General features: G+C 71.5%; 48 protein-coding genes (1 of these 48 only partly in view). 29 read left to right on the top strand and 19 right to left on the bottom strand.

Annotated features, from left to right (window positions below; all coding sequences use genetic code 11):
• The 4 genes from ACYSUO_RS33365 to ACYSUO_RS33350 all read left to right on the top strand — a co-directional run.
• Positions 1 to 549, top strand: the 3' portion of a protein-coding gene (locus tag ACYSUO_RS33365) for a sodium/glutamate symporter (RefSeq protein ID WP_461779960.1). The gene continues 825 nt to the left of window position 1, outside the view; only the last 549 of its 1,374 coding nucleotides appear in the window; the start codon falls outside the window, past its left edge; it ends in the stop codon at positions 547 to 549.
• Positions 550 to 696: 147 nt separating this feature from the next.
• A complete protein-coding gene (locus ACYSUO_RS33360) occupies positions 697 to 2,142 on the top strand; it encodes an Nramp family divalent metal transporter (protein WP_461779959.1) in 1,446 nt (481 codons plus the stop codon).
• 37 nt (positions 2,143 to 2,179) lie between these two features.
• The gene (locus ACYSUO_RS33355; protein ID WP_461779958.1) at positions 2,180 to 3,913 is read left to right on the top strand and encodes an IlvD/Edd family dehydratase; all 1,734 of its coding nucleotides are present in this window, start codon (positions 2,180 to 2,182) and stop codon (positions 3,911 to 3,913) included.
• Positions 3,914 to 3,938: 25 nt separating this feature from the next.
• Entirely contained in the window at positions 3,939 to 4,838 is a 900-nt protein-coding gene (locus tag ACYSUO_RS33350; RefSeq protein WP_461779957.1) for an LLM class F420-dependent oxidoreductase, read from the top strand.
• On the opposite strand, the gene ACYSUO_RS33345 is transcribed toward ACYSUO_RS33350, so the two are convergent.
• Positions 4,835 to 5,701 carry a LysR family transcriptional regulator gene (locus ACYSUO_RS33345; protein WP_461779956.1) on the bottom strand — a complete coding sequence of 289 codons (867 nt, stop codon included), beginning with the start codon at positions 5,699 to 5,701 and terminating at the stop codon, positions 4,835 to 4,837. The genes ACYSUO_RS33350 and ACYSUO_RS33345 overlap by 4 nt on opposite strands.
• Positions 5,702 to 5,793: 92 nt before the next feature.
• On the opposite strand from ACYSUO_RS33345, the gene ACYSUO_RS33340 reads away from it, so the two are divergent.
• From ACYSUO_RS33340 to ACYSUO_RS33330, 3 genes are all read left to right on the top strand, one after another.
• Positions 5,794 to 6,156: a DoxX family protein gene (locus ACYSUO_RS33340; protein WP_461779990.1), complete on the top strand. Its 363-nt coding sequence runs from the start codon at positions 5,794 to 5,796 to the stop codon at positions 6,154 to 6,156.
• Between the two features lie 76 nt (positions 6,157 to 6,232).
• A complete protein-coding gene (locus ACYSUO_RS33335) occupies positions 6,233 to 6,844 on the top strand; it encodes an acyl-CoA-like ligand-binding transcription factor (RefSeq protein ID WP_461779955.1) in 612 nt (203 codons plus the stop codon).
• A 64-nt stretch (positions 6,845 to 6,908) separates the two neighbouring features.
• On the top strand, positions 6,909 to 8,381 hold the full coding sequence (locus ACYSUO_RS33330) for an FAD-dependent monooxygenase (protein ID WP_461779954.1): 1,473 nt from the start codon (positions 6,909 to 6,911) through the stop codon (positions 8,379 to 8,381).
• A gap of 34 nt (positions 8,382 to 8,415) precedes the next feature.
• Here ACYSUO_RS33330 and ACYSUO_RS33325 read toward each other — a convergent pair whose 3' ends face one another.
• The gene (locus ACYSUO_RS33325) at positions 8,416 to 9,360 is read right to left on the bottom strand and encodes a fumarylacetoacetate hydrolase family protein (RefSeq protein WP_461779953.1); all 945 of its coding nucleotides are present in this window, start codon (positions 9,358 to 9,360) and stop codon (positions 8,416 to 8,418) included.
• A 162-nt stretch (positions 9,361 to 9,522) separates the two neighbouring features.
• On the opposite strand from ACYSUO_RS33325, the gene ACYSUO_RS33320 reads away from it, so the two are divergent.
• Complete coding sequence (locus tag ACYSUO_RS33320; protein WP_461779952.1) at positions 9,523 to 11,004, top strand: FGGY-family carbohydrate kinase; 1,482 nt, start codon at positions 9,523 to 9,525, stop codon at positions 11,002 to 11,004.
• Between the two features lie 12 nt (positions 11,005 to 11,016).
• Here the strand turns inward: ACYSUO_RS33320 and ACYSUO_RS33315 are convergent, their stop codons facing one another.
• Positions 11,017 to 12,492, bottom strand: coding sequence for an APC family permease (locus ACYSUO_RS33315; protein WP_461779951.1), 1,476 nt, complete (start codon positions 12,490 to 12,492; stop codon positions 11,017 to 11,019).
• A 167-nt stretch (positions 12,493 to 12,659) separates the two neighbouring features.
• On the opposite strand from ACYSUO_RS33315, the gene dapE reads away from it, so the two are divergent.
• Entirely contained in the window at positions 12,660 to 13,790 is a 1,131-nt protein-coding gene (gene dapE, locus ACYSUO_RS33310) for a succinyl-diaminopimelate desuccinylase (protein WP_461779950.1), read from the top strand.
• Here dapE and ACYSUO_RS33305 read toward each other — a convergent pair.
• The gene (locus tag ACYSUO_RS33305; protein WP_461779949.1) at positions 13,779 to 15,356 is read right to left on the bottom strand and encodes a PucR family transcriptional regulator; all 1,578 of its coding nucleotides are present in this window, start codon (positions 15,354 to 15,356) and stop codon (positions 13,779 to 13,781) included. The two genes, dapE and ACYSUO_RS33305, sit on opposite strands and share 12 nt — an antisense overlap.
• Before the next feature lie 117 nt (positions 15,357 to 15,473).
• On the opposite strand from ACYSUO_RS33305, the gene ACYSUO_RS33300 reads away from it, so the two are divergent.
• From ACYSUO_RS33300 to ACYSUO_RS33280, 5 genes are all read left to right on the top strand, one after another.
• Positions 15,474 to 16,304, top strand: coding sequence for a chorismate synthase (locus ACYSUO_RS33300; protein WP_461779948.1), 831 nt, complete (start codon positions 15,474 to 15,476; stop codon positions 16,302 to 16,304).
• A complete protein-coding gene (gene menC, locus ACYSUO_RS33295) occupies positions 16,301 to 17,407 on the top strand; it encodes an o-succinylbenzoate synthase (protein ID WP_461779947.1) in 1,107 nt (368 codons plus the stop codon). The genes ACYSUO_RS33300 and menC overlap by 4 nt, the downstream gene beginning before the upstream one ends.
• Positions 17,408 to 17,534: 127 nt before the next feature.
• The gene (locus ACYSUO_RS33290) at positions 17,535 to 18,182 is read left to right on the top strand and encodes a class I SAM-dependent DNA methyltransferase (protein ID WP_461779946.1); all 648 of its coding nucleotides are present in this window, start codon (positions 17,535 to 17,537) and stop codon (positions 18,180 to 18,182) included.
• A 187-nt stretch (positions 18,183 to 18,369) separates the two neighbouring features.
• A complete protein-coding gene (locus ACYSUO_RS33285) occupies positions 18,370 to 19,524 on the top strand; it encodes an FAD-dependent oxidoreductase (RefSeq protein ID WP_461779945.1) in 1,155 nt (384 codons plus the stop codon).
• 61 nt (positions 19,525 to 19,585) lie between these two features.
• Positions 19,586 to 19,999, top strand: a complete 414-nt coding sequence (locus ACYSUO_RS33280) for a VOC family protein (protein ID WP_461779944.1) — start codon at positions 19,586 to 19,588, stop codon at positions 19,997 to 19,999.
• 73 nt (positions 20,000 to 20,072) lie between these two features.
• Here the strand turns inward: ACYSUO_RS33280 and ACYSUO_RS33275 are convergent, their stop codons facing one another.
• From ACYSUO_RS33275 to ACYSUO_RS33265, 3 genes are all read right to left on the bottom strand, one after another.
• Positions 20,073 to 21,941 (bottom strand): phospholipase C, encoded by a 1,869-nt coding sequence (locus ACYSUO_RS33275; RefSeq protein ID WP_461779943.1) that lies wholly within the window; start codon positions 21,939 to 21,941, stop codon positions 20,073 to 20,075.
• A gap of 158 nt (positions 21,942 to 22,099) precedes the next feature.
• Complete coding sequence (efeB, locus tag ACYSUO_RS33270) at positions 22,100 to 23,335, bottom strand: iron uptake transporter deferrochelatase/peroxidase subunit (protein WP_461779942.1); 1,236 nt, start codon at positions 23,333 to 23,335, stop codon at positions 22,100 to 22,102.
• Positions 23,332 to 24,537: an EfeM/EfeO family lipoprotein gene (locus ACYSUO_RS33265; RefSeq protein WP_461779941.1), complete on the bottom strand. Its 1,206-nt coding sequence runs from the start codon at positions 24,535 to 24,537 to the stop codon at positions 23,332 to 23,334. Before ACYSUO_RS33265 ends, efeB begins: the two co-directional genes overlap by 4 nt.
• 237 nt (positions 24,538 to 24,774) lie before the next feature.
• Between ACYSUO_RS33265 and ACYSUO_RS33260 the strand changes: the two genes are divergently transcribed.
• Complete coding sequence (locus ACYSUO_RS33260) at positions 24,775 to 25,947, top strand: TetR/AcrR family transcriptional regulator (RefSeq protein WP_461779940.1); 1,173 nt, start codon at positions 24,775 to 24,777, stop codon at positions 25,945 to 25,947.
• 31 nt (positions 25,948 to 25,978) lie between these two features.
• Here ACYSUO_RS33260 and ACYSUO_RS33255 read toward each other — a convergent pair whose 3' ends face one another.
• The gene (locus ACYSUO_RS33255) at positions 25,979 to 27,187 is read right to left on the bottom strand and encodes an oxygenase MpaB family protein (protein ID WP_461779939.1); all 1,209 of its coding nucleotides are present in this window, start codon (positions 27,185 to 27,187) and stop codon (positions 25,979 to 25,981) included.
• 222 nt (positions 27,188 to 27,409) lie between these two features.
• Here ACYSUO_RS33255 and ACYSUO_RS33250 point away from each other — a divergent pair, with 222 nt between their 5' ends.
• Genes ACYSUO_RS33250 through ACYSUO_RS33240 form a run of 3 tightly spaced genes read left to right on the top strand, consistent with a single transcriptional unit; the run spans position 27,410 to position 30,593 of the window.
• Complete coding sequence (locus tag ACYSUO_RS33250) at positions 27,410 to 29,002, top strand: succinic semialdehyde dehydrogenase (RefSeq protein ID WP_461779938.1); 1,593 nt, start codon at positions 27,410 to 27,412, stop codon at positions 29,000 to 29,002.
• The gene (locus ACYSUO_RS33245) at positions 28,999 to 29,544 is read left to right on the top strand and encodes a DUF4334 domain-containing protein (RefSeq protein WP_461779937.1); all 546 of its coding nucleotides are present in this window, start codon (positions 28,999 to 29,001) and stop codon (positions 29,542 to 29,544) included. The genes ACYSUO_RS33250 and ACYSUO_RS33245 overlap by 4 nt, the downstream gene beginning before the upstream one ends.
• Positions 29,541 to 30,593 carry an NAD(P)-dependent alcohol dehydrogenase gene (locus tag ACYSUO_RS33240; RefSeq protein WP_461779936.1) on the top strand — a complete coding sequence of 351 codons (1,053 nt, stop codon included), beginning with the start codon at positions 29,541 to 29,543 and terminating at the stop codon, positions 30,591 to 30,593. The genes ACYSUO_RS33245 and ACYSUO_RS33240 overlap by 4 nt, the downstream gene beginning before the upstream one ends.
• A gap of 43 nt (positions 30,594 to 30,636) precedes the next feature.
• On the opposite strand, the gene ACYSUO_RS33235 is transcribed toward ACYSUO_RS33240, so the two are convergent.
• A complete protein-coding gene (locus ACYSUO_RS33235) occupies positions 30,637 to 31,743 on the bottom strand; it encodes an Lrp/AsnC family transcriptional regulator (RefSeq protein ID WP_461779935.1) in 1,107 nt (368 codons plus the stop codon).
• A gap of 322 nt (positions 31,744 to 32,065) precedes the next feature.
• Between ACYSUO_RS33235 and ACYSUO_RS33230 the strand changes: the two genes are divergently transcribed.
• The gene (locus ACYSUO_RS33230; protein WP_461779934.1) at positions 32,066 to 33,358 is read left to right on the top strand and encodes an MFS transporter; all 1,293 of its coding nucleotides are present in this window, start codon (positions 32,066 to 32,068) and stop codon (positions 33,356 to 33,358) included.
• A gap of 38 nt (positions 33,359 to 33,396) precedes the next feature.
• The gene (locus ACYSUO_RS33225; RefSeq protein ID WP_461779933.1) at positions 33,397 to 34,710 is read left to right on the top strand and encodes an amidohydrolase; all 1,314 of its coding nucleotides are present in this window, start codon (positions 33,397 to 33,399) and stop codon (positions 34,708 to 34,710) included.
• Positions 34,711 to 34,759: 49 nt separating this feature from the next.
• Here ACYSUO_RS33225 and ACYSUO_RS33220 read toward each other — a convergent pair whose 3' ends face one another.
• On the bottom strand, positions 34,760 to 35,641 hold the full coding sequence (locus ACYSUO_RS33220; RefSeq protein ID WP_461779932.1) for an SDR family oxidoreductase: 882 nt from the start codon (positions 35,639 to 35,641) through the stop codon (positions 34,760 to 34,762).
• 127 nt (positions 35,642 to 35,768) lie between these two features.
• Here ACYSUO_RS33220 and ACYSUO_RS33215 point away from each other — a divergent pair, with 127 nt between their 5' ends.
• Positions 35,769 to 36,350, top strand: a complete 582-nt coding sequence (locus tag ACYSUO_RS33215; RefSeq protein ID WP_461779931.1) for a TetR/AcrR family transcriptional regulator — start codon at positions 35,769 to 35,771, stop codon at positions 36,348 to 36,350.
• A gap of 103 nt (positions 36,351 to 36,453) precedes the next feature.
• On the opposite strand, the gene ACYSUO_RS33210 is transcribed toward ACYSUO_RS33215, so the two are convergent.
• Together ACYSUO_RS33210 and ACYSUO_RS33205 are read right to left on the bottom strand one after the other, a co-directional pair.
• On the bottom strand, positions 36,454 to 37,521 hold the full coding sequence (locus ACYSUO_RS33210; protein WP_461779930.1) for a tartrate dehydrogenase: 1,068 nt from the start codon (positions 37,519 to 37,521) through the stop codon (positions 36,454 to 36,456).
• A 70-nt stretch (positions 37,522 to 37,591) separates the two neighbouring features.
• The gene (locus tag ACYSUO_RS33205) at positions 37,592 to 38,518 is read right to left on the bottom strand and encodes a LysR family transcriptional regulator (RefSeq protein WP_461779929.1); all 927 of its coding nucleotides are present in this window, start codon (positions 38,516 to 38,518) and stop codon (positions 37,592 to 37,594) included.
• A 147-nt stretch (positions 38,519 to 38,665) separates the two neighbouring features.
• On the opposite strand from ACYSUO_RS33205, the gene ACYSUO_RS33200 reads away from it, so the two are divergent.
• The gene (locus ACYSUO_RS33200) at positions 38,666 to 40,141 is read left to right on the top strand and encodes a GntP family permease (protein WP_461779928.1); all 1,476 of its coding nucleotides are present in this window, start codon (positions 38,666 to 38,668) and stop codon (positions 40,139 to 40,141) included.
• Here ACYSUO_RS33200 and ACYSUO_RS33195 read toward each other — a convergent pair.
• A complete protein-coding gene (locus tag ACYSUO_RS33195; protein WP_461779927.1) occupies positions 40,138 to 43,320 on the bottom strand; it encodes an alpha-N-acetylglucosaminidase in 3,183 nt (1,060 codons plus the stop codon). The two genes, ACYSUO_RS33200 and ACYSUO_RS33195, sit on opposite strands and share 4 nt — an antisense overlap.
• A complete protein-coding gene (locus ACYSUO_RS33190) occupies positions 43,317 to 45,116 on the bottom strand; it encodes a DUF4091 domain-containing protein (RefSeq protein ID WP_461779926.1) in 1,800 nt (599 codons plus the stop codon). Before ACYSUO_RS33190 ends, ACYSUO_RS33195 begins: the two co-directional genes overlap by 4 nt.
• A gap of 222 nt (positions 45,117 to 45,338) precedes the next feature.
• Between ACYSUO_RS33190 and ACYSUO_RS33185 the strand changes: the two genes are divergently transcribed.
• The 3 genes from ACYSUO_RS33185 (at position 45,339) to ACYSUO_RS33175 (ending at position 48,110) form a co-directional block, all read left to right on the top strand.
• Positions 45,339 to 45,983: a hypothetical protein gene (locus tag ACYSUO_RS33185; RefSeq protein ID WP_461779989.1), complete on the top strand. Its 645-nt coding sequence runs from the start codon at positions 45,339 to 45,341 to the stop codon at positions 45,981 to 45,983.
• Between the two features lie 83 nt (positions 45,984 to 46,066).
• A complete protein-coding gene (locus ACYSUO_RS33180; RefSeq protein ID WP_461779925.1) occupies positions 46,067 to 47,161 on the top strand; it encodes a pyridoxal-phosphate dependent enzyme in 1,095 nt (364 codons plus the stop codon).
• 118 nt (positions 47,162 to 47,279) lie between these two features.
• Complete coding sequence (locus tag ACYSUO_RS33175; RefSeq protein ID WP_461779924.1) at positions 47,280 to 48,110, top strand: aldo/keto reductase; 831 nt, start codon at positions 47,280 to 47,282, stop codon at positions 48,108 to 48,110.
• 57 nt (positions 48,111 to 48,167) lie between these two features.
• Here ACYSUO_RS33175 and ACYSUO_RS33170 read toward each other — a convergent pair whose 3' ends face one another.
• Both ACYSUO_RS33170 and ACYSUO_RS33165 read right to left on the bottom strand, forming a co-directional pair.
• The gene (locus ACYSUO_RS33170) at positions 48,168 to 48,776 is read right to left on the bottom strand and encodes a histidine phosphatase family protein (RefSeq protein ID WP_461779923.1); all 609 of its coding nucleotides are present in this window, start codon (positions 48,774 to 48,776) and stop codon (positions 48,168 to 48,170) included.
• Positions 48,777 to 48,913: 137 nt separating this feature from the next.
• The gene (locus tag ACYSUO_RS33165; protein ID WP_461779922.1) at positions 48,914 to 49,609 is read right to left on the bottom strand and encodes a type 1 glutamine amidotransferase domain-containing protein; all 696 of its coding nucleotides are present in this window, start codon (positions 49,607 to 49,609) and stop codon (positions 48,914 to 48,916) included.
• A 113-nt stretch (positions 49,610 to 49,722) separates the two neighbouring features.
• Between ACYSUO_RS33165 and ACYSUO_RS33160 the strand changes: the two genes are divergently transcribed.
• Positions 49,723 to 50,469 (top strand): IclR family transcriptional regulator, encoded by a 747-nt coding sequence (locus ACYSUO_RS33160; RefSeq protein WP_461779921.1) that lies wholly within the window; start codon positions 49,723 to 49,725, stop codon positions 50,467 to 50,469.
• Between the two features lie 15 nt (positions 50,470 to 50,484).
• Here ACYSUO_RS33160 and ACYSUO_RS33155 read toward each other — a convergent pair whose 3' ends face one another.
• Positions 50,485 to 51,453, bottom strand: coding sequence for a zinc-dependent alcohol dehydrogenase family protein (locus tag ACYSUO_RS33155; RefSeq protein ID WP_461779920.1), 969 nt, complete (start codon positions 51,451 to 51,453; stop codon positions 50,485 to 50,487).
• Positions 51,454 to 51,530: 77 nt separating this feature from the next.
• On the opposite strand from ACYSUO_RS33155, the gene ACYSUO_RS33150 reads away from it, so the two are divergent.
• Complete coding sequence (locus ACYSUO_RS33150; protein ID WP_461779919.1) at positions 51,531 to 52,160, top strand: TetR/AcrR family transcriptional regulator; 630 nt, start codon at positions 51,531 to 51,533, stop codon at positions 52,158 to 52,160.
• 119 nt (positions 52,161 to 52,279) lie between these two features.
• On the top strand, positions 52,280 to 53,077 hold the full coding sequence (locus tag ACYSUO_RS33145) for a hypothetical protein (RefSeq protein WP_461779918.1): 798 nt from the start codon (positions 52,280 to 52,282) through the stop codon (positions 53,075 to 53,077).
• Between the two features lie 8 nt (positions 53,078 to 53,085).
• Here the strand turns inward: ACYSUO_RS33145 and ACYSUO_RS33140 are convergent, their stop codons facing one another.
• A complete protein-coding gene (locus ACYSUO_RS33140; protein ID WP_461779917.1) occupies positions 53,086 to 53,451 on the bottom strand; it encodes a YybH family protein in 366 nt (121 codons plus the stop codon).
• A 124-nt stretch (positions 53,452 to 53,575) separates the two neighbouring features.
• On the opposite strand from ACYSUO_RS33140, the gene ACYSUO_RS33135 reads away from it, so the two are divergent.
• Complete coding sequence (locus ACYSUO_RS33135) at positions 53,576 to 54,457, top strand: LysR family transcriptional regulator (protein ID WP_461779916.1); 882 nt, start codon at positions 53,576 to 53,578, stop codon at positions 54,455 to 54,457.
• A gap of 40 nt (positions 54,458 to 54,497) precedes the next feature.
• Here the strand turns inward: ACYSUO_RS33135 and ACYSUO_RS33130 are convergent, their stop codons facing one another.
• Positions 54,498 to 56,243 (bottom strand): amidohydrolase, encoded by a 1,746-nt coding sequence (locus ACYSUO_RS33130; protein ID WP_461779915.1) that lies wholly within the window; start codon positions 56,241 to 56,243, stop codon positions 54,498 to 54,500.
• Positions 56,244 to 56,379: the final 136 nt, after the last annotated feature.

Genomic DNA, 56,379 nt, shown 5'->3' with positions numbered 1-56,379 from the left:
CGCGCCGTCGTGGCCCGCACCAAGGCCTGGAACTACGTCGACGGGGACTCGCTCAAGTCGCTCTCGGGCACCGCCACCGACGTCCTGATCACCTGCGGCATCGCCTCCATCGTGCCCAGCTTCGTCGCCGACTTCTGGCTGCCGCTCGCGCTGATGTTCGCGGTCGGCCTCGCCCTCGTGCTCTTCCTGTTCCTGGTCGTCGCGCCGCGCCTCTTCGAGGGGAACTGGTTCGAGAAGGGGCTCGTGACGTGGGGCTGGACGACCGGCGCCGCCGCGACCGCGATCGCCCTGCTGCGCATGGTCGACCCGAAGCTGAAGAGCGGCACGCTGGAGGAGTTCGGCGTCGCGTACATCCCCGTCGCGCCCGTCGAGACGGCCACCGTGACCTTCGTGCCCGTCCTGCTGTCGGCCGGTGCCGCCTGGGCCGTCGGCGGCGCGTGGGCCGCGGTCGGCGTGCTCGCGCTCGTCCTGCCCTGGCTGGCCGGCTGGGCTCCGCGCGGCAAGGCGAAGGCGGACCAGGCGCCGGCCAAGGAGAGCGCCGGAGTCTGAGACACCACGCGTCGACAGCGCCCCGGGCCGACAGGCCCGGGGCGTTCTTCGTGCACACCCATTGCACGGGCTCCCCGAATCATCCGATGATTGCCGGGCATCGCAAGCGCTCCCCTCCCGCCCCAACGGCCCCCGGAGACGCCCCAGATGACCGAGACCGGAAGCTCACCCGCCCCCTCGCCCGCCCCGTTCCCCCTGCGCACCAAGCTCCTCCCGCCGCCTGCCGTACGGGAGCTGCCCGCACCGCCCGCGAAGACCTGGCGGATCATCGGCCCCGGCGTCGTGGCCGCCGGAGTCGGACTGTCCTCGGGCGAGTTCATCCTGTGGCCGTACATCGCCACGCAGGTGGGCCTCGTCTTCCTCTGGGGCGCCGTGGTGGGTGTGGTCACCCAGTGGTTCCTCAACATGGAGATCGAGCGCTACACCCTCGCCACCGGAGAGACCGCCGTGACCGGCTTCAACCGCTACTGGCGGCACTGGGGCCTCGTCATGGTCGTGTTCACCTACGCGGCCAACCTCTGGCCCGGCTGGGCCACCAGCTCGGCGACGATGCTCAGTTACGTGTTCGGCGGCAAGCCCGCCTACATCGGCATCGGGCTCCTCGTCCTCATCGGCCTGATCCTCACCCTCGCGCCCGTCGTCTACAACGCGCTGGAGAAACTGCTCGGCGTCAAGATCCTCGTCATCGGCGGCTTCTTCGTCCTCGCCCTGATCCTCGCCGTCACCGCCACCACGGTGGGCGATCTGCCGACGGCTGTCACCGACGCGACATTCCCCTCCGAACTCGGCGTGGCCGTCCTCATGGGCGCCCTCGCCTACGCGGGCGCGGGCGGCGGGCAGAACCTCGTGCAGAGCAACTGGATCCGCGACAAGGGCTTCGGCATGGGCCACTACGTGCCCCGGCTCGTCAGCCCGGTCACCGGCAAGGAGGAGGCCGCGGGCCCCGTCGTCGGCTACGTCTTCGAGCTCAACGAGACCAACATGTCCCGCTGGCGCCGCTGGTGGCGCTTCGCCAACATCGAGCAGGCCGTCACCTTCGTCCTCGTCACCATCGTGACGATTGTCCTGTCGTCGATGCTGGCGCACTCGACGCTGTTCGGGACCGGCGGGCTCGAGAACAACGTCGGCTTCATCGAGAAGGAGGGCCAGGTCCTCCAGCAGCGCGTCGGGGACTGGTTCGGCGTGTTCTTCTGGCTGGTCGGCGCCTTCTCCCTGTTCAGTGCGGCCACCGGCATCATCGACTACACGAGCAGGATGGCGGCCGACGTCCTCAAGTCGACGTATCTGCGCGGGAGTCGGACGAGCGAGTCGCGGATGTACGCGCGCCTGGTGTGGGCGGTCGTCGCCGTCGGCGCGATCGTGCTGCTCTCCGGGCTCGACCAGCCGCTCGTCCTGCTCGTCATCTCGGCCTGCGTGTCCGGCCTGATGATGTTCGTGTACTCGATCCTGCTCCTCGTCATGAACCGCACCGCGCTGCCGAACCCCCTGAAGGTGCGCGGCATTCGCGTGGCCGCACTGGTGTGGGCGGTGGTGCTCTTCGGTGTGCTGTCCGTGCTCACGGCGCGGCAGCAGCTCACCGACCTGTTCGGCTGAACGACCCCGGCCACGTCCACGTAGAGGAGAGAAATTCATGGCACACGGTCACGCGGCCCGACGCAGCCAGGCCTGGTTCGGTGCCGCCGGACGCGGCGGCATGGTGTACCGGTCGTGGATGCGAAACCAGGGCTTCGGGCCCGAGGTGTTCGACGGGCGGCCGGTGATCGGGATCGCCGTGTCCGCCTCCGAACTCGCGCCCTGCAACGCCCACTTGACGCGGGTCGCCGATGCGGTGAAGCGCGGGGTGTGGCAGGCCGGGGGCTTCCCGCTCGAATTCCCCACCATGGCCACCGGCGAGACACTGATGCGGCCCACGGCCATGCTGTACCGCAACCTCATGGCCATGGAGGTCGAGGAGCTGATCCGCGCCAACCCGCTGGACGGTGTGGTGCTGCTGTCGGGCTGCGACAAGACGACCCCGGCCATGCTCATGGGCGCCGCGAGCGTCGACCTGCCCGCCGTGATGGTCACCGGCGGGCCGATGCTCAACGGCAAGTTCCAGGGCCGCGACGTCGGTTCGGGCACGGCGGTGTGGCAGATGGAGGCCGAGGTCAAGGCCGGGCGGATGACCGAGGAGGAGTGCTTCTTTGCCGAGGGCTGCATGGCCCGCTCCAACGGCCACTGCATGACGATGGGCACGGCCTCCACCATGGCGTGCATGGCGGAGACGCTCGGCATGCAGCTGCCGGGCTCCGCGACCTGGCCCGCGGTCGACATGCGCCGCTACGAGACCGGACAGGCGGCGGGCCGCCGCATCGTGGACATGGTGGACGAGGACCTGCGCCCCTCCCGCATCCTCACCCGCGAGGCCTTCGAGAACGCGATCCGTACGAACGCGGCGATCGGCGGCTCCACCAACGCCATCATCCATCTGACGGCGCTCGCCGGCCGGGTCGGCGTGGACCTCGACACCGAGGACTTCGACCAACTCGCCCGCGAGGTACCGACGTTGCTCAACCTGATGCCGTCCGGCACCTACCTCATGGAGGACTTCTGCTACGCGGGCGGCCTGCCCGCCGTCCACCACGAGCTGGTACGGGCCGGGCTGCTGGACGGCGAACAGCTCACCGTCACCGGGCGCAGCATCGCCGAGAACGTGGCGGACGCGGAGCGCATCGGCGACGAGGTGATCACGCCAGTGGTGGCCCCGTTCCAGCCGGCGGGCACGGGGACGGCCGTCCTGCGCGGCAACCTCTGCCCCGACGGCGCGGTCATCAAGCAGTCCGCGGCCTCGCCCCACCTGCTCACCCACACGGGCGTCGCCCGCGTCTTCGACTCCCCGGAGGCCTATCACGCGGTGTGCGACGACCCGGACCTGGACGTCGACGAGAACACCGTGCTCGTCATCCGCGGCGCGGGCCCGAAGGGCTACCCCGGCATGCCCGAGGTCTCGAACGTGCCGCTGCCCACCAAGCTGCTGAAGGCCGGGATCACCGACATGGTGCGTGTCTGCGACGGCCGGATGAGCGGAACGGGGTACGGCACGGTCGTCCTCCACGTCGCACCGGAAGCGGCGGTCGGCGGCCCCCTGGCCCTCGTGCGCGACGGGGACACCATCACCCTGGACGTACCGAAGAGGTCACTGCAACTGGACGTGGACGAAGCGGAGTTGGAGGCCCGCCGCGCCGCCTGGCAGTCACCGGCACCCCGACACACGAGCGGCTACGCGTGGCTGTACACGCAGCACGTCGAGGGCGCCGACCGGGGCGCGGACTTCGACTTCCTGCGCGGATGTCGCGGGAGCGCCGTGCCGCGCGACTCGCACTGAGACGGGTGTGGGTAGCCTCGGGGGCATGGCCAACATCAATTTCAGTTCTCGTGTCGGCGTCTGGTGGACCAGTGACCGGTGGCCGATCAACGACGTCGTCGCCCGAGCCCGTGAGATCGAGAACCTCGGCTACGCCTCGCTGTTCTACGGCGAGGCCGGAGGCAAGGAGACCTTCACCCAGGCCGCCGCCCTGCTGGGCGGCACCGAACGGCTGGTGGTCGGCACCGGCATCGCCAACATCCACGCCCGCAGCGCCCCGGCGAGCGAGGCGGGCGCCCGTACGCTCGGCGCGCTGCACCCGGGCCGCTTCGTGCTCGGCCTCGGCGTCAGCCACGCCCCGCTGGTGGAGCACAGCTACGCCGGTTCCTACAGCAAGCCGCTGGCCACCATGCGGGAGTACCTGCGGACCATGGACTCGGTGCCGGCCGAGGTGGAGCCGGACGGGCAGCGCCCGGCCCGACTCCTCGCCGCCCTGGGCCCGAAGATGATCGAGCTGTCCGGCAAGGCGGCGGACGGTGCGCACCCGTACCTGGTGACCCCGGAGCAGACCGCGTCCACCCGCGAGCAGCTGGGCCCCGACAAGTGGGTGGTCAGCGAGCAGGGCGTCGCGCTCACCACGGACCGGGAGACCGGTCTGCGGCGTGCGCACCAGCACCTGCACATGTACTCGCAGCTGCCGAACTACCGCAATTCCTGGCTGCGTCAGGGCTTCGACGAGTCCGACGTGGTCATCGGCGGCTCGGACAAGCTGGCCGAGGCCATGGTGGCCATGGGCGACGCGGAGACGGTCGCCGCGCGCGTGCGGGCGCAGCTGGACGCGGGCGCCGACCAGGTGGTCGTGCAGGTCCTCGGCGACGACCCCTCCGACGATCCACTGCCCGCGCTGCGGGAACTCGCCCCGGCCCTTGGGCTTCCCACCGCCTAAGAGGCCTCGGGCCTGTCGCGGTACGTCGTGGTCGCGAGCTGGACGAATGAGCGGATCAACGGGTTGGTGTCGCCGTCGCTCCACGCCGCGACCACGCGGCTCGGTGGCATGTCGCTCAGCGGCACCACGGTGAGTCCCTGCCCAGGTCGGTGACCCAGAAGTGTCATGCCGACCGTGCCGTTCCAGAGCACGGCCTGCTGACACTCCTGGACCGTGCGGACCACCGGGCCCTCGCGGGGCCGCCCGCCGCTCCAGTACGCCTGCCAGGCGGGGTCGGTGCCCGGCGGGAACACGAACCAGCGGCGGTCGGCAAGATCCGCCAGGGCCAGGCTGTCGCGGCGGGCCAGCGGATCGTCGTCCCGCAGCAGAGCGCCCACCGGGTCGGCGCGCAACTCGCGTACGGCCAGGCCGGTTTCGTCGAACGGGCCACGGGTCAGGGCGATGTCGACGAGACCGGCGTGCAGCCCGCAGGTGGGATCGGTCAGATCGGTCTCGCGGATGCGCACCTCGACGCGCGGGTGCGCACGGCTGTGGGCGGCGGCAAGCCGGGTCACGCCCGGATCGGTGCTGTCGCCCAGGACGCCCACGGTGAGAGCGGCGGATCCCGCCGCCGCTGCCACCCGGTCGCGTACCAGGTCGGCCCGCTCCAGCAGGGCGCGCGCCTCGTCGAGCAGCACGACGCCCACAGCGGTCGGTGTGACACCGGCGGGGGAGCGGTCGAACAGCGCGGCCCCGACCTCGGTCTCCAGCTGCTTGATCGCCCGGCTCAGCGGTGGCTGACTCATGTGCAGCCGGGTGGCGGCCCGGCCGAAGTGGAGTTCCTCGGCGACCGCCACGAAGTAGCGCAGCGTGCGTAGCTCCATGCGGGGACGATACCCGTACGGTATCGGCGTCGCGAAACGGGTCTTGGACGGGTCGCCTGCCCCGGCGGTGGAATCGGGGCATGACCGAGGAACTGAAGCTCGCCTATTGGATCGTCGCCGGACTGCTGGCCCTGTTCTACGTCTACTCGGGCGGGCTCAAGGTGGTCCGCAGCCGCGAGCAGCTGCGGCCGATGATGGCCTGGGTGGACAGCACGCCGATGCGGGCCGTCAGGGCGATCGGGGCGCTGGAACTGCTCGGCGCACTCGGCCTCGTGCTGCCGCCGCTGACCGGAATCGCGCCTTGGCTGGCGCTGGTCGCGGCCCTCGGGTTCGTGGTCCTCCAGATCGGCGCGACCCGGCTCCACCTGCGCCGTGGCGAGCGGCAGGTCGCGCTCAACGGGGTGCTGCTCGGTATGGCGGCCGTGGCGGTGGGGCTGGCGACTTCCTGGCTGTGAGCCCGGTCGTATGGACGAGCAAAACGTGCGTGACACGCATTATTGCGTGTCGCGCAGGTTTTGCTACGGTGGTGCCATGAGCGGATTGAGGGAGCGTAAGAAGGAAGCCACCCGCGTGGCGCTGAGCTGGGCCGCGATCAGGCTCACCGTGGAGCGCGGGCTCGACAATGTCCGGGTCGAGGACATCGCCGAGGCGGTCGGCGTCTCGCCGCGCACCTTCAACAACTACTTCTCCAGCAAGGCGGAGGCGATCGCCTTCCGTCACCTCCAGCGCTCCCTGCGGGTGGCTGCCGAAGTGCGGTCCGCGCCGGAGGGCGAGCCGTTGTGGGAGGTCGTCTCCCAAGCGGTGCTCCGGCAGTTGGAGCCGGGCCCCGAGGTGCGGGACATGCCGCCGCAGGAGCCGGCCGACTGGGCGGCGGGGCTCCGGGTGATGGTGGCGGAGCCGGCTCTCCAGGCCGAGATGCTGCGGGCGGGCAAGGTCGCGGAGAGCGAACTCGCCGCGGCGATCGCCGACCGCACGGGCACGTCCGTCGACGTCGACCTCTATCCCCGCCTGGTGGCCGCGACCGTGACCGCCGCCAACAGCGCCGCGATCGACCTGTTCCTTCAGGGCGGTGCGGAGGAGTCGATGGAGGCTCTGCTGCGGTCGGCCCTCACGATGCTCGCCGCAGGACTACCGACCCCCTAGGCCCCCTAGGCCCCCTAGGCCCGCTAAGCCCTCTACGTCCTCTAAGTCCTCAAGGAGGCATGTCATGTACGACGTGATCATTGCGGGCGGTGGCCCCAACGGGCTGATGCTGGCCTGCGAACTGGCGTTGTCCGGGGTCCGCCCGGTCGTCATCGAGCGGCTCACCGGACCGAAGACGGAACCCCGGGCGAACGGCCTGGTGGGCCAGGTGGTGCGGATGCTGGACCGGCGCGGCCTGTACGCCCGGATCAGCGGTTCCGAGGAACCCGTCCGGCCCGCGCCCCGCTACATGTTCGGCGCGTTCCCCCTGGAGCTCCACCGGCTCGAGAACAACCCGGTCGGCATTCTCCCCGCACCACAGGCACGGATCGAGGCGGTCCTCGCCGAACGGGCCGCCGAACTCGGCGTCGACCTGCGCATGGGTCAGGAAGTCACTGACGTCGGCCAGGACGCCGACTCGGTCCAGGTGACCCTGGCGAGCGGGGAACACCTCACGACCCGCTACCTGGTGGCCGCCGACGGAGGGCGCAGCACCGTGCGCCGCCTGGCCGGCATCGGCTTTCCCGGAGTCACCAACGACGACTTCGTGTCACGTTCGGCGACTGTGTCCGCGCGCGACGAACACGTGGGCCCGCAAGGCGAGTTGATCGTTCCCGGTTACGGGACGCTGCCGCCCACGATGTACGTACGCACCGAGCGCGGAACCATCGTCTGGGCCCGACTTCCCGGCCGCCCCGCGAGCGTCCACACCACGGAGGTCGAGTCACCCGACGACGACCGGTCCGCGCCGATGACCTTCCAGGAACTGCTCGACAGCGCCGAACGCGTCCTGGGCGCACCCCTGCCGGTGCTCCCGCCCGAGGGTGAGGGACCGCATCTGCTGCGCCGCCTCGTCGGAGGCAACACGCGGCTCGCGGAACGCTATCGGGAGGGGCGGATCCTGCTGCTCGGGGACGCGGCCCACGTGCACTCGGCGATCGGTGGCCCCGGCCTCAACCTGGGCCTCCAGGACGCCGTCAACCTCGGCTGGAAACTGGCCGCAACGGTGCGCGGATGGGCGCCCGAGGGCCTCCTCGACACGTACGACGAGGAGCGCCGCCCCGTCGCCGAACGCGTCGTGGACTCCACCCTCGCCCAGTCGGCGCTGCTGCGCCCCGGCCCGGAGGTCACCGCCCTGCGGACCGTCTTCGGCGAGCTGCTGGCCACGACCGCGGGCACGGAACGCGTCGCCCACCTCGTCGCCGGCACCACCGAGGGCTTCGCACCCGACCTCGTTATACACACCGCCACGGGCGCCCACCGGCTGGCCGAACTGACCGCCACCGGGCGCCCGTTGCTCCTCGACCTCGGCGGCGGATTCGCCGACGTGGCGAAGCCCTGGCACGACCGGGTCGACGTGATCACCGGCACGGCGGACGGCACCGACGCAACGGGCATGCTGCTGCGCCCCGACACCCATGTCGCCTGGACCGGCCACGGCCCGGACGACGTGAGTGGTCTGGAGGCGGCGCTGCACCGTTGGTTCGGGGCGCCTTAAAGCCGTCAGTGCCTCGGTGGCCGACGGGGCACGGTCAGGCGCTCCCCGAAGCGGAACGGCGGACGTCGCGGCGGATCAGCGGGCGGTCCACCGCCTCGACCAGCCAGTCGAGTTCGGCCCGGCCGACACGCACATGGTTGGTCAGCACGCCCACCCCGTCGATCGCCGTCTCGACCAGATCGCCCGCCTTCAGCGTGAAGTCGATCTCCGGCACGATGCCGGTCCCGGTGGACAGCACGGCGCCGTCCGGGAACGGCTGGCACCGCCACAGATACTCCGCCAGCTCCTCGGGCGAGCGATGGAACGCCGCCGTGGAGATCGCTCCCCGGAACGCGGCAGCCCCGTCCCGCCACACGGTCAGCGAGATCTTCAGCGCCTGCGGGGCGTCGACCTCCCACACCGGGACGATGCCCGAGGACACCGCCGCGCTCCCGGCGTAGATCTTCGCCTGGGGAAGATAGAGCGGGTTCTCGCCCTCGATGGAGCGCGAGCTGACGTCGTCCACAATCACGTAACCGACCGTCTGCGCCGCCTGGTTGAGCACCACGCCGAGCTCCGGCTCCGGCACGTTCAGCTCGGAGTCGTCCCGGACCGCGATCGGTTCGTCGTCGGTGACCAGGCGCCACGGCAGCGCCTTCAGGAACAACTCGGGCCGTTCGGCGTCGTAGACCCGCTCGTACACCGACTGCTCGGTGCTCTCCTCGACGCGCGCCTCCCGCGAGCGCTCGTACGTCACGCCGGCCGCCCACAGCTCCATCAGGCCGTCCATCGGCGGCAGCAGAAGCACGTCGGCCTCCTCGGCGTCGGGCCGTTGCCGCGCGGCGGTCGCCTCCACCAACTCCCGCAGTCCGTCGACCGGCAGCCGCAACAGGTCGGCGACGCGGGGCGCCCCGTCGAAGCGGCGGATCGCACCGGATGCGTCGGCGATCCCTGTCCTCACGGTCCCGGTGTCGTCGGCGAAGCGGACGATGCGCGTCATGCGGGGGTCCTTTCCTCGGGAGGCCTGCGGATCACTCTCGCCTGTGGCCCGAACGCGGGACAAGGGGGCGGACGGGCCCCTGCGTGGTAAGTGGTGCTCCACCACCCAGTACGGTGCGCACACCCCGTCGCAGCAGTCGGACAACCGAGGAGCGGAGCCCGTATGCCCCAGTCAGCAGTCATCGGCGTGGACATCGGTACGTCCAGCAGCAAGGGGATCCTCGTCGCCCTCGACGGCACCGTGCTGCACACCGCCGTCCGCGAGCACACCGTCGACCGTCCCGCCCCGGGGCACGTGGAGATGCCGGGGGAGGTGTGGTGGGACGAGTTCGTATCCCTCGCCCGCGAGTTGACGTCCGCCCAGGACACGGACGTGGTCGCCGTCGGCGTCAGCGGCATGGGGCCGTGCGTACTGCTCACCGACGCCGACGACACGCCGCTGCGGCCCGCGATCCTGTACGGCGTCGACACCCGCTCCGTCGACCAGATCGAGCGTCTGGACAGGGAGTTGGGGGCGGACGAGATCGTCCGACGATGCGGATCGCGGCTCACCTCGCAGGCGGCGGGCGCCAAGGTCGCGTGGGTCGCCGACGAGGAGCCGGAGCTGTTCGCCCGCGCCCGCCGCCTCTACATGCCCAGCTCGTGGCTCGCCCGCAAGCTCACCGGTGCCTACGTCCTCGACCACCACTCCGCCAGCCAGTGCACCCCGCTCTACGACACCCTGGCCCGCGACTGGTACGCGCCGTGGGCCGAGCGGATCGCGCCCGGCATCGAACTCCCGCCGCTGCGCTGGTCCGGCGAGGCTGCCGGCACCGTCACCGCAGAGGCCGCCCGCGCCACCGGCCTGCCCGCCGGCATCCCCGTCACCACCGGCACCGTCGACGCCTGGGCCGAGGCGCTCAGCGTCGGGGCGCACGGCGTCGGCGACCTGATGCTGATGTACGGCACGACCATGTTCCTCGTGCACACCGTGCCCGACCTGCTGCGCGACCCCGCGCTGTGGAGCACGGTCGGCGCACTGCCCGACACCCGAAACCTCGCGGGCGGCATGGCCACATCCGGCGCCGTCACCGGCTGGCTGCGCGACCTGTTCGGCGACGTCGACTACCCCGAACTCCTGGGCCTCGCCGAGAAGTCGGGGCCCGGCGCGAACGGCCTGCTGATGCTGCCGTACTTCGCGGGGGAGCGCACCCCCGTCGACGACCCGCGCGCCCGTGGTGTCATCGCCGGCCTCACCCTCGGCCACACACGCGGCGACCTGTACCGCTCCGCCCTGGAGGCCACTGCCTTCGGCGTGCGGCACAACATCGAGGCGCTGGAAGCCGCGGGCGGCGACATCCGCCGCGTCGTCGCCGTCGGCGGCGGCACGCAGGGACGGCTGTGGACCCAGATCGTCTCCGACGTCACCGGCCGTACGCAGGAGGTCCGGACGACCTCCGTCGGAGCCTCCTACGGAGAAGCCCTGCTCGCCGCGCAGCTCGTCACGGACGACGCCCGCATCGACGACTGGAACCCGGTCGCCGAACGCCTCGCCCCGCGCCCCGAGGTGACGACCCGCTACGACGAGCTGTACGCGCTCTACCGCGACCTCTACCCGGCGTCGGCAGACGTGACGCACGCCCTGGCCGACCTCCAGACCCGCTGAGTCACCCCGTGCTCAACGCACCGCTGTGGCCGACCTCTCCCGCTCGACCTCCTCCCGCAGCGCCGACCTGCGCCGCCCGAACGCCAGGTACAGCGCGGCCGCCAGGGCCAGCCAGCCCAGGAACAACGTCCAGGTCAGGCCCGGCAGTTGGTACGCCAGATAGGCGCAGGCGGCGGCGGTGAGGATCGGCACCACCGGGTAGAGCGGGACCCGGAAGGGGCGCGGGGCGTCGGGGGCGATGCGGCGCAGCACCATCACCGCCGCCGCCACCGCCACGAAGGCGATCAGCGTGCCCATGCTCGTCAGGTCGGCCAGCTCCTGGAGCGGGACGAACCCGGCGAGCGCCGCGACCGCGACACCCACGATCCACGAGTTGGCCGCGGGAGTGTGCCGCTTGCGGTCGACCCTGCGGAAGACCTGGGGCACCAGGCCGTCCCGCGCCATCGAGAACAGGATGCGGGTCTGCCCGTAGAGGGTGACCAGGACGACGCTGAAGATGGAGACGACCGCGCCGGCGGAGAGGATCAGCGCGGCCGTGCCGGAGCCGGTGACCGACGTGAGGATCGACGCGAGCACCGCCTCGCCCGCCGCCTCCTGGCGCGCGAACGCCCCCTCCGGCTGCGCGCCGATGCCGGCGACCGCGACAAGGATGTACAGGGCCGTCACCACGAGGAGCGTGAGCAGCAGCGCGAGCGGGATGGTGCGGCGCGGGTTGTGCACCTCCTCGCCCGCCGTCGAGACCGTGTCGAAGCCGACGTACGAGAAGAAGACGGCGGAGGCGGCCGCGGTGATGCCGCCCAGGCCGTGCGGCGCGAAGTCGGCGAAGCGGTCGGCCCGGAAGGCGGTGAGGGCCACCACCGCGAACATCACGAGGACGGCGAGCTTCACGCACACCAGGATCGAGTTGACCAGGACGGACTCCCGGGTGCCGCGGGCGAGGAGCGCCGTGCACGCCAGGACGACCACGATCGCCGGGATGTTCACCATGCCGCCCGCGCCCGGCGGTTGGCTGATCGCGTCGGGCAGCGTGACACCGAACAGCGCGTCCGAGACCTCGTTGAGGTACTGGCCCCAGCTGACCGCGACGGTGGACACCGCCACCCCGTACTCCAGGACCAGACACCAGGCGACGAGGTACGCGATGCCCTCACCCAGCGAGGCGTACGCGTACGAGTAGGTGCTGCCCGCCACCGGGATCGCCCCGGCCAACTCCACGTAGCAGAGCGCCGCGAGGGCGGCGACGGTGCCCGCGATGACGAACGACAGCACGACGCCGGGACCGGCCGTGGGCACGCTCGTGCCGAGGACGAAGAAGATGCCGGTGCCGAGCACGGAGCTGATCCCGAGCAGCGTCAGCCGTCCCAGACCCATGGTGCGTTCCAGTTGGGGGCCGTCCTGCGGATCTTGCGGATCGCTCTCGCCCTCGGCAGCCGCGACGATGCTTTCCAGGGGTTTGCGGCGCAACAGCTGAGTGGCCACTGGGCCCATGGGTCCTCCTGTGCGACGGGTGGCACGGCGACGGGTGCGCCGTGCGGTCGGTGAGGACCCGGATCCTTCGGGACCGGCGGGCCCCGCACATTGGCCGATCGGCACAAGTGCCTCGCGGGGTGTTGGCCGATGTCACAACCCGCCACCGGTGTCGTCGCCCGAGGATGATGGACGCACCCCGCGGACACACCGCGCCGCAGACGCGAAGGAGATCAGCCGTGCCCCTCGACCTCGCCGCCGACGTCGTCGCGCTCACCGAGGCACTGGTCGACATGCCCTCCGAGAGCGGCGCCGAGGGCGCGCTCGCCGACGCCGTGGAGACCGCGCTGCGCGCGCTGCCGGGCCTGGACGTGGAGCGCGTCGGCAACTCCGTCGTCGCCCGCACCGAACTCGGCCGCCCCGAGCGGGTCGTGCTCGCCGGACACCTCGACACCGTCCCGGCGGCCGGCAACCTCCCGGCGCGCCGCGACGGCGAGCGGCTGTACGGGCTCGGCGCCTGCGACATGAAGGGCGGCGTGGCGGTCGCGCTGAAGCTGGCCGCCGCGGTGGCGGGCAGGCCGCTGACCCGCGATGTGACCTTCGCCTTCTACGAGTGCGAGGAGATCGCCGGCGACCGCAACGGCCTCGCCGTGATGGCCGCGCGCAGGCCCCAACTCCTGCACGGAGACCTGGCGTTGCTCCTCGAACCCTCCGACGGCGGCGTGGAGGCGGGTTGTCAGGGCTTCCTCCTCGCCGACATCGTCGTGCCGGGACAGCGGGCGCACACCGCGCGCGCCTGGATGGGCAGCAACGCGGCACACCTCGCCGGCGAGGTCCTCACCCGGCTGTACGCTCACGTCCCGGAGCGGATCACGATCGACGGCCTGGAGTACCGGGAGGGCCTCAACGCCGTCGCCGTGCGCGCCGGGGTGTCGTCCAACGTCGTGCCCGACGAGTGCGTGGTCACCGTCAACCTCCGCTTCGCGCCCAGCCGTTCACCGGAGGAGGCGGAGGCGTATGTGCGCGGGCTCTTCCCGGAGTACGAGGTGCGCGTCACGGAGGTGGAGCCGGGCGCGCTGCCGGGGCTCGATCGGCCCATGGCGGCCGGGCTCGTCAAGGCCCTTGGTGTCGAACCGCGGCCGAAGCTCGGCTGGACCGACGTGGCACGCTTCGCATCACTCGGCGTACCGGCACTGAACTGCGGGCCCGGCGACCCCCAACTGGCCCACACGCCGGGGGAGTTCGTGTCGATGGCGGAGGTGCGGGAGTGCGAGGAGCGGTTGCGCGGGTGGCTGCTGTCCGAGGATTCAGCCGCGTAGCCCCGCCAGGGTCCGCAACTGCACCCACAGCAACAGGCGTTGGTCCGGGTCGTCGAGGTCGATGCCGAGCTGCCGCTGCACCTTGCGCAGCCGGTAGCGGCAGGTGTTGGGGTGCACGACCAGCCGCTCCGCCGCCCGTCCGGCGTCGCAGCCCGCGTCCAGCCAGCAGATGAGCGTACGGGCGTACTCGGTGCCGTGCTCGGCGTCGTGCGCGAGGACGTCCCACCAGGGCCCGGCCGACTGGTCCCTGCGGTCGGCCAGGAACTCGCCGAGCACGAGCAGCGAGGTCCGCGCCCGGACCTGCCCGGCGTCCGCCACCTGTCCGGCCCCCAGCACCCGCAGCACCAGATCGGCGTCGTCCCGCGAGTCCCGGACCCCGGCGACGCCCGGCACCGCGTGCCCGAGCCCGGCCCGCACGGAGATCCGCAGCGCCTCCTCCGCGCGCCGCACGATGTCCTCGGCGATCCGCAGATGCCGGTCGGCCGCGTGATCGGCGGCCCCGACCACCGGCAGCAGCGCGTACACCACACCGTCGAGCAGGACGCAGGCGTGCTGCCCGTACCGGGTCTGGCACTGGAGTCGTACGAGGTCGAGCAGGCGCAGCGCCGCCTGCCCGCCGTCCTGCGCGGTCGCCGCGCCGGCGAGTGCGAACGCGGCGACCCGCACCGGGGCGTCGGGCGCGAGGCCGAGGCGGTGCGCGGCGGCGGCCGGTTCGATGGAGCCGTCGAGCAGGCGGCGCAGCAGGTCGCTGCTCAGGTGCCGGGCCAGCTCGTCGGCGGCCCGCGCCCGCAGCAGCAGCATCGCGGCGGCCGAGGCACCCTGGCGCAGCGCGTCCCCGGCGTCGGCGGCCAGGCTCCCCGTGTCCACCGCCCAGATCGAGCCGAGCAGCTCGCCTCCGGCGCGCACCGTGGTGGCCAGGCGGGGCAGCTCGTCGGCGGTCACTCCGGGGAGTTTCAGCGGGCCCTCGGCGGCGTACAGGAGGCGGTAGTCCTCGTCGTTCTCCGGGCTGCCGGGGACCTGGCGGCCGAGGATGCCCTGCCGCCTCGTCTCGTCGACCGGCTGGGCGGGGACGGTCGAGTACGCGAGGATCTGCCGGCCGAGGTCCTCCACGGCGATCGCCCCGCCCACGGCCGCCGCGACGGCGTTGGCCAGCGCGAACAGGTCACCCGGCAGCGCGTCCTCGCCCAGCGGCGCCGTGCGCGTGCCGTGCGCGCCGACGACGGACGACAGCAGCTGGAACACCTGGTGCCAGGCGGCGTCCCGGTCCGTCCCGAGCAGCGCGGCGCCCGCCGTCTCGGCGTCCGGCACCGCGTCCGAGCCGTCGCCGCGCACCACGACCCCCGCCATCCCGGCCCGCCCGGCGTCGCGCACCAGCGGCCCCGCCTCGCCCGCGCGCACGCCGACGGCGAGGAGCAGCGCGCCCGGCGCCCGCTCCGGCAGCGGGGTGTGCGGGTCGTGCAGCAGCACTTCGGTGACCGGGACGGTGCGGCCGTGCGGGGCGCTGAACAGGCGCAGCGTGGAGCCGCCGAGCGCGTCGAGGAGGTTTCCCAGCGTGCAGGTGTCCATGGGTGAACCTTTCGCCGACGGCGGCAGCGGGGGATTGTCCGATCGCAACAGGCTAGACGTCGATGATTGGCCACCACCACAAGGACCTCCCCGCCGTCCGCCCCGAGACTCGTGGCCATGAACGATCTGACGACCTCGACCGTCGACGACGTGGCGGGACTGCGGGCGGTGGCCGACTTCCTCGCCGACGTGTGGCAGATGCCCCGCGACGCCCCGCCCTTCCACACCGATGTGCTGCACAGCGTCGCCCACGCGGGCGGCGCCGTGCACGCGGCCCGGTCGGGCGGCGCCGTGGTCGGTGCCTCGGTCGCGGTGTTCGGACCCCCGGCCGAGCGGGACGTGTACTCGCTCGCCGCGGCGGCCGCTACCTCCGACCGGGGCACCGGCTACCTCGTGAAGCAGGCCCAGCGAATCTGGGCCCTGGAGCGCGGTGCCCGCACCATGCGCTGGACCTTCGACCCGCTCGTCGCCAGGAACGCCCGCTTCAACCTGGTGAAGCTGGGCGCGGTCGCCAGCGAGTACCAGGTCGACTTCTACGGGCCGATGGACGACGGCATCAACAACGGCGACGAGACCGACCGCCTCACCGCCCTGTGGGATCTGACGGCCGACGCCCCGGGGGCCGGCGACCCGGCCGAGGGTCGCGCCGAGGCCGCCGTGCTCGCCAAGGCCCCGGACGGCGGACCGCTCGCCGCCCGCGACGCGAACCGCCTGTGGTGCCGCGTCCCCGAGGACATCGTCGCCCTGCGCGCCGGTGACCCGGACACCGCGCTGCGCTGGCGGCACGCCGTGCGCGAGGTCTTCACCTCGGCGTACGCGGAGGGCCTGCGGGCGACGGCGATGTCCCGCGACGGCTGGTACCTGCTCACCCTTCCCCAAGCTCTCGGCTCCGCTCGAGCAGGGGAGACCCCATCCTCTGCTCTCACCGCCCAGGAGGACCAGGCATGAAGATCGAACGCGTAGAGCTGCTGCACATCGCGATTCCGCTGGTCAAGCCGTTCCGCACATCGTTCGGCAGCGTCGACAGCAAGGACGCCTTCCTGCTGCACGTGGTGACCGACGAGGCCGAGGGCTGGTCGGAGTTCGCCGGGGACCCCGACCCGCTGTACTGCTCCGAGTTCATCGCGGGCGCCGAGATCGTCATCCGGGACTTCCTGCTGCCGCGCGTCAAGGCGCTCCCCGAGCCGCGGGCGGCCGCCGCAGGGGCCGCGATGGAACCGGTCAAGGGCAACGAGCTGGCGAAGGCCGCCCTTGAGACGGCGCTGCTCGACGCCGAACTGCGCGCGTACGGGATGCCGTTGGCCACGTACCTCGGCTCGGCCACCGGGCAGAAGGTTCCCGCAGGTGTCTCCGTCGGCATCAAGAACTCCATCCCTGAACTCCTCGACGACGTCGAGGAGTATCTGGCCGAGGGCTATGTCCGCATCAAGCTGAAGATCGAGCCAGGCTGGGACCTGGAGCCGCTGCGCGCGGTGCGCGAGCGCTTCGGCGACGCGCTGCCGCTGCAGGTGGACGCCAACACCGCGTACACCCTCGCCGACGCCGAACACCTGCGGAAACTGGACGAGTTCGGGCTGCTGCTCATCGAGGAGCCGCTCACCGAGAACGATCTGCGCGCCCACGCCCGGCTCCAGCAGCGCATCGCGACCCCGGTGTGCCTGGACGAGTCGATCCACAGCGCGCGGGACGCCGCCACCGCCATCGCCATGGAGGCCTGCCGGATCATCAACGTCAAGCCGGCCCGCGTCGGCGGCTACCTGGAGGCCCGCCGCATCCACGACGTGGCCGTCGCCAACGGTGTGCCGGTGTGGTGCGGCGGCATGCTGGAGACCGGCATCGGCCGGGCCCCCAACCTGGCGCTCGCCGCGCTGCCCGGCTTCACCCTGCCCGGCGACACCTCGGCCTCGAGCCGCTACTACGCGGAGGACATCACCGAGCCGTTCGTGCTCGACCAGGACGGCTGTCTGTCGGTGCCTTCGGGCCCCGGAATCGGCATCGACCCGCTGCCGGAGACCCTCGCGCGCTTCACCACCGCCACCCACTGGCTGTAACCAGTGGGTCGACACCCCGGTCGTGTTCGGATCCGGTCTTTCCGGGTAGCGGCGTGACGGTCACCCCTGGGCGGGTCGCGACGGGCCCGCCGGGGGCGTGAACCGTCCGACGACAAGGGAGACTTGGGTGTCAGAGAGCCAGGACCGGATCAAGAAGGCGCATGGTCTCGAAGGCGTTCCCGACCGCATCGACTCGTACTACGGAGAATGGGCGGCCTCGTACGACGAGGACCTGCGCACCACCGACTACCGGGGCCCCCACGAGATCGGCGAACTGTTCGACGCGATGGCGGGCGACCATCCGGGTGCGATCGGGGCCGGGTCCGTGGTCCTCGACGCGGGCTGCGGAACGGGCCTGGTCGGCGGGGTGCTCGCGCGGCGCGGTGTCACCGTGATCGACGGCTTCGACCTCAATGAGGGCATGGTCGCCGAGGCCCGCAAGACCGGCATCTACCGCTCGCTCACCGCGGGCGTGGACATGAACCGGGGCCTGGTGGAGTTCGCGGACGACAGCTACGACGTGGCCGTCTGCTGCGGTGTCTTCACGCTGGGGCACGTGCCGCCGACCGGTGTGCAGGGGCTGCTGCGTGTCACGAAGCCCGGTGGCCTCGTCCTGGTGAGCACCTTCTCGAAGTACCTGGCGGGCTCGGACTTCGTCGAGTACGTGCAGCGGCAGGCGGACGACGGCGCCCTCAAGGTCGTCGAGCGGCGGCGCGACGTGCCGTACACGGCCGAAGGGCCCGCGGACTACTGGGCGTTCGAGGTGCTGCGCTGACGGATCCGCCCGGCGGGTTCCGACGTGTGTGGGGCCGCTGTCGGCGAGCTGTCGGGGGCGGTCGGTGGTCTGTAGGTGATCTGTCGTGGGCCGCAGGGAGATTGGTGGCGGTAGGCGCCGTGCGACAACGACGCCGGCCGCGGGCACCACGCCCCGCGGCCCACGTACGAACCGGAAGGACCCCACCATGACCACGGACAGCAAGCACGTCACGATCATCGGCGCCGGTCTCGGCGGGCTCACCCTCGCCCGCGTCCTGCACCTCCACGGCATACCCGCCACCGTCCACGAGGCGGAGCCCTCGCCGACCGCGCGTGCGCAGGGCGGGCTGCTCGACATCCACGACTACAACGGCCAACTCGCCCTCGAAGCCGCCGACTTGATGGACGAGTTCCGTGCGCTCGTCCTTGAGGGCCATGAGGCCATGCGGATCCTCGAACCGGACGGCACCGTGCTGTTCGAGAAGGACGACGACGGCACGGGCGGCCGCCCGGAGGTCTACCGGGGCGAACTGCGACAGATCCTGCTCGACTCCCTCCCCGCCGGCACCGTCCGCTGGGGGCACAAGGTCAGCGGCGTCCGCGCCCTCGATAATGGACACCACGAGGTGACCTTCGCCGACGGCTCCACCGTCGTCACCGACCTGCTGGTCGGCGCGGACGGGGCCTGGTCCCGGGTCCGCCCACTGCTCTCCGCCGCCACACCCGCGTACTCCGGCAAGTCGGTCGTCGAGTCCTACCTGTACGAGTCCGACACCCGGCACCCGGCCACGGCGAAAGCGGTCGGCGGCGGGATGATGATCTCGTTGAAGCCGGGCCGGGAGCTGTTCGCGCACCGGGAGCGGGGCGGCACCCTGCACGCGTACGTGGGTCTCGAGGAGCCGCTGGAGTGGTTCGACGCCATCGACTTCACCGACGCCGCCGCCACCGAGCGCATCGCGGAGGAGTTCCACGGCTGGGCGCCCGAGCTCACCGCGCTGATCACCGAGGCCGAAGGCGCGCCGACCCTGCGCCGCCTGTACACGCTGCCCACCGGCCACCGGTGGGAGCGGGTGCCGGGCGTCACTCTGCTGGGCGACGCGGCGCACCTCGCGCCCCCGAACGGCGAGGGCGCCAACCTGGCCATGGTGGACGGAGCCGAACTGGCCCAGGCCATCGCCGCACACCCCGGTGACGTGGAGGCCGCGCTGACCGCGTACGAGCAGGCCATGTTCGCCCGCACCGCCGAGACCCACGGCGCCGACGCCGACGACCACACGCTGCAGGAGCTGATAGCCGAGCTTCACCGTGCGCAGGTGGAGCCGACGCCGAATAATGCGGAAGTCCGGAGCACCCACACGTAGCACCCACGTGCAGCACCCACATGCAGCACCCACGTGCAGCACCCCTCGAAAGGACACCGCTGTGGCTTCTCGCCTCAACCCGTACATCGCCTTCGACGGGGACGCCCGCCAGGCCATGGAGTTCTACAAGGACGTGTTCGGGGGCGAGCTCGTCCTGAACACCTTCGGCTCCGCCGGTGGCGGCGGTGCGCCCGCCGGCTTCGACGACAAGATCATGCATGCCCTGCTCGAGACCCCGGCCGGCTTCACGATCATGGGTTCGGACACCCCGCCCGGCATGGACCGCACCGTCGGCACCAACATCTCAGTGAGCGTCAGCGGCGACGACGCCGGGGCGCTGCACGGCTACTGGGAGAAGCTGTCGGCCCATGGAACGGTCGGCGTGCCGCTGGAGAAGCAGATGTGGGGCGACGAGTTCGGCATGTGCACCGACCGCTTCGGGATCACCTGGATGGTCGACATCAGCGGTCAGTAGGCAGCGGGCGCGGAGTCCGCCCGGCACGGTCCAGGGGGCGCTGGACCGTGCCGGGCAGTCTGGGGGCGCGTCGTCAGGCGGTGGTGCGCTGCCTGCGGCGCAGGGTGAGGTACGTGCCGGTGGCGCCGGTGGCGACCAGCGCGGCCACACCGAGGCTCACCGGGAGCACCGGGGAGTCGTCGGTCGTCGCGGCCGTGTTCTCCATCGGTGGGCCCGGTGTGATGTGTGTCGTGACCGGGGCGACGGCGTGCAGGGCGCCCTCGGACTTCACCGAGCCGTCCGCGTTCAGCAGCAGCTGTCTGTTGTTGGGGTGCTTGAAGTCGAACATGCCGGACAGCGGGCCCGCGGTGGCGTCGAAGGAGTGGTCGCCGATCCGGCCCGTGTGCCAGTTGTCCTCGATGAAGCGGATGATGGACGCCTGGTCGGTCATGGTGTGGTCGACCTTGTTGACCTTGCTGTACGGGGAGATCACGAGCAGCGGCTGCCGGGTGCCGGGGCCGCAGCGGTCCTGGTAACCCCCGGCCGCCGCCGGGCCGTTCTGGCAGGCGGGGGAGTCGGCGGCCTTGCCGTTGGAGCCGACCGTGGTGTCCTTCGAACCGTTGCGCGGCGGGATGTAGGCGTGGTCGTACCAGCCGTCCGAGTCGTCGTACGCGACGACGATCGCGGTCGACTTCCACTGCGGCGAGCTCTGCACCGCGTTGATCTGGTTCACCAGGAAGTGCTGCTCGTCGACGGGGTCGGAGTAGCCTGCGTGCCCGTCCTGGTACGCGCTGGCCTTGACGAAGCTGACCGCCGGGAGGTGGCCCGCCTTCGCCGCGGCGGAGAAGTCGGTCAGGTCGTAATTGTGGTTGGCGCGGCCCGCGTGGCCGATCTCCGCGACGCTCGTGGGCGCGAGGTGGTGCGGGTTCGCCGTCGTCTTGTAGTAGGCGAACGGGTTGTGGTGCGGGCTGTAGTCGAGGGTCGAGGCACCGCCGACATTGGCGTGCGCGTCCTCGCACTTGGCGTACGAGCCGTCCTCGCCGTTCCACGCGGAGCTCGGCCGGAAGCCGCCCTGGAACCAACCCCAGGACACCTTGCGGGTGTTGAGCAGGTCGCCGATGTTCCTGCCCTTCATGGTGGCGAGGGCGCTCGTGGCGGTGTGGTTCTTGTCGGAGCAGTCGTCGAACGACGGGTCCGGGTCATTGATCATCGTGCCGACGCCGTGCGCGTCAGGGGACTGGACCGCGGTCTTGTCCGGCGTATCGGTTTGCTGGGGGTTCTCGGTGCTGGAGGCCGGGTCGGTGGAGATGACTCCGTGCGTATTACCGGAGGCCAGGTTGATGGCTCCGGGCGTCGACGGGCCGTAGTTCGAGCCGTAGGAGCGGTCGCTCAAGGAGTAGTGCTGGGCGTAGTTCCACAGAGCGGTGACGGTGTTGCCGTCGAAGTAGTCCATCACCAGGCCGGGTTCGCCGAACAGGCCGCCGCTGCACTTGTCGACCTCGGTGTTCTGCACGAACTTGTCGGCCTTGCCGCCGTCGTACGCGTACTGCTCGGGCCCGTAGGAATGGTTCTGGTCGCAGGTCACCGCGTGGTCGGGGGTCAGCCGCTTGGGGGTGTACTGGTTGGGGTTCCGCTTCAGCAGGCCCGCGTGGGCGAGGGTGTCGATGTTCTTCGGCGTGCCCTTGGCCGGCGTGAACTTCGTGCCGTCGGTGTTCGCGGCCTTCGGATACGTCGCGAAGTAGTGGTCGAAGGAGTTGTTCTCGTCGAAGAGCACGACCACGTGCTTGATGGGAGTGGCGGTGCCGGAGGCGTCCCCCGCGGGTGCGGCCGCCCACGTGGGGGAGGCCCCGCCGAGCACGGTGAGCGCGGCGGCTCCCACCAGCGCGCCCAGGCCCCGCACCACTGATCTCCCGGTCGCCGACCCACCGGTCACCGACCCGGATCTACGTGCCTTGCTGTCCATGGATGTGCGTCCTCCGACCCACGTCGACGGCGTGCATGCGCACGTACGGTGGCACTTGAGTGAGCCCTGCATCTATATCAACGGGCAGATCTTGACCACCTGTTGACCGCTTGTGAGCGGAAGCTTTTCGCAGTGGTGAGGTCCGCTTGGGAGTCGGCTCAGGACAGCAGCGCGCGGCCGTACCAGTCGTCGGCGTCGCGCACGCCCGGCAGCGCGAAGAAGTAGCCGCCGCCGAACGGGGAGATGTAATCGGTGAGCGGTTCGCCCGCGAGCCGCTTCTGCACGGTCTCGAACTGCCGCCGCAGGTCCTGCTGGTAGCAGGAGAACAGCAGGCCCATGTCGAGGTTGCCGTTGGTGTCCGTGCCCCGGTCGTAGTTGTAGGCGCGGCGCAGGATCCGCTGGCCCGCGGTGTCCGGGGTGCGGGGGTTGGCGAGCCGGATGTGGGCGTCCAGCGGGATGACGTCGCCCTTGGGGTCGTCGACGAACTTCGGCGCGTCGTGCTCCGCGTCGCCGTCCAGTGGCGCGCCCGACGCGCGGGAACGCCCGAACATCCGCTCCTGCTCGCTCAGCGAGACCCGGTCCCAGAACTCCACCAACATCCGTATCAGTCGCACGACTTGGTAGCTGCCCCCGACGGCCCACTCCGGTTCGTCGCTGTCCTTGCCGACCCACACCAGACGGTTCATCGCGCGGGCGTCGGCGGTGTCCGGGTTGGCGGTGCCGTCCTTGAACCCGAGCAGATTGCGCGGCGTCCCCGAGGGGCGCGGCGGGCTGGTGAAGCCGTCCATGCGCCAGCGCACCTGGAGCGCGCCGCGCGTGTGCCGGGCGATGTCGCGCAGCGCGTGCAGCACCGTGTCCCGGTCGTCGGCGTGCAGTTGCAGGCTCAGATCGCCGTGGCACCAGTCGGGACGGAGGTCGTCGTCGGGGAAGGCGGGCATCGCGGTGAGCCGGCGCGGCCTGCGCCTGCCGAGCCCGAACCGCTCGTCGAACAGTGACGCCCCGACGCCCACGGTCACCGCGAGCGCCCCGCCCGGCAGCCGCTCACCGAGCACCCCCGAGTCGGCCGGCGGTGCGGTGATTCCGGCGGGCTCCGGTGTCCCGCCCGAGGTGAGGAACCGGCAGCGTTCGGTCAACTTACGCATTGCGTCAGCGAGTTCGGCCCGCCCGTCCGCGGTGATGTCGAGGGAGACGAACGCGGTGGCCCGGCGCTGTGCCGCGACGACGGAGGCCTGCCGGGCGCCGTGGAACGCGGCGACGGGCGCCACTGGGGTGTCGATCGGCGCTCCGGCCGGCGCCCCGACCGGGGCCGCGGCGCCGCTCGCGGTGAGCCCGACCCCGGCGAGCGCCGCACCCCTCAGCAGTCCACGCCGCCCGACACCACCCGCCCCGCTCACACCGTCCTCCGCGGATCGCACAGCGTCGCCACCGAGGCCAGGCGCTCGACGAGGTCCCCGAACCGGGCGTCGACGCGCTCGCGCTGCGCCCGGCTCAGCTCCTCCAGTGGTGGCCAGTGACCGTCGTGACGCAGTCCGTCGAGGGTCTGCCCGGCCTGCTTCAAGTCCCGCTCCAGTGACGGGAGGTGGGCGTAGCGCCGGGTCAGAATCGGGTGCAGGCGGGAGAGGACCTCGCGGGTGCCGTCCACGTTGGCGCGGGCCGTGGCGAGGTTGCTGCCGCTGCCGAAGTCCGTACGCCCTGTCAGCTCGAACTGCACCGTGTTCTCCAGGATCTCGTGCGCCCGCAGGCCCAGTTGTGCCGGGTCCATCCGGGCCTGCGCCCAGTCATCGCGCAGCGCGGTGACCGCCTTCAGCAACGCGGCCGCGGGGGCGCGGAGTTCGTGTGCCGACTGGTCGTGCCACAGCCCGTACTCGACGCGGTGGAAGCCGCTGAAGTCCTTGTCGTGGGCGCCGTCCGGCAGCCCGGCGTCCGTGCCGTTGATCCGTCCGTCGGCGTCGCCGAACGCGTCGTAGGCCGCGCCCATCCGCTCGTACTGGAGGTGGGCGGGCAGCCATGCGGTACGGGCGGCACCGAGGTCGCCCCGGTCGACGGCGTCGCGCAATGTCCCCGTAAGGCGGACCACCTTGTCGAGTCCGTCGCCGACCCACTTCTGGTAGGCGATCGCCGGCGGGATCAGGTCGTGCGTGGTGACCGGAGCGGCGGCGGGCCCCGAACGGCCCTTGCGGATACGGACCGTGGGCCCGGTGGCGGCGTCCGCGTCCTCGGGGAGGCACTTGAACGCGTACGCGCCCCTGCCGAGCCGCACCGTCAACTCCCGTGTCGTGCCCGGCCCGATGTCCTCCACCTCGCCGTACATCACGTGGCTGCGCGGATTCTCCAGGAACACCTCGGCGGAGGCGGCGGAGGTGTTGCGCAGCGCGAAGACCTGCACACCCGGCGCGGGTTCGTCCCAGCCCCTGCCGCAGTGGCTCCCGGACACCTCGACCACCGTGCGCGGCGGGCCGCCGGAGGAGCCGCCGCGGTCGTGTTCACCCTGGGTGAGCGCGATGACGTTGGCCACCAGCAGACACAGCAGCACGACGAGTGCCCCGGTGAACAGCCACCGTCGTCTGCGCCGCCACCCGTCGCCGCGCCTCGACATCCGGGCCTCCCAAGGGGGTCGTACGGTGCGGGACGGCCCGATGCTAAGCGGCATACTCCAAGCGAACAGCCGTCCACCGAAAATCATGACCAAGAGTTGACGTGCGTGCACGTGCGTTCACCTGCGCGCACACTCCGCACACAGGTCCGCGCACACCATGGCGCGTGTCCCGGCGTGTGATTGACTGGCTCGCATGGCCGCGCCCCTGTCTCTGTTCCCGCACTCGTCAGCCCGGTCATGACCGCGGAGCCGATGCCGGCCACTCGGCCCCGCAACCGCAGGCAGCTGATCGTCGAGGCGGCCGGGCGACTCTTCAGTGAGCGCGGCTACCACGCCGCGTCCATGGAGGACATCGCCGCCGGAGTGGGCATCACCGCGGCGGCCCTGTACCGGCACTTCCCGAACAAGTACGCGCTGTTCTCCGAATGCGCGCACGCCATGGTGGACGGGCTCGTCGCCACACTCGACGAGCTGCCGCCCGACGCGGACACCGCGGAGCTGCTCAGGGCCCTCGTGCGGATCACCGTGAAGCGCCGGGCGGAGGGCGGTGTGTACCGGTGGGAGGCCCGGTACCTCAACCGCGAGGACCGCAGGCTGCTCCGGGGCAAGTTCGCGCGCGTCGTCGGTCGGGTGACCGAGGCGGTGCGCCGGGAACACCCGGGCGGGCGCGTGGAGTTGCGGGTTGTGGCGGCGCTCGGCGCGATCGGGTCGATCACGATGCACCGCACGTCCATCGCCCAACGCCGTTCCGAGGAACTGCTGTTGACGTGCGCCCTGCGGCTGGTCGAGAAGGACCCGGAACCGGCTCCGCCTGCCAAGGGGAGCGAGCGGGCCATCGAACTTCCGGCGCTCCCCGTGGCGCGCTCGCGGCGCGCGGAGATCCTTGCGGCCGCCGTCCCGCTGTTCGCGCGGGACGGGTTCGCCAACGTCACGAACGGCCAGATCGCGGAGGTGGTGGGCCTGGCCCCGTCCGCGCTCTACCGCCACTACCCGGGCAAGGTCGACATCTTGGCGGCGGCCTGCCTGCAAGCGGCGGGGTTGCTCGCCCAGGCGGTGGACCAGAACCTGGAGGGGACGGCCGACCCGCACGAGGCGGTGGCGGCGCTGGCGGCCACGTACGCGGCGTACAGCTTCGAGCACACCGCGCTGACGAGCGTCGCGGAGGCGGAGTTCGTCGGCCTGCCGGACGAGCTGCGGCGCCCCGCGGTACTGGCGCAGCGCGAGCACATCGCCGTATGGGAACAGCAGTTGAGGGCGGCCTGCCCCGAGCTCGACCCGCGTCAGGCCCGCGTCCTGGTGCACGCAGGGTTCGGCGTCGTCGTCGAGGCCGGGCGGAGCATGCGATGGCGGGACAGCCCCGAGCACCGGGCCACGGTGGCGGGACTTGTGGTGCGGGCGCTGGGGCTCTGAGCGGTGAGCCCCAACGCCCGCGGGGGAGTGGCTAGTCCTGCCGGTTGTGCGTCGGGATCACGATGGGTGTCGTCTGCCCCGAGGCGCCCTTGTTCAGGAACGCCATGGCCAGTGCGCGAACGAACTGGTCGAACATGTAGAACGCGCTGGGCGCAATGGGGTTCAGTCCTTCACGGAAGAGGATGAAGGCCGGCCACACGGTGCGGATCAGGGTCGCCGACGCGTAGTCGCGCTTGAGCCCCAGCCAGTCGCCGATCTCGTTGCTGAGGACGTAGCGCACGAACTCGTTGAGGAACCCGCGCGTCACGCCGAGGTCGATCTGTGCGGTCAACCCCAGGAGATCCTCGGCCAGTTCGATGCCCTCGGTGGTGGGGGAGAGGATCGGCGTGAGCACCTGCGCCGACTGCTTGTCCGCCTCGTCCCACGACTTGGGGATGTACTCCGTGCGCACGCCGAGCAGGTGCAGGGCGACCTGCCAGCTGTGCAGGAACGCCTCCTGGTCCTCGGCCGAGAACGGCACCTTCCAGTCGAGCAGCTTCCTGCGCACGAACGTGCCGAGGCTGTGGAAGGTGACCAGGATGTCGGCGTTGCTGATCGGGATCTTCTGGTCCGCGACCGCCGACCAGTGCGGGGACTGCGGCAGCATGTGCCGCACCGCGGCGTGCACCAGACGCGTCTTGTTGGCGGTGACGACGAACTGTCCCTCGGGCTCGAAACCCTTCAGCTGGGCCAGGTCGTAGCCGAACGTGAACGTCTTGGCCGCGCGGTCCTGCATGTCGGCGCCGCCCGCGGACCAGTACACACTCTTCGCCTCGCGCGGGATCACGGTGCTCATGATCCCGCTGCCGAGTCCGTAGAGCAGGAAGAGGTAGGTGTCCTTGCGCCGGTTGAAGTCGGCGGCGCGCGCCAGCTTCTTCGGATCCGCCCAGGACGGAAGCTTGTTGACGCCCTGCAGATACGTGTGGAGTTCGGCCGGCAGGCCGCTGGGCAGCGGGTCGTTGTTGTTCACCCACGGCCCCATCGCCTTGTTGACGGCCGGGACCTGACCGCTGGTGATGATCTTGGCCATCAGCGGGTCGATCTCGTCGTCCCACACGTACTCGGGATCGGTGCCCGCTCCGGCGCCCGCGACCGAGCCCGTCGGCGACCAGGCCCATGCGTTGGTGGCGGTACCCGTCGCGCCGACGAGCCCCAGCGCGGCACCGAGCGACAGGATGTTTCTGCGGCTCAGATTTGTCATTGACTTACTCGCTTTCCTGGTTGGCCAGGCGGTTCAACAAGCCCGGATGTGCTGGGCGTTGGGGGTTTCCGCCATGCTTCAAATCTTGTTCCAGGATGTGATTTCTGATTAACATAGCGAGGCGCGCAGGCATCGACAAGAGAGTCGGCAAGAGTGCCGACAGGGCATCGAAGTGACCGAGGCGAAACCGGAGCAGCGGTCCCGTACGAGCGAGGAGCCCGCATGAGCACGGACCAGGCCCGCCCCGCGTGGGTGACGGACGAGGCGGTCGAGCGATGGTGCGGCGGGGTGCGCCGCGACGCGAAACGCGACGAGACCGGTGTCCCCGAACCGCTGACCGCACTGGCGCCGTTCGACCTGTCGCCGATCGCGGCCGTTCCCACCTGCACTCCGGAGGATGTGACGGAGGCGGTGGCAGGCGCCCGCGCCGCACAGGCGGCATGGGCGGGAACACCGGACAAGCGCCGCGCCGACCTCGTACTCGCCTTCCACGACCTGCTGTTGAAGCGGCAGGACCAGGCGCTCGACCTGATCCAGTGGGAGACGGGCAAGGCGCGCTACCACGCGTGGATGGAGGTGGCCCAGGTCGCGACGATCGCCCGGCACTACGCGCGGCGCGCCCGGCACTACCTGGCGACCCGCCGCGTGCGCGGGATGATCCCCGGCGCGACGCGGGTCCAGGAGGTGCGGGTGCCGAAGGGTGTCGTCGGCATCATCTCGCCCTGGAACTACCCGCTCTACCTCGGCGTCGGCGACGTACTGCCCGCGCTCCTCGCCGGCAACGCCGTGGTGTCCAAGGCGGATTCACAGACCGCGCTGACCCTGCTGTGGACGCGGGCCCTGATGGCGGAGGCCGGGCTGCCCACCGACCTGTGGCAGATCGTGACCGGCCCCGGCTCCGTGGTCGGCACGGCCCTCGTCGACGCCGCCGACTACGTCTGCTTCACCGGCTCGACCGCCACCGGACGGACCGTCGGGGAGCGCGCCGCGCGTCGCCTCGTCGGTGCCTCTCTTGAGCTCGGCGGCAAGAACCCGCTGATCGTGCGCGCGGACGCCGACGTCACGGCGGCCGCGGCAGGCACGGTGGCGGCCGCCTTCGCCAACACCGGGCAGATGTGCATCCACATCGAGCGCGTCTACGTACACGAGAAGATCTACGACACCTTCCGCGACGAACTCGTCCGCGCGACACGGGCGTTGCGCCTCGGTAGCGCCTACGACTACTCGGCGGACATCGGCTCCCTCACGTCGAAGGCGCAGCTCACGGCCGTCGAGTCCCATGTCGGCGGGGCGGTGGCCCAGGGGGCGACGGTGCTCGCGGGCGGCAAGGCCCGCCCCGACATCGGCCCGCTCTTCTACGAACCCACCATCCTCGAAGGTGTCACACCGGAGATGGCGGTGTGCGGCGAGGAGACCTTCGGCCCGGTCGTCTCGCTCTACCCCTACGAGACCGACGACGAGGCCGTCGACCTTGCCAACCAGGGCAGTTACGGACTCTCGGCGTCGATCTGGTCCAAGGACACCCGCGAGGCCGCCCGCCTCGCACGCCGGATCCGGTCCGGATCGGTCAACATCAACGACGGCGCCGCCGCGGCCGCCGGAAGCATCGAGGCGGGGATGGGCGGCATGGGCGACAGCGGACTCGGCAGGCGCCACGGGGCCGAGGGAATCCGCAAGTACACCGAGAGCCAGACGCTCGCCACGCAGCGGTTCCTCCCTCTCGGTCCGACAAAGCCGGAGGAGAGCTCGGTGACATCCTTCATCCGCCGTACGAACGGCCAACTGGCCCTGCTGCGCAGGCTGGGGGTCCGATGAGCGGCGTGAGCGAACGATGGAAGGCCCTGCGTGCGGTGGAGGGGCTGGTGGACCCGGTCGAACTCGACGCCCTGTGGGCCGACTTGGAGACGGTCGATGCGGCATCGCTGCTCGGCCCTTGGCGCGGCTTCGCCTTCCTGACCGGCCACCCCATCGAGAAGGTGCTGGCCGCGAGCCGCTGGCACGGCAAACGGTTCGACGCGCTCGACGACGCGAAGCCACTGATCTGCCGCGCCGAGGACGGCAGCCTCTACTCCGACACCAAGTCGGGCCGCGGCGAGGCCAGCCTGTGGAACGTCGAGTTCCGGGGCGAGGTGACCGCCACGATGGTGTACGACGGGATGCCCGTGTTCGACCACTTCAAGCGGGTCGACGACACCACGCTCATGGGCGTGATGAACGGCAAGCCCGGTGTCGTGCTCGCGGACGGGCGGCACTTCTACTTCGGTCTGGAGCGCGAAACGCCGGACCGGGAACGCGAAACACCTGGCGTGGGACGCGAAACCCCGGACGTGGATCGCGAAACCCCGGACCGCACATGAAGGCTTCGGTGCTGCTCTCGCGCGGCGCCGCGCCCAGCGCGCTCGTCGAGGCCGAACTCGACGACCCGCGCCCGCACGAGGTGCTCGTCCGGATCGAGGCGGTCGGCCTCTGCCACACCGACCTCGCCACCAGGAAGGCGCTCGGTGACCGCCCGGCGGTGCTCGGCCACGAGGGCTGCGGCGTCGTGGAACGCCTCGGGTCGGGAGTCGTCGGCCTGGAGGCGGGGGGCCGGGTCGTGCTCTCGTTCGCGCACTGCGGCCGCTGCGGACAGTGCCGGTCTGGACACCCGGCCTACTGCGACCTCGCGACCACCCTCAACAACTCGGGACGACGCGCGGACGGAACGCCCACCATCCGCGTGGGCGGTGTCCCGGTCTTCGGCTCCTTCTTCGGCCAGTCGTCCTTCGCCACGGCCGCGCTCGTCGACGCCCGATCTTGTGTGCCGGTCGGCGACGTACCGCCGTGGGTCGCGGCCCCGCTGGGCTGCGGATTCCTGACCGGCGCGGGCGCGGTCCTCAACGTCCTGCGACCGGGTCCCGGCGACCGGCTCCTGGTGGTCGGAGCGGGCGCGGTCGGCAGCGCGGCCGTGCTGACCGCGCTGTCCGAAGGCGTGGATGTCGTGGTGGCGGAGCCGGTGGCCGCGCGCCGCGAACTGGCAAGCAGGTTCGGCGCGTTGGCGGCCCGCTCCCTGGACGACCCGCTCCCCTCGGTGACCCACGCCCTTGACACCACCGGCCGCCCGGAGCTGCTGACCCGCGCCCTGTCGCTGCTCCAGCCACGCGGAACGCTCGCCGTGGTCGGCCTCGGACCCGCGACGGCCGAGATCGACGTGCGGGACCTGATGCTGCGAGGGCTCCAACTCCGCGGCTGCGTCGAGGGGGACGCGGAACCGGCGCAGCTCGTAGCGGAGTTGATCGGGCGCTACGAGAAGGGGCGGTTGCCGCTGGACGAGCTGGTGACGACGTACGCGCTGGGGGAGTTCGACCGGGCGGTGGCGGAGCAGCGGGAGGGGAGGGCGCTGAAGGCCGTGCTGATTCCGGGGAGTTGACGGGTCGCGCGGCCGACGTGCTCCACGGCCGACGGGGTGTCACTCACACGTGATGGTCCACCGGAATGTGCCCCCGGGCGCGCCCCTCGTCGTCCAGCAGGCGCCCCATCCGCTTGGCCGTCAGCAGGGTGACGTCACGGCGCAGGATTCGGGCACCGGGGAGCCGGGAGCCGAGACGTACCTCGAACCCGGCGGCATCGCTCAGCGAGCGCGCCCAGGTCGACACCAGCAGATTGGCCTCCCCGGTCACCGCCATGCACAACCGGACCCCGGGCAGCGCGGCCACCAGGTGCCCCGCCGCGTCCAGTTCGGCGGAGGGGACGGCGACCCGGTACGTGCTGATGACCGGTCGGCCCGCCGCGAGATGGGACACGTCGCAGCGGATCCTGACCTGTCCCGAAGCCAGCATCCGGGTGAGCCGGCGGCGGACCGTCGCCTCGCTGGTGCCGGTGTCCCGGGCAAGATCGCTGTAGGGGCGGCGGGCGTCGTGGGACAGGGCGCGGAGCAGCGCGCGGTCGGCGTCGCCGTGCTGCGGTGCCGCCGACTGGGCCGCCGCGGCGGACGCCAGGCGGGAGCGCTGGCCCCGGTCGAGCGCGTGCACCTTCCAGTCCGCGCCTTCCCGGTAGCTGTGCAGCACCACGGAGAGTTGGACGTCGCGCGCGCCCGGCAGCCCGGCGAGCGGGCCGTCGGCGAAGCGCGTCAGGGCCGCCGTACCGGAGCAGGACAGGGTGAGGAACAGGGCGCCGTCGGTGCCGGTGGTGCCGCCGCCGGTGGTGCGTTCGACACTGGCCACGCGCGGATCCGTGCACGCCGCCTCCGCGGCGGCGGCCAGGCTGCCGGGAGACACGGCCACATCGGCGAAGGCCATGCACAGGCGCTGCCCCCGCCCGTGCCGCTCCCACGCCTCGTACGCGGTGCTCCAGGCGAGCCCGGAGGCCCGCAACCGGTCCCAACGGCGGGCGGCGGTGGTGGCGTCGATGCCCAGGACCGCGCCGATCCGCGACCAAGGGGCACGGGGGCTGGTCTGCAGGGCGTCGACGAGCGCCATGTCCGTCTCGTCGAGGTCGTCCTGCATGTCGGCAGTGGGGGAGACGGAATCCTGCGCCTCTAGGGCGATGGATTCCGGCATCGGTGCGGGGGCGGACGGCATGGCGACCATTGTGGGGCCACTCGCACCCGCCCGTACGGCGGCCCCGACACAGGGGCGTACGCCCGCCGTACGCATGTGCGCGCCGGCCAGGACGCAGACCCGTTCGCAAGGCCAGGCGTGCGCGCCCACCCCTGGGGTCTGTTGTTTGGATCAGGCCGGGCTCGCAGGGGCTGGCACGCACGCTCGCGGCGTTGTCGTCGGTCGACGACGCTCCGCGTCGACTCCCTCCTCCGCCTTGCGATCGCACGCACCAGCCCCCGCTCCCTGATCCGGCCTGATCCAAACAACAGACCCCAGTCGCGACACACACCGTGGAGCCGCCGTGAGCGCCACCGATTCACCTACCGAAGCGACCGAAGCGGCCGACGCACCCGCCGCGCACCCCGCGCCCACCGAGGGCCGGGTCCGGCTCGACCGGGCCGCGAAGACGACCGTCGGCCTGCTGTTCCTGGCCTGGATCGTCGACTACATCGACCGGCTCGTCATCAACCTCGCCCTGCCGCACATCGGCACCGAGTTCGGCATCGACCGCACCCAGCAGGGCATGGTCCTCTCCGCGTTCTTCCTGGCCTACGCGGCATGCCAGATCCCCGGCGGACTGCTCGCCGACCGGTTCGGATCCAAGCGGATCCTGCTGTGGGCGATGCTGATCTGGTCGGCGTTCACGGCGCTGACCGGGACCGCCTGGTCGTTCGCCGCGCTCGTCGTGATCCGGGTGCTGTTCGGCGCCGGGCAGGGCATCTTCCCCGCCGCCGCGATGAAGGCCGTCGCCGAACGCACCGGATCCCGTGAGCGGATGACGGCGAGCGGCTGGATCTCCTCGTCCAACTCCTTCGGCGCGGTCGTCGCACCGTTGATCGCGGGACCCGTGATCGCCCTGTGGGGCTGGCGGATGTCGTTCTACGCCGTCGCGGGCCTCGGCGTCGCGACCTTCGTCCTCGTACAACTCCTGCTTCCGCCGGCGCGACCGACCGCGCGGAGCGAGGCCGCCGGGGGCGGCGGCGGAACGCGTGCGCTGCTCGCCACCCCGGCGATGTGGCTGTACGTGGGGATGCTCTTCGGCTACGGGATGCTCGCCTGGGGCCTCAACTCCTGGGTGCCGTCATATCTGCAGACCGAGCGCGGGCTCTCGCTGGAGAGTTCCGGCCTGCTCACCGCGCTGCCCGCGCTCTTCGGCGGCCTCGCGATGATCCTCAGCGGCTGGTGCGCCGACAGGCTGAAGGGCCGTCCCGCGCTCCTTGTCGCGCCGTCCATGACCGTCGCCGGCGCGGCGGTGCTCGCGATGACGCAGGCCGAAGGGCTGGTCGCGTTCGAGACCCTGCTCTGTGTCGCCTTCGCCGCCTGCACGTTCTGCTTCACGCCGATCTTCGCGGTGCCGCTGCGGACACTGTCGACGCGGCTGAGCGGCGCGGCCTCCGGAATGATCAACTTCGGCGGCCAGTCCGCGGGCATCCTGGTGCCGATGCTGATGGGATATCTCGCGGACGCCTACTCGTTCACCGTCGCGTTCGCCGTTCTCGCCCTCGGGGCGGCGCTCACCGCCTGCCTCGCGCTGCTGGCCTCGCAGACCTCCGAGACCCTGCGCTCCCGGCTCGGCCCCGCCGTCCGGGACTGACCACTCGCCCTCCCCGCCCAGCGAAGGAGCTTCGCCGCATGACCACTTCTACGCCCCCGGCCTGCCCGGTCGACCCCGCCCGGCTCACGCTGCCCGCCGGCACCCCCGCCGACGAGGGGCTGCCGCAGCTGCTGCCCGCCCTCGGCGAGCTCTACCGGGACCTGCACGCCCACCCCGAACTGTCGATGCACGAGACCCGCACCGCCGCGATCATCGCGACCGTGCTGCGTGCGCAGGGCTGGGAGGTCACGGAACACGTCGGCACGACCGGCGTCGTCGGCACGCTCACCAACGGCGAAGGCCCCACGGTCCTGCTCCGCGCCGACACCGACGGGCTGCCGCTGGCCGAGGACACGGGCCTGCCCTACGCGTCGACCGACACCGCGACGGGGCCCGACGGCCACGAGGTGCCGGTGATGCACGGCTGCGGACACGACCACCACGTCACCGCGCTGCTCGGCGCGACCGCCCTGTACGCGGCGGACCGCACCGGCTGGCGCGGCACGCTCCTCGCCGTGTTCCAGCCCGGGGAGGAGATCGCGGCAGGCGCGCAGGCCATGGTCGACGACGGCTTCGCGGACCGCTTCCCGCACCCGGACGTCTGCCTCGGCCAGCACGTCAGCCCGCTGCCGACCGGCACGGTGGCGCTGCGCCCCGGCACGACCATGTCGGCGGCGGACAGCTTCCGCATCCGCCTGTTCGGCTCCGGGGGACACGGCTCCCAGCCCGAGCTGACGGTCGACCCGATCGTGCTCGGCGCGCACGTCGTGACCCGGCTGCAGACGGTGGTGTCCCGGGAGATCGCGGCCCAGGACGCGGCCGTGGTGACGGTCGGCTCGTTCCGGGCGGGACACAAGGAGAACATCATCCCGGACAGCGCCGAACTCAAGGTCAACGTCCGGACCTTCGACCCCGAGGTACGCGAGCGGGTCCTCGCCGCGATCGAGCGGATCGTCCGCGGCGAGGCGCAGACCGCGGGGGCCCCGCGCGAGCCGGAGTTCGAGCCGCTCAACGCCTTTCCGCTCACCGTCAACGACGACGACGCCACCGAGCGGGCCCGCGCCGCCCTGCTGGCGGTCTACGGCGATGACGGCGTCCAGCACATGGCGCGCCCGCTCTCCGGCAGCGAGGACTTCGGCATCTTCGGCACGACTCTCGACTGCCCGTCGGTGTTCTGGATGTGGGGCAGCTTCGACCCCAAGCTCTATGAGGGTGAGGACCCGACGCGGCCGCGCCCGGGCATCCCCGGCAACCACTCGCCGCGCTTCGCCCCGCAGGCGGAGCCGGTCATCGAGTACGGGGTGCGCGGGCTGCGCGCGGTGGCCGCCGAATTCAACGGCCCGGGGGCCTGACCGCGCGCCGCGGGGAGGTCCGAACTCCCCGCGGCAAGGGGATCACAGCTCACGGCTCGATCTTCTCGAGGTCCTCGAGCAGTCCCGGGTGGATCGGCTGCCAGCCGAGAGCGGCGCGGGTGTGCGCGCTGCTCGACGGCTGGTCGGTCGCGAAGATCGGGCCGAGCGGACCGAAGTTCTCCTCCGGCACCGACTCCGCCGGGACGCCGAGCCGTCGCCCGATGACCGCGGCGATGTCACCCACGGCATCCCCCTCGTCGGCGACGGCGTGCCAGGCGCTTCCGGCGGGTCCCTTCTCCAGGGCGAGCCGGAACAGGACGGCGGCGTCGAGCGCGTGGACGGCGGGCCACCGCTGGGTGCCGTCCCCCGGGTAGCCGGCGACGCCGGTTTGGCGGGCGATCTGGGTGAGCAGTCCGGCGAATCCGCCGTCGCCCTCGTTGTGAACGGTGCGCGGCAACCGGATCGCCGAGCTGCGCACGCCGCGCGAGGCGAGGCCGAGGGCGCGCTGCACCGACACGCTGCGCCCGCCGACGGGCCCGTCCGTGGGCAGCGGGTCCTCCTCGGTCGAGGCCCGCCCCGCCGCGTGCGGCGTGCCCGACACGGTGACGAGCGGCCGGTCCGTACCGACGAGGGCGTCACCGAGCGCCTCGAGCGCGGCACCCTCCTCGGCGACGGAACGCGCGAGCGCCTCTGCTGAGCTGAAGTCGTTGCTGAAGGCGAGATGGACGACACCGTCCGCCTGCTCCGCGCCGCTGCGCAGCACATCGAGATCGGTGAGCCCACCGCGGAGCACGTCCGCGCCGGCCGCGGTGGCCTTCTGGGCGGAGGCGTCGGAGCGGGCGAGGGCGGTGACCGTGTGCCCGGCGGCCAGCAATTCGGCGACGACGGCCGAGCCGATCAGGCCCGTACCACCGGTGATGAAGACACGCATGATCGACTCCTGATGCGAGGTATGGGAAACGGCATGGGAAGGGGATCGATGATGCGACAGGTGTCGCATCACTCGACCACGCTACACCCGCCGATGCGACACATGTCGCATCACTTAGGATGGACGTATGCCGAGATGGAAGCCGGATGCCCGGCAGCGCCTGGTCGTGGCGGCGCTGACGCTGTTCGCCGAGCAGGGCTACGACGACACGACGGTCGCCCAGATCGCCGAGCGCGCGGGGCTCACCCGCAGCACGTTCCACCGGCACTTCGCCGACAAGCGGGAGATCCTCACCGCCGGGCAGAAGACCCTCAGCCGACTGCTGGTCGAGGGCATCGCCGAAGCCCCCGACGACGCGACCCCGGTCGAGGCCGTCGCGGCGGGCCTTGAGCGCGCCTCGGGCGAGATGACCTCGTTCAATCGCGAGCTGAGCCCGCTGCTGCACGCGGCGATCGAGGCGAACGAGGAACTTCAGGAGCGCAACGCGCTGAAGAGCATCGGCATGGCCGCCGCGATGGTCGAGGCGCTGCGCCGCCGCGACGTCCCGGAACCCACGGCACAGGTCGCCGCGGAACTCGGCGTCCTCGCCTTCAAACTCGGCTTCGCCACATGGGTCGACCCCGCCCGCGACGAAACCCCCGGCGACCTGGCCCCGCTCGTACTGGCGGCGCTGGACGACCTGCGCGCGGCGGCGACGGGGCTCAGCTAGCGCTCGGCCGAGCCGGCGGTGGACACCACGGCCGTGTCGAAACCGGCTCCGGCCTTGGGCTATTGCTCGCGCAGCGAAGCCCGGTCCTGGGGGAGACGGACGCTCAGCGGTCCGTGATGGTGTCGAGGACGAGCTGGGTGAACTCCTTCGTCGTTGCCGTTCCGCCCAGGTCGGCCGTCCGTGCGTTCGTCGTCGCGAGGACGGAGGCGAAGGCGTCGAAGACCTCCGTTGCCGCCTCGGGGTGGCCCAGGTGGTCGAGCATCATCGAGGCGCACCAGATCGCGCCGAGCGGGTTGGCGATGCCGCGGCCCGCGATGTCGGGGGCCGAACCGTGGACGGGCTCGAACATCGACGGGTACTCGCGCTCCGGGTTGAGGTTGGCCGCGGGAGCGATGCCGATGCTGCCCGCGACGGCGGCCGCGAGGTCGGAGAGGATGTCACCGAAGAGGTTGGAGCCGACGATCACGTCGTAGCGGGACGGGTCGAGGACGATCTTCGCGACGAGCGCGTCGATGTGTTCCTGTCGCCACTCCACGTCCGGGAACCGGGCACCGGCCTCACGCACCAGCTCGTCCCAGAACGGCATGGTGTGCACGATGCCGTTGGACTTCGTCGCCGAGACCAGGTGGCCCTCGCGGCGCTGCGCGGTGGTGAACGCGTAGTCGAGGATGCGTTCCACGCCGGGGCGGGTGAACACCGCTTCCTGGACGGCCATTTCGTTGGGGAACCCGCGGTTGAGGCGCCCGCCGATCTCCGAGTACTCGCCCTCGACGTTCTCGCGCACGACGACGAAGTCCACGTCCGCGCCCGCCTTCGCGACCGGGCTCGGGACGCCCTCCAGCACCTTGATGGGGCGCAGGTTCACGTACTGGCGGAACTGGCGGCGGATGGGGATGAGCAGTCCCCAGAGGGAGACATGGTCCGCCACCCCCGGCCAGCCGACCGCGCCGAGCAGGACCGCGTCGTGGTGGCGGATTTGGTCCAGGCCGTCCGTCGGCATCATCGCGCCCTCGGCGAGATACCGCTCGCAGGACCAGTCGAACGAGTCGTAGGAGAAGGTGAGTCCGTGGCGTTTGCCGACGGCGTCGAGGACGGCGCAGGCGGGCGGCAGTACCTCGGTGCCGATGCCGTCACCAGGGATGAGCGCGATGCGGTGGCGAGTGGTCGTCATGGTGACCATGGAATGCCGAGGTGTCCCGGGCTGTCCAAGACGCGTTTGCAGCCCGTTCGATAACGCTCGCCTATCGGTTCGTCGGGATCCGTTCCCGGGCAGTCCCTTTCTCCATAACGCGTGACTTCTCGATCACGTCGATGAATGCCGCTGCCGCCGGGCTCAGTCGGTGTCTGCGCCACACCAGGCCGACGTCGAGCGTGTCCTCGATGGCGAGCCTGCGCACCCGCAGCCCGACCGTGTCCGCGAGCGGGCGCCACGAGTCGGCGACGACCGCCACCCCCACGCCCGCCATCACCAGCGGCAGCAGCCCCTCGCGGTGCTCGATCTCGACCGCGATACGGGAATCCGTCGCGGCGACGATGGCGTCGGCGACGCGGCGCATGCCCGTCCCCGGCTGGCCCGCGATGAGCCGCAACGCGGGCAACTCATCGACGGAGAGCGGGTGTTCACCCGCGGGCAGGTCGGCGTCCTCGCGCGCCACGAGCACGAACGACTGCGTCTCGATCGGGACCCGGTCCAGATCCGCGTACGCCTCGTGCGCCCCGGCCGCGGCCAGCACACCCACCTCCGCGACACCTCTGCCGAGCGCGTCCCGCACATCGTCCGGCCGGGCGGCGGCCACCACCGCCACCTGCACCTGCGGATACGCCTCGGCGTACGCGGCGATCAGCCCGGTCAGCGGGCTGACGACCTGGGACGGCATGGACGCGATCCGCAACTGCCCGCCCCGCAGCCCGTCCACGGCCATGACCGTCTCCCGGGCCACGTCCAGCGAGCGCACCACCTCGCGGGCGGGCCCGACCAGGGCCGCGCCCGAGGGGCTCAGCACCAGGCCGCGCCCCTGACGCAGAAACAGGCTGGTCCCCAGTGCGGCCTCCAGGCGTCGGATCGTCTGGGTCACCGACGGCTGCGCCACGAAGAGGTGCTCGGCGGCCCGGTGCACGCTGCCGTGGTCCACGACCGCCAGGAAGTGGCGCAACTGCCGTACGTCCATGGTGGTTCCGTTCTGCCTCTGTGGTGGCGGTCGTTCGATAGGCCGACGTTATCGGTCGGGCTGCAAATGAGTCTTGGACGTGAGGAGTGACCGTCGTCACGATGTACGGCAGTCGCAACGGAGCGAGAACGAGAGCGGAGCCTGCCCGTGTCCCACGAAGCCCTGTTGTTCCTGAGCACGGCGGTCGCCATCGGCGGCATCGTCGTCGCGATCACGTGGCTGAAGCTCCCGCCGGTGCTCGCGCTGCTCTTCGGCACCCTCTTCCTCGGCCTGACCACCTCCGTCGGCGCGAAGGGCACACCGGACGCGGTCGCGGACGGCTTCGCCGATGTCATGGGGGAGATCGGCATCCTGGTGTCGCTCGGTGTCATGCTCGGCGCGCTGCTCACGGCGGCCGACACCATGCAGCGGCTGGTCGAGACGACCCTCAAGGTGTTCGGCCGACGCAGCATCCCCTACGTCTTCGCCGCGACGCTGAGTTCGCTGTTCACGGCGATCTACTCGGATGTGCTGCTCGTGCTCTCGGCACCTCTCGCGCGCCGTCTCGCCCCGAAGCTCGGCGAGCGGGGCCGAGCCCTGATGGGTGGCGCGCTCACCGCGGGCATCGAGGTGGGCCTGGTGTTCGTGGCGCCGGGCGTCGCGGCGGTGGCGATTGCGGGCATCCTGGACGTCCCGCTGGGGCAGATGTTCCTGCTGGGCCTCGTCGTCGCGCTGCCGACGGCACTGCTGACCGTGCTTGTCTTCTCGGTCGTCCTGCGGTGGATGAAGTGGGACCCCGCGAGCGACGAGATCGAGACCGAGACCGATAACGAGGACGTGGGCGACGGGGATGACGTGCCCGCCGCTGTTCCCGCCGCCAGGGCCGGAAACCCCGCGCCTGCCCCGGGTTCAACGTCCGCCGAAACAAAGGCTGCTGGAACCATGATCGCTGCCCCGGCCGAACCAGCACCGGCGGCACGGACGAAGGGACCCCGCCCGCTGCCCCTCACCCTCGCCGTCACCCCGGTCCTGCTCGTCCTCGCCCTCATCGCCGGCGGCGCACTCGCCGACGGACTCTCCCTGGACGCGGCACCGATCGGGTTCCTCACCGACCCGGTGGTGGCACTCCTCCTCGGCACCACCGTTGCCTACGTGTTGGCGCGACAGGTCCGGTCCAGGGACGAGATCGGTGACGTCATCGGGAAGTCCCTCGCCCAGTGCGGATCCATCCTGGTGCTCAGCGGGATCAGCGGTTCGCTCGGAGCCGTCATCGAGCGCTCGGGCATGGGCAGGACCCTGGGTGATCTGTTCTCCTCCGGGATCCTCCCGCCGCTGCTGCTGGTATGGATCATGGCCGCGGTGCTGCACATCGCGCTCGGCTCCATCTCCGTCGCGGGCATCACCGCCGCGGGCATCCTCGCCCCCATCGCGGGCCACTTGGACACCCCGCTGGTCCTGGTGGCTCTGGCGGCCGGCTCGGGCGCCCTCTTCGTGCCCCACGTGTCCAGCAACTTCTTCTGGATGTTCCAGTCGCTGCTCGGCTTCTCCACGCGGGGCACCATCAAGACCCACACCGTCCCGATGACCCTGGCGTCGCTGATCTCACTGCCGATCATCCTGGCGGTGTCGGTGTTCGTGCCCTAGACCGGGATCTCCACCCGGTCGAACGTCACGATCCCCCGTTCTCCGCTCCCGCCGTTCGCCGCACTCATGAACACCCCCACGTCCTGACCGCCGCCCGCTACCCCCGCCGGGGCGGCCGTGCCGACCGTCGTCCACGTGGAGCCGTCCGTGCTGAACTCGCCCTTGTACGTGGCGCCTTGGCGGGTCAGGCGCAACCGCACCGGCGCGGTCACCGAGCCGCCCGCCGTCGTCACGGAGTCGAGGCGACCGTTGCCGTCGGCGTCCCAGGACAGCGCGCACCCGTTGGACGGGGTGACCGCGAGATTGACGTATCCCGAACTCCCCTTCGCGGTGAGGTCGTTGCGGACGATCAGGCCCGCGCGCGCCCAACCGCCCGTGCGGTCCTGGGCGGTGACCCGGACGGAGGCGGAGGACCCGTCCGCCAGAGCCCCCGGGCGGTAGATCGCGCCGAACTCGTCCGTGCCGCCCCACAGATCGGCTCCGCCGCCCTCGATGGCGAAGGCGTCCCCGGACTGGCCGAACACCGCGTCGTTGAACGACACCGTCCGGTAAGGGTCCTTGACCCCGGTGCCCGCCAGGAGCCGGACCGCGTCGACCGCCGCTCCGCGCGCAGTGCCCATCCGGTACGCGGCGTCGGCGCGCACCCGGAGCACGAGCCCCTCCGCCGCTCCCGTCAGTGACACCGTGAAGCGTCCCGTGAAGGACTCGCCGGGAGCCACCGAAGCCGAGGCAACCGGGCCTTCCGCGCGGGCGGTCAGTCCGGCGGGCAGGTCGAGCGAGAGGGTGACGTCCCGTGCCGACGCGAAGCCGTTGCGGTTGGTGAACGTGATCTCGACCGTGACCGGCTCGTCCGGGGAGACGGCGGCATGCGCGGCGGAGGCGGTCAGCGTGGCCTGGTGTGCCGCGGCGGCGAGGGTGTCGTGGATCCGGCGCGCGAGCCGCTCGATCGACCCCGAGGGGTGCTCAGGGTACGACTCGTGCCCGTGCGCCCACTTGTCGTCCATCGCGAACCAGTCGATCTCGGCGGGCTCCCGGTCCTGGGCCAGCGCGTCCGCCAGCTCGGCGAAGTACCTGCGCCAGCGGGGGAGGTACAGGCCGGAGACGAGGCCCGCCCACTCCCGGTTCGCGTAGTCGCGCAGCCCCGCCTCGCTGCCCGCCCGGTCGCCCCAGGTCGTGACGATCGACCGGGCGTCGTACTCCAGTTGGTCCTGTTCCGCGCGATCGGATCCCCAGGCGCGGGCCTCGGCGAGCCACCGGCCCAGCAGATGCTGCTCCGAGGTGGCCAGCGCGTCGTCGAGGAGCTTCATCCAGTCGAGCCACGTCCGCGTCAGCTGCCCGAACAGCGCGGTGTCACGCACCTCGTACGCCGTCCTGATCTGCGGCAGCAGCACCCGGCTGCGGTTGGAGAGCACCTGTCGGGTGACGTCGAGCAGGTCGTAACGGTAGGCGGAGCTGTCCCGCAACTGCTCGTCTACAGCCAGGAGTTCGGTGAGGGCGCGGTCGAAGGCGGCCGTATCGTAGCGCTCGCCCTTCGGGCTCCACGCGGCGGCCGACTGCACGTTCAGCGCAGGCCGGGCGCCGAACAGGCCGTCGGGTGCCTCGCTCCAGGAGTCGGTGCGGCGCATCCCGTACGCCGTCTCGCGCAGCACCCGCCAGGCCGCGCTCGCATGCCGGTCCGTGCCGCCGTACCGGGACGCCGCCCACCGCGCGAACCAGTCGTCCAGGTCGACACTGCCCGCCGTCCACGCGAGGTCACCGAGGAGCGCGAGCGCCGCCGGGTTGTTGTCGGCCCCCTCCGGCATCGCGGCGATCCCGGACAGCCGGCTGCCCGCCTTGTCCCGCCAGCGCGGGTAACTCTCCACCCAGTCAGGGGTGTTGGCGCCGAGCGCGGTGTGCCCGCCGAAGTTCCAGATGCTGCCGTACGTGTACGGGGTGTCGCCCCAGTCGCTCTCCCGGTCGGTCACCGTGGCGTACCGGTCGGACAGACCGTCGACGATGAGCATCCGGTCGCGGTCGACGGCGTCGAGGATCTCGCGGCGCGGATTCGTCTGCCAGCCGAGGATCGCCCACACGGCCTCGGGATGGGCCGTGCGCAGGGCCGTCTCGACGGCGCGCGCGGCCTCGCCGACCGGCACGTCGCCGGGCCGGCCGCCCTCGTGTAGCAGGTCCATCTTGTACATGGAGGTGCCGCCGAGCCGCGTGTCGAGCCGGGTGTAGAACTCGGCGCCCACCTCCGTGAAGGCGTCGGTGCGCGGGTCGAGCCAGTCGGGGCGCTTGAACCCGCTCCAGGTGCCCTGCGGGACGACCTTCGCCCCGTCGACCCGCTCGGGGAAGCCGTCGGGCACGGTGCCGAACCAGCCCGGCAGCACCGCCGTCATGCCCAACTCCCTTACCCGGTCGGCGATTTTGCGCCCGAGGTCGGCGCGCCGCTCCAGCAGGCGCCGGCTGAGCGGGCCGCCGAACCCGGACATGTTCTGCAGCAGCCACCACGGCTGGTGTGCCGGAGCCGGGATCCACGCCAGCAGCTCGGCCTCGGAGTACCCGAACCGCCGGAACGTGTCGAAGTAGGCGGCCTCCACGCCGGTCGTCACGAGCACCTCGTTGAAGCCGTGCAGCGCGAGCACCTCCAGCTCGCGCTGCCAGGCGTCCCAGTCGCGGTAGGGACCGGTGTAGCCGTCGTTGGTGTCGTTCAGGGCGAACCGGTGGGAGACGTTCGCCGACGCCGTCAACTCGGCTTCCGGTGCGGGCAGTTGCCTCGGAAGGTTCAGCTGCTCGCCGTTCCAGGTGATGGAGGCGTGCGCGACATCGCGCAGATAGCGGTGCAGACCGGCGAGGAGGACGGCCGGGGTCGAACCCTCGACGACGATGCGCCCGCGGGAGCCGGAGACCCGGAACCGGTCGGCCGCGCCTCTGTTGCTCGACAGGCGGAAGGTGACCTGGCCGTGGTGACGGGGCAGCAGTCGGCGCAGCGCCGCGTCGGTGGGCCCGGTGTCGAAGCCCGCACCGCCGCTGGAGCCCGTACTGCTGCTGGAGCCCGCGCTGCCGCCGGAGGCCGCGAAGGCCGCCCCGCCCGGTGTGGGCAGGGCCGTGACGCCCAGCACGATCGCCGTGCTCGACAGCAGCCGTCTACGGCTCAGACGGGGCGGCCGGTTCGGCTGCTGCGGTGAGGGTCGGGTCACGAGGTCAACTCCCGGATGACGGCCGCTCGGGCCTTCTCGATGTCGGTGACGTCCTTGGTGCGGCCGTCGAGGTTTCTGGTCGCGAGGTCGAGGGCGGCCCGCAGCGCTTCGCTGTCACCACCGCTCCCGGAACCCGCGAGCTTCTCCCGCACCTGCGCGATCAGCTCGAAGTCCTCGATCCCTTCCTTGAGCTGTTCCCATCGGATGCTCGACATCGGCCCGTCGTCCCCCGGATAGACGAGATACTCGTCGCCCTGGGTGAAGATGTGCACCGGCTGCTCGAACGGGTCAAAGGGCCAGCTGTTCCACGACCAGCGCAGCAGCCCGTCGAGCTGCCGCTGTGCCGAGATCCACGGCAGCATCCGGGCCTCGACCGCGGGTGAGTACGAGAAGGTGTTGGGGTGGTCCGGCACCCCGTACACGTAGAACGTGGTGATCTTGCCGTCCTCGCGGCGCCGCGCGACCGTCTCCGGGGTCATCTCGTCGATGCCGCCCCAGTCGACGGAGAGGTTCGAGGCGAGGGACTCCGTGCTGATGGACCCGGCGACCGAGATGCGCCGGTCGAAGGCGGGCGCCACCTCGTGCACGAAGTCCCGTACGACCTTCATCGTCTCGACGGGCCGCTCGTCGAAGGACAGCCACGTGCGGTCGAGGCGCCCGGTGTCCCGCAGATGGTCCTCGAACGCGCGCAGGAAGGCGCCCCACGCCTCCCGCCACCGCTCGCCGCCCAACTCGACGTTCTCGTACACGTCCTTGCCGGTGCGCGAGTCGACGTACGTCAGGTGCTCCTCGTCCTGGAAGGCCAGCATGGAGAACGCGCCGATGTCCGGGCCGAGCCCGGCGCGCTCGGCGGCGGCGACGTACCTGTCCCAGCGGTCGAAGTCGAAGCGGAACCGGTCGCCGTCCCAACTCCAGCCGACCATGCCGGAGTACGGGGTCGCCGTCTGCGACTTCCGGCTGTTCCCCGGCCACGGGTAGTGCCAGGGGTTGTCGACGATGGTCGTGTTGATGACCTTCTGCCCGCGGCTCGCCAAGTCCCGGTTGTACGAGTCGATGAGCTTCCAGTGCTCCGCCGACCACGGTGCGACGTGGTGCGCCTTCGCGATGGTGTCCGGCTGCGCCCAGACGTCCAGGAAGAACCGGTAGCCGGCCGGGTCGGGCAGGCTGACGTCCGCGACCTCGATGGTCAGTGGGTACGTGACCTGGGTCCGCCCGTTCGCGGTGACGGCGACGGAGCCCTTGTACGTCCCGGCGGGAGTGCCCTTCGGGATGCGGAAGGTGAACCACAACGGCTGCGCGGCGTACGCGGGAACGTCGACGGTCGACCGCTCCTCCAGCGCGTCGCCCACGACGTCCGGATCGCGGTCGCCGGACACCTCGGTGGGCGAGCTCACCTGGTCGACCGTGGCGGACCAGTCCAGCTCGGACTTGGAGCGTTGCACGGGCACGTACTTCACGAACCGCACCTGGGCACGCCGTGCCGCGTCCCCGCCGAGCCGGACGCCGCCCAGCCCCGTGAGTTCACCGACCCGGGCGGACACGGCGCTGAGCGGTGCGCCGGAGGCGATGGCGAGCTGAGCGGAGACCTGCTCGCCCCGCACCGCCGACAGCGTCAGCTCCTTGGTGTCCTTGCCCTGGATCGCCTCCATGGGATACCGCGGCACCCGCACCTCCGCGGAGCTCGCGAAGGCCCCCGTGGGAACCCACGTGATGGTGTCCCGGGTCCCCATCGCCTCGGCGACCTTGGCGGTGAGCCAGTCGGCAGTACTTCCCGGCCTCCGGGGTGAAGTGCGCACGTTTCACGTCCCTTGTTCGGATGGAACCGGACTGAGCGCTACCAAAATGCAAGAGCATGCTTGATCCACCCAATGTTTGAGCACGAAACGTCAACGTGTCAACGGAAAAGCACTCGACTGCCGTCCCCGACCGCGCCATGATCCGCTCTTGTGACGACGTCGACGCAGAAGCAACTCCTGGTCCGGGCCGCCGCCCGCAACAACGCGGAGTGGTGCGCCGCGATGAGCCGATCGCACGGTGTGGAGGGCGAGTTCGGGGTCGAGGCCTGGACCGCGCCTGCCCGCACTCCGCTGTACTACCCGGACGCGGTGACGCTCGCGCCGGGCGCCGACCCGGCCGCCGTGACGACCCGCATCGACACCGCCGCACCCGGCGCCTCCGTCAAGGACAGCTTCGCCGACCTCGATCTGACGGATGCCGGCTTCCAGGTGCTGTTCGAGGCCCGGTGGATCCACCGCCCGGCGGGCGCGCCCGCCCTGGCGTCGACGCCCGCATGGGGCGTCGTGGACGACGCGGAGTCACTACGGTCCTGGGCGGAGGCCTGGGGCGACACGGGCCTCTTTCGGCCCGAACTCCTCGACGACACGGCGACGTTCGTGCTCGCGGGGCGCGCGCCCGACGGGCGGGTGGTCGCCGGAGCGGTCGCCAGCCTGAGTGGTGACGATGGCCGCCAAGTCGTCGGAGTCTCCAACGTCTTCGCGTCGGACGGCGGCCCGGACTCGGCCTGGCCCGGGGTGCTGGACGTGGTGCACCGGCTGTTTCCGGATCTGCCCGTGGTCGGCTACGAGCAGAGCGACGACCTCGCGATTGCCCTCCGCCACGGCTTCGAGACGATCGGCCCGCTGCGGGTCTGGGTGCAGGGCTAGAGTCACGCGCACGGTTCTGCCGATGAGTGCCGGGCGATTGGATTCGCTGGACCGATCACCAGGGCGGGCTGCACGCTGATCTTGTGAACGAGAAACCTGACTTCACTCGTGACCGGCTGCCGTGGACCGTACGGCCCGGCGCCCGCGCCTGGCGCTGTGAGCCCGCGCCCGCCGACGTGCGCGCATTCCATACCGCGTTGGCCGACTACGCGCCGACGCCGTTGACCGAACGACCGGAACTGGCCCAGGAGTTGGGTGTCGGACGAGTCTTCGTCAAGGACGAGTCGAGTCGTCTCGGGCTGCCCGCGTTCAAGGCGCTGGGCGTGTCCTGGGCCGTCCATCGGGTGCTCGCCGGGGCGCGCGGCCCGGTCACCCTCGTGACCGCCACCGACGGCAACCACGGCCGGGCCCTCGCCCGCACGGCCCGGCTGCTCGGACAGCGCGCCCACGTGCTCGTTCCGCGGGGCGTGCACCCGGAGGCCGTGGCGGCCATCGCGGCCGAAGGCGCGCAGGTCACCGAGGTGCGGGGGACGTACGACGAGGCGGTGCGCCGCGCGGCGGAGGTGGCAGCGGCGCCGGACGCGGTCCTGGTCCAGGACACCGCGTGGCCCGGCTACGAACGGATCCCGGGGTGGATCGTCGAGGGCTACTCCACGCTCTGCGCCGAGGTGGACGAGCAGTTGTTGGGCCGAGCGGGCGCCAGGGGACCGGACCTCGTCGTCGTGCCGGTAGGGGTCGGGTCCCTGGCCCAGGCCGTCGTGACGCACTACCGCAGCCGGCCCTCGGGACACGCGCCCGCGCTGCTCTCCGTGGAGCCGGAGTCCGCGGCCTGCGTCCTCGAAAGCCTCACCGGCGGCGAACCCGTCAGCGTCACCACCGGAGACACCACCATGGCCGGCCTGAACTGTGGCACACCCTCCACGCTCGCCTGGCCGTACCTGCGCGCGGGCCTCGACGCGGCGATCGCCGTCCGGGACACCGACAGCGCCCGCGCCGCCGCCCGCCTCGCCGACCTCGGTGTGTCCTCCGGCCCCTGCGGCGCCGCACCCCTCGCCGGTCTGCGCGCGGCCCTCACCGGCACGGGCGCCGACGAACGGCGCGCCGCCCTGGGCCTCGGTCCGTCGTCGGTCGTCGTCCTGCTGAGCACGGAGGGCAGCACCGCGAACCCGTCCTGCTGATCGTGAACCGTCCGCACCGACGAGACGTAGGTTGGAGGGAGCGAGCGTGCGCCTCCAGCGACGTACGCCCGTCGTACGAGACACCGGACTTGAGTCACCACGTAAGGACACACGAGTCATGAGCACCACTCCCGAGGTCACCCTCAACAACGGCGTGACCATGCCGCAGCTCGGCTTCGGCGTCTTCCAGGTCCCCGACGACGAGGCGCACGCCGCGGTCACGAGCGCCCTCGACGCCGGCTACCGCAGCATCGACACGGCGGCCCTGTACGAGAACGAGAAGGGCACCGGCCGCGCCATCGCCGACTACGGCCTGGCCCGTGAGGACGTCTTCGTCACCACGAAGCTGTGGAACACCGAGCAGGGCCGGGACACCGCGCTGCGCGCGTTCGATGCCTCGCTGGACCGGCTCGGCATGGACTACGTCGACCTGTACCTGATCCACTGGCCGGTGCCGTCGCGCGACAAGTACGTCGAGACGTGGCAGGCGTTCGAGGAGATCCTCGCCGGCGGCCGGGCCCGCGCCATCGGCGTCTCCAACTTCCTGCCGGAGCACCTGGACCGGCTCGCCGCCGAGACCTCCGTCGTCCCGGCCCTCAACCAGATCGAGCTGCACCCGCGCCTGCAGCAGAGCGAGCTGCGCGCGTACGACGCCGAGCACGGCATCGCGACGGAGGCGTGGTCCCCGCTGGGCCGTGGCAACGGCGTCCTGGACGACGAGATCGTCACCGCGCTCGCCCGCAAGTACGACCGCAGCCCCGCGCAGATCGTGCTGCGCTGGCACCTCCAGCTCGGCAACGTCGTCATCCCGAAGTCGGTGACCCCGTCCCGCATCCGCGAGAACATCGATGTCTTCGACTTCGAGCTGGCCGCGGACGACATGGCCGCGCTCGCAGGCCTCGAGACGGGCGAGCGCGTGGGCCCGGACCCGGCCGTCCTCGGTTCCTGAGGAAGCCGGGCCCGGCCGTCTTCAGGACGCGAGGAAGCCGGGCCCGGCGGGGCCCGCTCACTGACCGAGCGGTCGCCCCTCCCACAGCTCGAGCTCCCAGCCCTGCTCCGGCGAGCCGGAGAGGGTGACGATGCCCGTGTTGGGCAGCGGGTGGGCGGCGACGAAGGCGACATCCACGTTGCCCGCCCGCGCGGCCGTCCACGTCCGGATCACGGCGCCGTGGCTGACCATGGCCACGGTGTCCGCGCCCGTCCCGGCCGCCTCGGCGACCACGGCGTCGAAGCGGTCGAGCGTCTCCTCGCCGGTCTCGCCGCCGGGCATCCGGAGCGCGGTGTCGCCGGCGGACCAGGAGAACGCGGTGTTGAGGTACTTCTGCGCGGACTCGTCGTCGCCGCGCATCTCCAGGTCACCCGCCGCGATCTCACGGATCCCGTCCCGGATCACGACGTCGAGCCCGGTCGCCTTGGACAGCGGCTCGGCGGTGAGCTGCGTACGGATCAGGGTGGAGGCGTACAGGGCGTCGATCCGCTCGTGGGCCAGCGTCCGGGGAAGCGCCTCCGCCTGCTCCAGACCGAGCGGCGTCAGGCCGGGGCCCGGCGCCGCTGAGTCCAGGAGCCGCTTGAGGTTGGACGGGGTCTGGCCGTGACGTATGAGCAGCAGACGCATGCGGGGGGAACCTCCACGAGACGAACGGAAAGCTTGGGTCCACTGTGTCATCCGTGGGGAACATCGGTGGTCAGGCCAGCTTTTATCGATGGCCAAGCCAGCTTTTTATCGATGGTCAGGGCAGCCTTTCTCGGTGATCAGGACAGCTTGTCCAGCAGCTCGGCCGCGAGCGGGGCGGCGGAGGCCGGGTTCTGCCCGGTGACCAGGTTGCGGTCGACGACCACGTGGGGCGCCCACGGCTCACCGACCTGGACGTTCACACCGGCCTCGGTGAGCCGGTCCTGGAGCAGCCACCGCGCCTTGTCGGCGAAGCCGGCCTGGGCCTCCTCGACGTTGGTGAACGCGGCGACGTCGTAGCCGGCGAACACGTTGCCGCCGTCGGCCTTCGTGGCCGCCAGCATCGCCGCGGGTGCGTGGCAGACGACACCGAGCGGCTTGCCGGAATCCAGGGCGCGGGTGAGCAGAGCGCCGGATTCGGCGTTGACGGCGAGGTCCTCCATCGGGCCGTGGCCGCCGGGGTAGAAGACGGCGGCGTAGTCGTCCAGGTTCACCTCCTCCAGCTTGATGGGGGAGGCCAGCTCGGTGTTCGAGGACACGGCGGCGGCCATGCGGGCGGCGTTCTCCTGGCCGTCGTTGAACTCGGGCGCGAGGCTGCCCGCGTCGACGGTGGGGACGACGCCGCCCGGCGTCGCCACGACGATCTCGTGCCCCGCCGCCTTGAACGCGTCGTACGGGGCGATGGCCTCCTCGGCCCAGAAGCCGGTGGGGTGGTGGGAGCCGTCGGCCAGGGTCCAGTGGTCGGCGCCGGTCACCACGAAAAGGATCTTCGACATGGGGTGCTCATCTCCGCGGGAATCGTCGGTAATCGTCGGTCCGGTGATGTCTTGACGTCTACGAAGGTAGGCCCGCGGGCCACAGCCGACCAACGGTGGGCTACCGTGCCCGCGTGGCAGAGCGGATCCAGTCGGTGGAGCGGGCGGCGCTGGTCCTGCGGCTGCTCGCGTCCGGACGCCGGGCGTTCGGGGTGGCGGAGCTGGCCCGCGCGATGGGGCTGCCCCAGGAGTCCCTGGGCGGAATCCTCGGCACGCTGGTCGCGGCGGGCCTGGTGGAGCGGGACCCGGCCACCGGCAAATACCGGATCGGCGCCTCGCTGCTCCACCTGAGCAACGGCGACCTCGACACGAACGAGCTGCGCGCCCGCTCCCTGCACAGCGCCGACACCCTCGCCGCGCGCAGCGGCGAATCGGTCTGGATCGCCACCCCGCACGAGGGCGGGGCCCTCGTCATCCACCACGTGTTCCGCCCGGACGACAGCGCCCAAGTCCTGCGCATGGGCGCCCACTTGCCGCTGCACGCCTCGGCCGTGGGCAAGACACTGCTGGCCTTCGACCACGACCTGGACGTACCCGGGGAACTCCCGGCCCTCACCGGCCGCAGCATCACCGAACACGCCGCCCTGGCCGCCGAGTTGTACGAGATACGCCGCCGGGGCTGGGCCGCCGCCGTCGACGAGCACGCGGACGGCAAGGCCGCGATCGGCGCCCCGCTCCGCGCCGCCTCGGGCCGTACGGTCGGCGCCATCAGCATCGCGGGCCCCACCCACCGCCTGACCGAGGCGGGCCACGCCCGGGCGGATCTCGCGGCCCAGGTCATGGACGCGGCGGGGGAGATCGGCAGAGCCCTGGCGCGCTGAGCCGTGCCGAAGGCCCTACGGTACGAGCACGATCCGGCCGAAGGCCTCACCGGAGTCCATCAACTGGTGCGCCCGTACGGCCTCTTGCAGGGGCAGCACCGCGTGCACCACCGGATCCAGGGCGAGCTCTCCCGCGAACAGCTCGGTGCGCAGGGCGCGTTGAGCGGCTTCGGGCACCGTGTCGGCGCTGAAGGTGGCGAACGACATCGACTTCTGGAACGCCGCCGTCATGTGCGCGGCGAGGTCCGCGGGCGGAGGCCCCGCGATCATGCCGATCGCCACCAGACGGCCATTGGGGTTGAGGCGGTCGAGGAACGAGGTCATGTCCGGTCCGCCGATGATGTCGATGATGACGTCGTACCCCTCGGGGGCATCGGCATCGGCATCGGTGGGGGCGCCGGAGCGGTCCAGTACATGGGTCGCGCCCAGCTTGCGCAGACGTTCGCCGCGCTCGGCCGACGATGTCGTGACCGCCACCGCGCTCGCACCGCCGCGCGCCGCGAGCTGCACCGTCGGGATGCCCAGACTGCCCGCCGCGCCGCGCACCAGCACGGACTCGCCGGGGGCGAAGTGGGCGTGGCGCAGGGCGAAGTGTGCGACCACGCTGGAGGTGCCGAGCGTCACCGCGTCGGCGGCGGACAGCTCGGCGGGGAGGGGGAGGACCGCGTCCACGGGGACGGCGGCCTGCTCGACGTAGCCGCCGCCCGTTCCGGTGAACGCCCAGACGCGCCGCCCCACCCACGAGGCGTCCACTCCGGTGCCGACCGCGGTCACGGTGCCCGCCACCTCGCTGCCGGGCACATGACCCTCCTGGAACAAACCGTACGAGGCGAGGGCGCCGCTGCGGATCAGTGCGTCGACCCCGCCGACGCCGATCGCCTCGGTGGTGATCAGTACTTGTCCGGCGGCGGGGACCGGGGCCGGGAGGTCGACGACCGCCATGCCCTCGGGGCGTCCGAATTCCTGGATCGCGATGGCCTTCACGGGGACTCCTTTGGTGTCTCGGGTGAGGCTTTCGGACGTTAACGGACGCCCCCGTCCGTTTGAGTAAAGTGAGAGAGGTGACCGAACGTTTGCCTCAGACGTTGCGCTCCGACGCCCTGGACAATCGCGAGCGCATCCTCGACGCGGCCCGCGCCGTGTTCGCCGCCGACGGACTGAACGTGCCGATGCGGGAGATCGCCCGCCGTGCAGGGGTCGGCCCCGCCACCCTCTACCGCCGCTTCCCGACCAAGCAGGAGCTGGTGACGGCGGCCTTCGCGGAGGAGATGCGGGTGTGCCGCAGGCTCGTGGACGAAGCGCTCGCCGACCCGGATCCATGGCACGGGTTCTGTCGTGTGATCGAGACGACCTGCGAGATGCACGCCCGCGACCGCGGCTTCACCGAGGCGTTCATGTCGGCCTTCCCCAAGGCCCTGGACTTCGCCGAGGACCGTGCGTACTCGCTGAAGGGCATCGCCGAGATCGCCCGCCGCGCCAAGGATGCCGGCCATCTGCGCCCCGACTTCGTGCTGGACGACCTGATCCTGATGCTCATGGCCAACAGAGGCATCCAGGCCGCATCGACAACCGCCCGCGTCGCCGCCTCCCGCCGCTTCGCGGCCTTCGTGATCGAGGCGTTCTCGGCGTCCCCCGAGCGGCGCGGCGAACTGCCGCCGGTGGCGCGCCTTTCGCCGCTGCTCTCCGCGTAGCCCTCGGTCCTGGAGACGCAAGGCGGCGTACAACCTTTAGTCGATCTTGGTGGTCATGTGTGCGACAACTCCGTGCCGCGACCGGCGCGGAGCAGGCACCGAGAGAGGCACCACGCACCATGCGTTCCACTGCTGTCCGTCGCACCGCCCTGGCCGTATCCGCCGCCACCTGCTCGCTCGTCGTCACCGCCTGTGGTGCGGGTCAGTACGGCGGTGCCGGGGCGGACGCGAAGGCGAGCGCTTCGCCGGCCGCGGTGAAGGCGCTGACCGCCGCCCAGTTGGAGAAGCGCGTGCTCGTGCAGGGTGATGTGAAGGGGCAGAAGATCAGCAAGCCCGGCAAGAAGGATGTCTTCGCGCCCGGCACCGTCTCCGTCGCGAAGGCCGCGTGCGACCCCATCGGTCAGGTCCTGTCGGGGCTGCCCTCGGCCGCGCCCGAGGCGACCGTGCAGCGGCTCGTCGTGCACGAGTCCGCGAAGGCCAAGAAGGGCATGCCCTCGATGGACGAACTCGCGGACATGACCGAGCAAGAGGCGAAGGACGCGACGATCGACTCCCTCGACATCACCAAGACCATGGCCTCCCTCTGGTCCTACGACGGGGACGGCGCGCAGCGCGCCCTCGACGCGCTGCGGACGGCAGGCAAGAAGTGCGCGGCGGGCTTCTCCATGACATCGGACGGCGAGAAGACGCAGGTCACCGGCGTCAAGAGCGAGAAGCTCGCGCTCGGCGACGACGCGGTGGCGTGGACCGTGGGGACGAAGGAGGACGGCACGCCCGCCGACACCAAGGTCGCCGTCGTACGGGTCGGCGGCACGCTCGCCGGGTTCTCGTCGTTCAACATCGCGGCGGTCACCCGCGGCGATGCCTACGAGCGGCCGACCGCGGTCATCGAGAAGCAGACGGCCAAGCTCGGATGACCGCCTGATCAGTGGGCGGGCGGGGCAAACTCGGGCTGGTCGAGGAGGCGCAGCCAGCTTCCGTCCGGCTGGCGGCGCACGACCTGTGCGCGGGCACCCGTCCCGTCCTTCGGCGGTGTCGACGTGAGGGCGATGTCGCCGCTGACGAGCGTCGGCAGGGGCTGCTCCGGCTCGAAGTGGGGGCGGTTCGCCAGCACCTTTTCCCACAGCACGCGGATCGCCTCCCGCCCGACCGTCTCCTGGCCGGGCGGGTAGGCCAGCACCGCGTCCTCCTCGTAGAGCGCGGCGACACCGGCCGCGTCGCCCGCGTTGGACCGCTCGACGAACAGGCGGGTGATGTCCTCGGGGCGCATGGCCTTCTCGTACTCCGACATGGGGTTCCTCCTGGCGCTGGTCACCGTTCCGGCTTGGTGCTTCCAGCGTCGTCGTCCGCCGATCAGAAGTCCAACAGATGTTTCTGTTGGAAATCAGAAGCTGTGGTGATGGATGATGGGTGTCATGGAGATGAGGCAGCTCGAGTACTTCGTCGCGGTCGCCGAGGAGCAGAACTTCACGCGCGCCGCCGAGCGGGTGCACATCAGCCAGTCCGGCGTCAGCGCGCAGATCCGGCAGCTGGAGCGTGAGCTCGGGGCGGAGCTGTTCGACCGCTCGTCCCGCACCGTCACGCTCACCGTCGCGGGCAAGGCCGCGCTCGAACACGCCCGCGCCACCCTCGCCGCGGCCGGGACGATCGGCCGGGCGGTGGCCGAGGTGTCCGAACTGATCAGGGGGCGGCTCACCGTCGGCATGGTCATCGGCTGCACCATCACCCCGCTGTTCGACGCCCTCGCCGCGTTCCACGAGGCGCACCCGGGCGTCGAGCTCTCGCTCCTGGAGGACGGCTCCGACCGGCTCGTCGAGGGGGTGCGCGCGGGCGAGGTCGACCTGGCGCTCATCGGCGCCGCGCACAGCACCCCCGACGGCCTCGACGCGCTGACCATCGTCGACGAACGGCTCGTCGTGGCGGTCCCGGCCGGGCACCCGCTGGCGAAGCAACGGCGCGTCGTACTACGGGACCTGATGGCCCATCCGATCGTCTGCATGCCGCCCGGTACCGGCCTGCGCACGGTCTTCGACCGGGCCTGCACCGCGCAGGGACTGCGCCCCACGATCGCGCTGCAGGCCAGTGCCGCGGACTCCATCGCCGCCCTCGCCGACCGCGGCCTCGGCGTCGCGGTCCTGAGCGAGTCGATGGTCGCGGATCACCCCGACGGGCTCACCGCCCGCACCATCGACGACGTCGACACACCGGCGCTGCTCGCCCTGGTCTGGAAGCGGGCGCACAACCCGGCGCTGCGCGAACTGCTGGGCCACGCGCGGCGGGCGTTCGCACGGCCGTGAGGCCCGCCGCGCGTTCGTAAGCGCGTGCCGCCGCCGCGCGTCACAGTTCGCCGTACTCGCCGACCCGCTTCCCCGCGACCCACGTCTGCAGCACCTTCGTCTGCCACACCGCCCGGCCGGACGGCAGGTCGAACGGGTCCGTGTCCGTGAGGACGAAGTCGCCCCACTTGCCCGGCTCCAGCGTGCCGAGGACATGTTCCTGGTGCGCCGCGTGCGCGGGCTCCACCGTGTACGAACGCAGCGCCTCCACCGGCGTCATGGCCTGCTCCGGGTACCAGCCGCCGGCCGGCTTCCCGTCCCGGTCGGTGCGGGTGACGGCGGCGTGCAGACCGTCGAACGGGTTCTCCGACGAGACGGGAAAGTCGGAGCCGGAGGGCAGGTGCGTGCCCTGGTCGATCAACGTGCGCCAGGCGTAGGCGCCCTTGATGCGCTCGGCACCGATCCGGTCCTCGGCCATGTTCATGTCGTCGGTGGCGTGCACCGGCTGCATCGACGCGATGATGCCGAGCCTGCGAAGCCGCGGGATGTCCTCGGGCGAGAGCACCTGCGCGTGCTCGATACGGTGCCGCATCCCGGCGTCGCCTACGCGCCTAAACGTCTGCTCGTACGCGTCCAGGACGACACGGTTGCCGCGGTCGCCGATGGCGTGCACCGCCGACTGGTAGCCGCCGCGCACCACTTGCTCGACGCGGCGCTGCAACTCCTCCGGCTCCACCTGGAGCAGCCCGCTGGAGTCCGGGTCGTCGGCGTACGGAGCGAGCAGCGCGGCACCGTGGCTGCCGAGCGCGCCGTCGATGTACTGCTTCACCGTCCGGATGCGGACCATGTCGTCGGCGTACGAGTCGGTGCGGGCGTCCGCGCCGATGTCGGTGAACGCCTTGTAGGAGAGGAAGGCGTTCACGCGGATGGTCAGCGCGCCCTCGTCCGCGAGCTGCCGCAGCACGACCACGCCACTCGCGTCCGTGCCCGCCTCCGACACGGACGTCATGCCCACGCTGCCGAGCTGCTTCTGCGCGGCGAGCGCACGGGTCCGTACGTCATCGAGGGTGGGCTCGGGCAGCTTGTCCTCCACGAGCGCCTGCGCGGCGTCGATGAGGACACCGGTCGGATTGCCGGCGCCGTCGCGCACGATGCGGCCGCCGTCGGGGTCCGGGGTGTCGGCGGTGATGCCGACGGCCTTCAGCGCCGCGGAGTTGGCGACACCGGCGTGCCCGTCCACCCGCCCCAGCCACACCGGCCGGTCGTCCACGACCGGGTCGAGGTCGGCGGCATTGGGCAGCCGGCCGAGCCCCCACACGACCTCGTTCCAGCCCCGGCCGAGGATCCACGTGTCGTCGGGGTGTGCGGTGTCGTACGCGGCGAGCCGGTCCATGGCCTCCTTCAGGGAACGGGTCCCGACGAGGTTCAGCTCCACGGCGAGGGCGCCGAGGCCCCACAAGTGACCGTGCGCGTCGTGCAGTCCGGGCAGCAGGACGCGGCCGCGGCCGTCGAGGCGGCGTACGCCCTTGGGGGGCGCGCCGATGTCGAGCGCGGCGACACGCCCCTCGGGTGTGAGCAGCATCCGGGAGAATCTGCGCAGCTTGCCGCGCGCGAGTGTGTAGCCACGCACGTTGTCGACGAGCAGGGGCCCCGGCCGCTCGGCCTTCGCCGGCCGGGAAGCGGCGGAGGCGGACCCGGCGAACGTGCCGGACACGGCCATCGCGGCAGCCCCGCCGCCGACCAGCTGGAGGAACCGCGCGCGGCTCAGACGCGGCGTACGGGGCGTGGGACAGCAGGACTCACACATTCGGCGGCTCCTTGCAAGAAGGCTTGCGGGCAGGTGAGTTGACCACAAGATGATCGAATCACTGTCCGAAAGCTAAGCAGTCCCTGTCCGGCGGTCAAGATCCCTTACGCTCCCGAGGAAACGGCCCTTCGCGCGA

This window comes from Streptomyces sp. UC4497, assembly GCF_054871485.1.
The sequence above is the reverse complement of the archived record's forward strand: the minus strand, read 5'-3'. Positions and strand labels throughout refer to the sequence as shown.

What these genes read in the sequence shown, in the direction of transcription:
- ACYSUO_RS33360 (WP_461779959.1), top strand. Translation starts at nt 697, where the DNA reads ATGACCGAGACCGGAAGCTCACCCGCCCCCTCGCCCGCCCCGTTCCCC.
- ACYSUO_RS33355 (WP_461779958.1), top strand. Translation starts at nt 2,180, where the DNA reads ATGGCACACGGTCACGCGGCCCGACGCAGCCAGGCCTGGTTCGGTGCC.
- ACYSUO_RS33350 (WP_461779957.1), top strand. Translation starts at nt 3,939, where the DNA reads ATGGCCAACATCAATTTCAGTTCTCGTGTCGGCGTCTGGTGGACCAGT.
- ACYSUO_RS33345 (WP_461779956.1), bottom strand. Translation starts at nt 5,701, where the DNA reads ATGGAGCTACGCACGCTGCGCTACTTCGTGGCGGTCGCCGAGGAACTC.
- ACYSUO_RS33335 (WP_461779955.1), top strand. Translation starts at nt 6,233, where the DNA reads ATGAGCGGATTGAGGGAGCGTAAGAAGGAAGCCACCCGCGTGGCGCTG.
- ACYSUO_RS33330 (WP_461779954.1), top strand. Translation starts at nt 6,909, where the DNA reads ATGTACGACGTGATCATTGCGGGCGGTGGCCCCAACGGGCTGATGCTG.
- ACYSUO_RS33325 (WP_461779953.1), bottom strand. Translation starts at nt 9,360, where the DNA reads ATGACGCGCATCGTCCGCTTCGCCGACGACACCGGGACCGTGAGGACA.
- ACYSUO_RS33320 (WP_461779952.1), top strand. Translation starts at nt 9,523, where the DNA reads ATGCCCCAGTCAGCAGTCATCGGCGTGGACATCGGTACGTCCAGCAGC.
- ACYSUO_RS33315 (WP_461779951.1), bottom strand. Translation starts at nt 12,492, where the DNA reads ATGGGCCCAGTGGCCACTCAGCTGTTGCGCCGCAAACCCCTGGAAAGC.
- dapE (WP_461779950.1), top strand. Translation starts at nt 12,660, where the DNA reads ATGGACGCACCCCGCGGACACACCGCGCCGCAGACGCGAAGGAGATCA.
- ACYSUO_RS33305 (WP_461779949.1), bottom strand. Translation starts at nt 15,356, where the DNA reads ATGGACACCTGCACGCTGGGAAACCTCCTCGACGCGCTCGGCGGCTCC.
- ACYSUO_RS33300 (WP_461779948.1), top strand. Translation starts at nt 15,474, where the DNA reads ATGAACGATCTGACGACCTCGACCGTCGACGACGTGGCGGGACTGCGG.
- menC (WP_461779947.1), top strand. Translation starts at nt 16,301, where the DNA reads ATGAAGATCGAACGCGTAGAGCTGCTGCACATCGCGATTCCGCTGGTC.
- ACYSUO_RS33285 (WP_461779945.1), top strand. Translation starts at nt 18,370, where the DNA reads ATGACCACGGACAGCAAGCACGTCACGATCATCGGCGCCGGTCTCGGC.
- ACYSUO_RS33275 (WP_461779943.1), bottom strand. Translation starts at nt 21,941, where the DNA reads ATGGACAGCAAGGCACGTAGATCCGGGTCGGTGACCGGTGGGTCGGCG.
- ACYSUO_RS33265 (WP_461779941.1), bottom strand. Translation starts at nt 24,537, where the DNA reads ATGTCGAGGCGCGGCGACGGGTGGCGGCGCAGACGACGGTGGCTGTTC.
- ACYSUO_RS33260 (WP_461779940.1), top strand. Translation starts at nt 24,775, where the DNA reads ATGACCGCGGAGCCGATGCCGGCCACTCGGCCCCGCAACCGCAGGCAG.
- ACYSUO_RS33255 (WP_461779939.1), bottom strand. Translation starts at nt 27,187, where the DNA reads ATGACAAATCTGAGCCGCAGAAACATCCTGTCGCTCGGTGCCGCGCTG.
- ACYSUO_RS33250 (WP_461779938.1), top strand. Translation starts at nt 27,410, where the DNA reads ATGAGCACGGACCAGGCCCGCCCCGCGTGGGTGACGGACGAGGCGGTC.
- ACYSUO_RS33245 (WP_461779937.1), top strand. Translation starts at nt 28,999, where the DNA reads ATGAGCGGCGTGAGCGAACGATGGAAGGCCCTGCGTGCGGTGGAGGGG.
- ACYSUO_RS33240 (WP_461779936.1), top strand. Translation starts at nt 29,541, where the DNA reads ATGAAGGCTTCGGTGCTGCTCTCGCGCGGCGCCGCGCCCAGCGCGCTC.
- ACYSUO_RS33235 (WP_461779935.1), bottom strand. Translation starts at nt 31,743, where the DNA reads ATGCCGTCCGCCCCCGCACCGATGCCGGAATCCATCGCCCTAGAGGCG.
- ACYSUO_RS33225 (WP_461779933.1), top strand. Translation starts at nt 33,397, where the DNA reads ATGACCACTTCTACGCCCCCGGCCTGCCCGGTCGACCCCGCCCGGCTC.
- ACYSUO_RS33220 (WP_461779932.1), bottom strand. Translation starts at nt 35,641, where the DNA reads ATGCGTGTCTTCATCACCGGTGGTACGGGCCTGATCGGCTCGGCCGTC.
- ACYSUO_RS33215 (WP_461779931.1), top strand. Translation starts at nt 35,769, where the DNA reads ATGCCGAGATGGAAGCCGGATGCCCGGCAGCGCCTGGTCGTGGCGGCG.
- ACYSUO_RS33210 (WP_461779930.1), bottom strand. Translation starts at nt 37,521, where the DNA reads ATGACGACCACTCGCCACCGCATCGCGCTCATCCCTGGTGACGGCATC.
- ACYSUO_RS33205 (WP_461779929.1), bottom strand. Translation starts at nt 38,518, where the DNA reads ATGGACGTACGGCAGTTGCGCCACTTCCTGGCGGTCGTGGACCACGGC.
- ACYSUO_RS33185 (WP_461779989.1), top strand. Translation starts at nt 45,339, where the DNA reads ATGAGCCGATCGCACGGTGTGGAGGGCGAGTTCGGGGTCGAGGCCTGG.
- ACYSUO_RS33175 (WP_461779924.1), top strand. Translation starts at nt 47,280, where the DNA reads ATGAGCACCACTCCCGAGGTCACCCTCAACAACGGCGTGACCATGCCG.
- ACYSUO_RS33170 (WP_461779923.1), bottom strand. Translation starts at nt 48,776, where the DNA reads ATGCGTCTGCTGCTCATACGTCACGGCCAGACCCCGTCCAACCTCAAG.
- ACYSUO_RS33165 (WP_461779922.1), bottom strand. Translation starts at nt 49,609, where the DNA reads ATGTCGAAGATCCTTTTCGTGGTGACCGGCGCCGACCACTGGACCCTG.
- ACYSUO_RS33145 (WP_461779918.1), top strand. Translation starts at nt 52,280, where the DNA reads ATGCGTTCCACTGCTGTCCGTCGCACCGCCCTGGCCGTATCCGCCGCC.
- ACYSUO_RS33140 (WP_461779917.1), bottom strand. Translation starts at nt 53,451, where the DNA reads ATGTCGGAGTACGAGAAGGCCATGCGCCCCGAGGACATCACCCGCCTG.
- ACYSUO_RS33135 (WP_461779916.1), top strand. Translation starts at nt 53,576, where the DNA reads ATGGAGATGAGGCAGCTCGAGTACTTCGTCGCGGTCGCCGAGGAGCAG.
- ACYSUO_RS33130 (WP_461779915.1), bottom strand. Translation starts at nt 56,243, where the DNA reads ATGTGTGAGTCCTGCTGTCCCACGCCCCGTACGCCGCGTCTGAGCCGC.